Source organism: Streptomyces sp. HPF1205 (assembly GCF_020400825.1).
Taxonomy (GTDB): Bacteria; Actinomycetota; Actinomycetes; order Streptomycetales; family Streptomycetaceae; genus Actinacidiphila.
Genome location: NZ_JAINVH010000005.1, coordinates 230687 through 286940, shown reverse-complemented (window position 1 = coordinate 286940; position 56254 = coordinate 230687). Strand labels below are relative to the sequence as shown.

General features: G+C 74.8%; 45 protein-coding genes, 1 tRNA gene and 3 pseudogenes (2 of these 49 cut by a window edge). 18 read left to right on the top strand and 31 right to left on the bottom strand.

What is annotated here, in order from left to right:
• Together K7G61_RS08610 and K7G61_RS08605 are read right to left on the bottom strand one after the other, a co-directional pair.
• Positions 1–60 (bottom strand) — tRNA-Leu (locus tag K7G61_RS08610); it reaches 23 nt to the left of the window's first position.
• Between the two features lie 135 nt (positions 61–195).
• Positions 196–531, bottom strand: coding sequence for a chorismate mutase (locus K7G61_RS08605; protein WP_225846082.1), 336 nt, complete (start codon positions 529–531; stop codon positions 196–198).
• 142 nt (positions 532–673) lie between these two features.
• On the opposite strand from K7G61_RS08605, the gene fdhD reads away from it, so the two are divergent.
• Together fdhD and K7G61_RS08595 are read left to right on the top strand one after the other, a co-directional pair.
• Entirely contained in the window at positions 674–1519 is an 846-nt protein-coding gene (fdhD, locus tag K7G61_RS08600) for a formate dehydrogenase accessory sulfurtransferase FdhD (protein WP_225846081.1), read from the top strand.
• Positions 1520–1835: 316 nt separating this feature from the next.
• Positions 1836–3662, top strand: coding sequence for a long-chain fatty acid--CoA ligase (locus K7G61_RS08595; protein WP_225846080.1), 1827 nt, complete (start codon positions 1836–1838; stop codon positions 3660–3662).
• Positions 3663–3793: 131 nt separating this feature from the next.
• On the opposite strand, the gene K7G61_RS08590 is transcribed toward K7G61_RS08595, so the two are convergent.
• Genes K7G61_RS08590 through K7G61_RS08580 form a run of 3 tightly spaced genes read right to left on the bottom strand, consistent with a single transcriptional unit; the run spans position 3794 to position 11447 of the window.
• Positions 3794–5827 (bottom strand): metallophosphoesterase, encoded by a 2034-nt coding sequence (locus K7G61_RS08590; RefSeq protein ID WP_225846079.1) that lies wholly within the window; start codon positions 5825–5827, stop codon positions 3794–3796.
• Positions 5824–10671, bottom strand: coding sequence for an FtsK/SpoIIIE domain-containing protein (locus tag K7G61_RS08585; RefSeq protein WP_225846078.1), 4848 nt, complete (start codon positions 10669–10671; stop codon positions 5824–5826). Before K7G61_RS08585 ends, K7G61_RS08590 begins: the two co-directional genes overlap by 4 nt.
• Complete coding sequence (locus tag K7G61_RS08580; protein WP_225846077.1) at positions 10668–11447, bottom strand: SLATT domain-containing protein; 780 nt, start codon at positions 11445–11447, stop codon at positions 10668–10670. The genes K7G61_RS08585 and K7G61_RS08580 overlap by 4 nt, the downstream gene beginning before the upstream one ends.
• Before the next feature lie 277 nt (positions 11448–11724).
• On the opposite strand from K7G61_RS08580, the gene K7G61_RS08575 reads away from it, so the two are divergent.
• Positions 11725–12456 carry a class I SAM-dependent methyltransferase gene (locus K7G61_RS08575; protein WP_225846076.1) on the top strand — a complete coding sequence of 244 codons (732 nt, stop codon included), beginning with the start codon at positions 11725–11727 and terminating at the stop codon, positions 12454–12456.
• Between the two features lie 58 nt (positions 12457–12514).
• Here K7G61_RS08575 and K7G61_RS08570 read toward each other — a convergent pair whose 3' ends face one another.
• Positions 12515–13228 (bottom strand): Clp protease N-terminal domain-containing protein, encoded by a 714-nt coding sequence (locus K7G61_RS08570; RefSeq protein ID WP_225846075.1) that lies wholly within the window; start codon positions 13226–13228, stop codon positions 12515–12517.
• Positions 13229–13259: 31 nt separating this feature from the next.
• Positions 13260–15311 carry a phage holin family protein gene (locus tag K7G61_RS08565; protein ID WP_225846115.1) on the bottom strand — a complete coding sequence of 684 codons (2052 nt, stop codon included), beginning with the start codon at positions 15309–15311 and terminating at the stop codon, positions 13260–13262.
• 331 nt (positions 15312–15642) lie between these two features.
• Here K7G61_RS08565 and K7G61_RS08560 point away from each other — a divergent pair.
• Positions 15643–16407: pseudogene (locus tag K7G61_RS08560) on the top strand (MBL fold metallo-hydrolase); the annotation flags it as partial.
• A 224-nt stretch (positions 16408–16631) separates the two neighbouring features.
• Positions 16632–17291 (top strand): DedA family protein, encoded by a 660-nt coding sequence (locus tag K7G61_RS08555; RefSeq protein WP_225846074.1) that lies wholly within the window; start codon positions 16632–16634, stop codon positions 17289–17291.
• 42 nt (positions 17292–17333) lie between these two features.
• Here K7G61_RS08555 and K7G61_RS08550 read toward each other — a convergent pair whose 3' ends face one another.
• Together K7G61_RS08550 and K7G61_RS08545 are read right to left on the bottom strand one after the other, a co-directional pair.
• Positions 17334–18323, bottom strand: a complete 990-nt coding sequence (locus K7G61_RS08550) for an MBL fold metallo-hydrolase (protein ID WP_225846073.1) — start codon at positions 18321–18323, stop codon at positions 17334–17336.
• 262 nt (positions 18324–18585) lie between these two features.
• Positions 18586–19803 carry an aminotransferase class I/II-fold pyridoxal phosphate-dependent enzyme gene (locus K7G61_RS08545; RefSeq protein ID WP_225846072.1) on the bottom strand — a complete coding sequence of 406 codons (1218 nt, stop codon included), beginning with the start codon at positions 19801–19803 and terminating at the stop codon, positions 18586–18588.
• A 270-nt stretch (positions 19804–20073) separates the two neighbouring features.
• Between K7G61_RS08545 and K7G61_RS08540 the strand changes: the two genes are divergently transcribed.
• Complete coding sequence (locus K7G61_RS08540) at positions 20074–21534, top strand: bifunctional phosphatase PAP2/diacylglycerol kinase family protein (protein WP_225846071.1); 1461 nt, start codon at positions 20074–20076, stop codon at positions 21532–21534.
• 246 nt (positions 21535–21780) lie between these two features.
• On the opposite strand, the gene K7G61_RS08535 is transcribed toward K7G61_RS08540, so the two are convergent.
• Entirely contained in the window at positions 21781–22206 is a 426-nt protein-coding gene (locus K7G61_RS08535) for an SseB family protein (protein WP_225846070.1), read from the bottom strand.
• Between the two features lie 427 nt (positions 22207–22633).
• A complete protein-coding gene (locus tag K7G61_RS08530; RefSeq protein ID WP_225846069.1) occupies positions 22634–24853 on the bottom strand; it encodes a DUF5107 domain-containing protein in 2220 nt (739 codons plus the stop codon).
• 160 nt (positions 24854–25013) lie between these two features.
• On the opposite strand from K7G61_RS08530, the gene K7G61_RS08525 reads away from it, so the two are divergent.
• From K7G61_RS08525 to K7G61_RS08515, 3 genes are all read left to right on the top strand, one after another.
• Positions 25014–25850 (top strand): maleylpyruvate isomerase family mycothiol-dependent enzyme, encoded by an 837-nt coding sequence (locus tag K7G61_RS08525; protein WP_225846068.1) that lies wholly within the window; start codon positions 25014–25016, stop codon positions 25848–25850.
• 200 nt (positions 25851–26050) lie between these two features.
• On the top strand, positions 26051–26665 hold the full coding sequence (locus K7G61_RS08520; protein WP_225846067.1) for a hypothetical protein: 615 nt from the start codon (positions 26051–26053) through the stop codon (positions 26663–26665).
• 9 nt (positions 26666–26674) lie between these two features.
• Positions 26675–27103: an ankyrin repeat domain-containing protein gene (locus K7G61_RS08515; RefSeq protein ID WP_225846066.1), complete on the top strand. Its 429-nt coding sequence runs from the start codon at positions 26675–26677 to the stop codon at positions 27101–27103.
• Positions 27104–27187: 84 nt separating this feature from the next.
• On the opposite strand, the gene alc is transcribed toward K7G61_RS08515, so the two are convergent.
• The 3 genes from alc to K7G61_RS08500 all read right to left on the bottom strand — a co-directional run bounded on the left by alc (position 27188) and on the right by K7G61_RS08500 (position 30588).
• Positions 27188–28333 (bottom strand): allantoicase, encoded by a 1146-nt coding sequence (gene alc, locus K7G61_RS08510; protein ID WP_225846065.1) that lies wholly within the window; start codon positions 28331–28333, stop codon positions 27188–27190.
• Positions 28334–28544: 211 nt separating this feature from the next.
• Entirely contained in the window at positions 28545–29468 is a 924-nt protein-coding gene (locus K7G61_RS08505; RefSeq protein WP_225846064.1) for a LysR family transcriptional regulator, read from the bottom strand.
• A gap of 154 nt (positions 29469–29622) precedes the next feature.
• Positions 29623–30588 (bottom strand): AraC family transcriptional regulator, encoded by a 966-nt coding sequence (locus K7G61_RS08500; RefSeq protein WP_225846063.1) that lies wholly within the window; start codon positions 30586–30588, stop codon positions 29623–29625.
• Positions 30589–30928: 340 nt separating this feature from the next.
• Between K7G61_RS08500 and K7G61_RS08495 the strand changes: the two genes are divergently transcribed.
• On the top strand, positions 30929–31435 hold the full coding sequence (locus K7G61_RS08495) for a DUF1772 domain-containing protein (protein WP_225846062.1): 507 nt from the start codon (positions 30929–30931) through the stop codon (positions 31433–31435).
• A gap of 54 nt (positions 31436–31489) precedes the next feature.
• On the opposite strand, the pseudogene K7G61_RS08490 reads toward K7G61_RS08495, so the two are convergent.
• Positions 31490–32248: pseudogene (locus K7G61_RS08490) on the bottom strand (crotonase/enoyl-CoA hydratase family protein); the annotation flags it as partial.
• A 264-nt stretch (positions 32249–32512) separates the two neighbouring features.
• Positions 32513–33079: a helix-turn-helix domain-containing protein gene (locus tag K7G61_RS08485; RefSeq protein WP_225846060.1), complete on the bottom strand. Its 567-nt coding sequence runs from the start codon at positions 33077–33079 to the stop codon at positions 32513–32515.
• 189 nt (positions 33080–33268) lie between these two features.
• Between K7G61_RS08485 and K7G61_RS08480 the strand changes: the two genes are divergently transcribed.
• From K7G61_RS08480 to K7G61_RS08470, 3 genes are all read left to right on the top strand, one after another.
• Positions 33269–34141 carry an AzlC family ABC transporter permease gene (locus K7G61_RS08480; protein ID WP_308190606.1) on the top strand — a complete coding sequence of 291 codons (873 nt, stop codon included), beginning with the start codon at positions 33269–33271 and terminating at the stop codon, positions 34139–34141.
• 4 nt (positions 34142–34145) lie between these two features.
• The gene (locus K7G61_RS08475; protein WP_225846059.1) at positions 34146–34469 is read left to right on the top strand and encodes an AzlD domain-containing protein; all 324 of its coding nucleotides are present in this window, start codon (positions 34146–34148) and stop codon (positions 34467–34469) included.
• Positions 34470–34702: 233 nt separating this feature from the next.
• Entirely contained in the window at positions 34703–35842 is a 1140-nt protein-coding gene (locus K7G61_RS08470; protein WP_225846058.1) for a phosphatidylinositol-specific phospholipase C domain-containing protein, read from the top strand.
• A 138-nt stretch (positions 35843–35980) separates the two neighbouring features.
• Here the strand turns inward: K7G61_RS08470 and K7G61_RS08465 are convergent, their stop codons facing one another.
• From K7G61_RS08465 to K7G61_RS08445, 5 genes are all read right to left on the bottom strand, one after another.
• Positions 35981–37030: an LLM class flavin-dependent oxidoreductase gene (locus K7G61_RS08465; RefSeq protein ID WP_225846057.1), complete on the bottom strand. Its 1050-nt coding sequence runs from the start codon at positions 37028–37030 to the stop codon at positions 35981–35983.
• Positions 37031–37087: 57 nt separating this feature from the next.
• The gene (locus K7G61_RS08460) at positions 37088–37492 is read right to left on the bottom strand and encodes a nuclear transport factor 2 family protein (protein ID WP_225846056.1); all 405 of its coding nucleotides are present in this window, start codon (positions 37490–37492) and stop codon (positions 37088–37090) included.
• A gap of 168 nt (positions 37493–37660) precedes the next feature.
• Positions 37661–38422: a L,D-transpeptidase family protein gene (locus K7G61_RS08455; RefSeq protein ID WP_225846055.1), complete on the bottom strand. Its 762-nt coding sequence runs from the start codon at positions 38420–38422 to the stop codon at positions 37661–37663.
• A 302-nt stretch (positions 38423–38724) separates the two neighbouring features.
• A complete protein-coding gene (locus tag K7G61_RS08450; protein ID WP_225846054.1) occupies positions 38725–39474 on the bottom strand; it encodes a Mut7-C ubiquitin/RNAse domain-containing protein in 750 nt (249 codons plus the stop codon).
• Positions 39475–39560: 86 nt separating this feature from the next.
• Positions 39561–40364 (bottom strand): exodeoxyribonuclease III, encoded by an 804-nt coding sequence (locus K7G61_RS08445; protein ID WP_225846053.1) that lies wholly within the window; start codon positions 40362–40364, stop codon positions 39561–39563.
• 91 nt (positions 40365–40455) lie between these two features.
• On the opposite strand from K7G61_RS08445, the gene K7G61_RS08440 reads away from it, so the two are divergent.
• Positions 40456–40956 (top strand): GNAT family N-acetyltransferase, encoded by a 501-nt coding sequence (locus K7G61_RS08440; RefSeq protein ID WP_225846052.1) that lies wholly within the window; start codon positions 40456–40458, stop codon positions 40954–40956.
• A 14-nt stretch (positions 40957–40970) separates the two neighbouring features.
• Here K7G61_RS08440 and K7G61_RS08435 read toward each other — a convergent pair whose 3' ends face one another.
• Positions 40971–42155 (bottom strand): M14 family zinc carboxypeptidase, encoded by a 1185-nt coding sequence (locus K7G61_RS08435; protein ID WP_263984065.1) that lies wholly within the window; start codon positions 42153–42155, stop codon positions 40971–40973.
• A gap of 125 nt (positions 42156–42280) precedes the next feature.
• Positions 42281–43732, bottom strand: coding sequence for a glycosyltransferase 87 family protein (locus K7G61_RS08430; protein ID WP_225846050.1), 1452 nt, complete (start codon positions 43730–43732; stop codon positions 42281–42283).
• Between the two features lie 474 nt (positions 43733–44206).
• Between K7G61_RS08430 and K7G61_RS08425 the strand changes: the two genes are divergently transcribed.
• Both K7G61_RS08425 and K7G61_RS08420 read left to right on the top strand, forming a co-directional pair.
• On the top strand, positions 44207–45346 hold the full coding sequence (locus K7G61_RS08425; protein ID WP_225846113.1) for a molybdopterin-dependent oxidoreductase: 1140 nt from the start codon (positions 44207–44209) through the stop codon (positions 45344–45346).
• A complete protein-coding gene (locus K7G61_RS08420; RefSeq protein WP_225846049.1) occupies positions 45343–45801 on the top strand; it encodes a hypothetical protein in 459 nt (152 codons plus the stop codon). Before K7G61_RS08425 ends, K7G61_RS08420 begins: the two co-directional genes overlap by 4 nt.
• A 54-nt stretch (positions 45802–45855) precedes the next feature.
• Here K7G61_RS08420 and K7G61_RS08415 read toward each other — a convergent pair whose 3' ends face one another.
• Genes K7G61_RS08415 through K7G61_RS08405 form a run of 3 tightly spaced genes read right to left on the bottom strand, consistent with a single transcriptional unit; the run spans position 45856 to position 47947 of the window.
• The gene (locus K7G61_RS08415; protein WP_225846048.1) at positions 45856–46551 is read right to left on the bottom strand and encodes a methyltransferase domain-containing protein; all 696 of its coding nucleotides are present in this window, start codon (positions 46549–46551) and stop codon (positions 45856–45858) included.
• Positions 46548–47264: a DUF2064 domain-containing protein gene (locus tag K7G61_RS08410; RefSeq protein ID WP_225846047.1), complete on the bottom strand. Its 717-nt coding sequence runs from the start codon at positions 47262–47264 to the stop codon at positions 46548–46550. The genes K7G61_RS08415 and K7G61_RS08410 overlap by 4 nt, the downstream gene beginning before the upstream one ends.
• Positions 47261–47947, bottom strand: a complete 687-nt coding sequence (locus K7G61_RS08405; protein WP_225846112.1) for a glycosyltransferase family 2 protein — start codon at positions 47945–47947, stop codon at positions 47261–47263. The genes K7G61_RS08410 and K7G61_RS08405 overlap by 4 nt, the downstream gene beginning before the upstream one ends.
• Positions 47948–48158: 211 nt before the next feature.
• Here K7G61_RS08405 and K7G61_RS08400 point away from each other — a divergent pair.
• Positions 48159–48905, top strand: a pseudogene (locus K7G61_RS08400) (response regulator transcription factor); the annotation flags it as partial.
• Positions 48906–49102: 197 nt separating this feature from the next.
• Entirely contained in the window at positions 49103–50221 is a 1119-nt protein-coding gene (locus K7G61_RS08395; protein ID WP_225846046.1) for a sensor histidine kinase KdpD, read from the top strand.
• A gap of 114 nt (positions 50222–50335) precedes the next feature.
• Here the strand turns inward: K7G61_RS08395 and K7G61_RS08390 are convergent, their stop codons facing one another.
• From K7G61_RS08390 to K7G61_RS08370, 5 genes are all read right to left on the bottom strand, one after another.
• Positions 50336–51418, bottom strand: a complete 1083-nt coding sequence (locus tag K7G61_RS08390) for an NAD(P)-dependent oxidoreductase (protein WP_225846045.1) — start codon at positions 51416–51418, stop codon at positions 50336–50338.
• A 313-nt stretch (positions 51419–51731) separates the two neighbouring features.
• Positions 51732–52697: an LD-carboxypeptidase gene (locus tag K7G61_RS08385; RefSeq protein WP_225846044.1), complete on the bottom strand. Its 966-nt coding sequence runs from the start codon at positions 52695–52697 to the stop codon at positions 51732–51734.
• Positions 52694–54691 carry a prolyl oligopeptidase family serine peptidase gene (locus K7G61_RS08380; protein WP_225846043.1) on the bottom strand — a complete coding sequence of 666 codons (1998 nt, stop codon included), beginning with the start codon at positions 54689–54691 and terminating at the stop codon, positions 52694–52696. The genes K7G61_RS08385 and K7G61_RS08380 overlap by 4 nt, the downstream gene beginning before the upstream one ends.
• Complete coding sequence (locus tag K7G61_RS08375) at positions 54688–56160, bottom strand: M20/M25/M40 family metallo-hydrolase (RefSeq protein ID WP_225846042.1); 1473 nt, start codon at positions 56158–56160, stop codon at positions 54688–54690. The genes K7G61_RS08380 and K7G61_RS08375 overlap by 4 nt, the downstream gene beginning before the upstream one ends.
• Positions 56153–56254, bottom strand: the 3' portion of a protein-coding gene (locus K7G61_RS08370) for a M55 family metallopeptidase (protein ID WP_225846041.1). It continues 732 nt past the right edge of the window; the window shows 102 of its 834 coding nt (coding positions 733–834); its start codon lies beyond the right edge, outside the window; the stop codon is at positions 56153–56155. Before K7G61_RS08370 ends, K7G61_RS08375 begins: the two co-directional genes overlap by 8 nt.

The following is a 56254-nucleotide window of genomic DNA, read 5'->3' as shown; positions in this document are numbered from 1 at the left end:
CCACGCCCCGAAGGGCACTAGCACCTCAAGCTAGCGCGTCTGCCATTCCGCCACCCGGACCGGGTCATGCCACCGCGACCTGCGCGGCCGTGGTGACGGGACCAACGATACCAAGGATTGGCGGTGCTCCTCACCCGCGATTGCCGCTGGCGACCGCGCAGGTCAGGGGGGTGCCGGTGGGGACGGCCGCCCGGATCAGGCGCGCGGGCGGGCGGCGATGGCGCGGTGGTGGCGGACCACCTCGTCGATGATGAAGTTCAGGAACTTCTCGGCGAAGGCCGGGTCCAGCTTGGCCTCGGCGGCCAGCCGCCGCAGACGGGCGATCTGGTCGGCCTCGCGGGCGGGATCGGCGGGCGGCAGGTTGTGGGCGGCCTTCAGCTCCCCGACCTGCTGCGTGCACTTGAAGCGCTCGGCGAGCAGGTGCACGAGGGCCGCGTCCAGGTTGTCGATGCTGCCGCGCAGGGCCCGCAGTCGCTCCAGCGCCTGCTCGTCGCCCACCAGGGTGTGTTCGGCGGTCGGCTGGTCGTTCATCTCGGAAGGCCATCCCCTGATCGATAGGTCCGTGGAGGGTGCTGCACCGCGAGCTCGCGTTCACCCTATGACACGCTGAACCGTGTGGGGTGGCCCTCCGCCGGGAAGCCGGGCCACAGGGACGACAGGGGACTGGTGAGGCATGGGACGGGTCACCGAGCGGCGCCGGGTACTGCGGATCAGGGAAGGTGCGGCCGGTCACCGGGCGGACACGCTGGTCGCCGAGGAACCGCTGGAGATCCGGCTGAACGGCCGCCCCCTGGCGGTCACCATGCGCACCCCCGGCCACGACTTCGACCTCGCCACCGGTTTCCTGGTCAGCGAGGGCGTGCTGGCGAAGGCCGACGAGGTGGCCTCGGTCGTCTACTGCGCGGGCGCGACCGCGGAGGGCGTGAACACGTACAACGTCGTGGACGTGACACTGGCGCCCGGTGTGCCGCTGCCCGACATCGCGCTGGAGCGCAACGTCTACACCTCGTCCTCGTGCGGGCTGTGCGGCAAGGCCAGTCTCGACGCGGTGCGCACCGCCGCCCGCCTGCCGATGCCGGCGGCGGACGAGCCGCGGCTGACCCCGCAGCTGCTGGCGGCGCTTCCCGAGCGGCTGCGGGCGGCGCAGGAGGTCTTCGAGCGGACCGGCGGGCTGCACGCGGCGGCGCTGTTCGACGCCGAGGGCGAGCTGCTCGACCTGCGCGAGGACGTGGGGCGGCACAACGCCGTCGACAAGCTGGTCGGGCGGGCGCTGCGGGAGGGGGGCCTGCCGCTGGCCGGCCGCATCCTGATGGTGTCGGGCCGGGCGTCGTTCGAGCTGGCCCAGAAGGCGGTGATGGCGGGCATCCCGGTGCTGGCCGCGGTCTCGGCGCCGTCCTCGCTCGCGGTGGACCTCGCGGCCGAGTCCGGGCTGACGCTGGTGGGATTCCTGCGGGGCAGCTCCATGAACGTCTACGCGGGCGAGGACCGCCTCGCGCTGACGCCGACGCCGGCGCACTGAGCCGGGCGGCCCGCCCCGCCCCGGCGGGCGCGGCCGGCGGCCGGGCGAGCCGCCGAGCGGGTGATGCCGGTGGGACGTGTGAGATGCCAGAGGGTGGAGCGACCGTGACCGGCCGGGGCAGATTTGGTGGAGATCCACCACCGCTCCCGGCGGGCCCGTACCGGCGCTGCGGCGCGCGTTCCCCTTGGCACACCAGGGAAGGCGGGACCGACCAGCACAGATGTCCGAAAACCCGCGCCGTTGCGGGCCCCTCCCGCTCCCCGAGGGGATCGGGTAGCTTACGGGCCCGCACAAAGCGGTCCTAGGAGAGCACCTGTTGCGTCAGTTCACCGTCCCTCCACTGGCCACTGCACCCCAGGCGGGCGGCTTGGCGGATGCCGTGTTCGGCAACGCCCGGCAGAGCCCGGACGCCGTGGTGCTCGGCCGCTCGGACGGGCAGGGCGGCTGGCACGACGTGACGGCCGCCCGGTTCCGCGACGAGGTGCTCGCGGTGGCCAAGGGACTGCTCGCCGAGGGCATACGCTTCGGCGACCGGGTCGCGATCATGTCCCGCACCCGTTACGAGTGGACGCTGTTCGACTTCGCGCTGTGGGCGATCGGCGCCCAGTCGGTGCCGGTCTACCCGACGTCCTCCTCCGAGCAGGTGCGCTGGATGCTGCACGACTCGGGCGCGGTCGCGGCGATCGTGGAGCACGAGGACCACGCCATGACGATCGGCGCGGCCGTCGACGAGCTGCCGCTGCTGACCCGGCTGTGGCAACTGGACGCCGACTGCGTCGCCGAGCTGGCCGGGGCCGGCGAGCACGTCGCCGACGAGGTGGTCGAGCGCCACCGTCTCGCGGTCACCCCGGACGCGATCGCCACCATCATCTACACCTCGGGCACCACCGGCCGGCCCAAGGGCTGCGTGCTCACCCACGCCAACTTCATGGCCGAGTGCGACAACGTGGTGGCCCGCTGGGAGCCGGTGTTCGCCAGCAAGCCGAACGAGGAGCCCTCCACCCTCCTCTTCCTGCCGCTGGCCCACGTCTTCGGCCGCATGGTCGAGGTGGCCGCCGTCCGCAGCGGGATCCGGCTCGGCCACCAGCCCAGCATGGCCGCCGCCGACCTCATCCCGGACTTCGCGGCCTTCCGGCCCACCTTCGTGCTGGCCGTCCCGTACGTCTTCGAGAAGGTCTTCCAGGCCGCCCGCCGCAAGGCCGAACTGAGCGGGCGGCTGGGCCCCTTCGACAAGGCGGTCGAGGTCGCGGTGCGCTACGCGGAGGCCATGGAGGACAAGGCGTTCGGCACCGGCCCCGGGCCGAGCGCGACCCTGCGGATGCAGCACCAGATGTACGACAAGCTGGTCTACAGCAAGGTCCGGGCGGCCCTGGGCGGCCGGGTCCGGCACGGCATCTCCGGCGGCTCGGCGATGGAGCGCCGCCTCGGGCTGTTCTTCTGCGGCGCCGGCGTCACCATCTACGAGGGTTACGGGCTGACCGAGACGACCGCGGCGGCCACCGCCAACCCGCCGGAACAGACCAGGTTCGGCACGGTGGGGCTGCCGGTGCCCGGCACCACCGTGGCGGTGGCCGAGGACGGCGAGATCTGGCTGAAGGGCGGCCAGGTCTTCCAGGGCTACCTCAACAACGAGAAGGCGACCGCCGAGGTGCTCCGCGAGGGCTGGCTGGCCACCGGCGACCTGGGCTCGCTCGACGAGGACGGCTACCTGACGATCACCGGACGCAAGAAGGAGATCCTGGTGACCAGCGGCGGCAAGAGCGTCTCGCCGGTGCCGTTGGAGGACCGGGTGCGCCTGCACCCGCTGGTCGGGCAGTGCGTGTGCGTGGGCAACAACCGCCCCTACGTGGCGGCCCTGGTCACGCTGGACCTGGAGGCCGTCTCGCACTGGCTGACGATGCGCGAGAAGCCCCCGATGGCACCGGCCGAGTTGGTGCACGACCCCGACCTGGAGCAGGAGATCCGGCGGGCGGTGGTGGCGGCCAACACCCTGGTCTCGCAGGCCGAGTCGATCCGCACCTTCCGCATCCTGGCCACCCAGTTCTCCGAGGAGCGCGGCACCCTGACCCCCTCGATGAAGCTGAAGCGGCGGGCGATCGAGAACGCCTACGCGCGGGAGATAGAGGCGCTGTACAGGACGTGACGGCCGGCGCTCCCGGTCGCGGTCGCCGTCCTGCCAGGCGCTCCCGGTCGCTGTCGCGGTCCTGGCAGGCGGTCCCGGTCGCGGTCGGCCGTCTCTTCGGGGCCGGTCCCCGGCCGGCCGTCCGGGCCCGCTCAGTCCGCCGCGTCGCGGCACAGGTCGGCCAGGTCGTGCTCCCGCGCGGCGCCCGGCCGGAAGGCGAAGACCGGCTCGCCGGTCCACCGGCCGCCGTCGAGCCGCACCGTGCGCACCGCGAGGGCGTGCCGGGTGCCTTCCCGGGCCACGAACAGCTCGTTGTAGCCGTTGCGCTCGTCGGTCTCGCGGCTGGCGAGCGCCGGGGCCCCGGCGATCCGCATCGTCCAGGGCCGGCCGGGCCCGAGGAAGCGCTCGGCGGCGGCGAAGGCCAGGTGGGTGTGGCCGTGCAGGACCAGCGAGGTGTCCGCCCCGGCCAGCGCCCGCTTGGCCACCCCGGCGTTGACCACGCCGGAGTACGGGGCGACCTCCACGGCCGGCACGGGGGACAGCGGGTGGTGCAGAGCGGCCACCGTCACGTAGCCCTCCTGCGCGGCGAGCCGGTCCAGGACGCCGCTGTCGACGACGCCCGGGTCGAGCCGCTCGAAGTCGTGGACGATCCGCGCGACCGCTTCCTCATCGGCGTCACGGCCCGCGGCCAGGTACGCCTCCCGTACCGCGCCGAGCCGCTCGCGGTCCGTGTCCTTGGCCACCTCACCGCCGGACTCGGCGGTGCCCAGCAGCGCGAACCGCAGCCCGGCCCGTGGATAGGCGACGTACAGGGTGCGCCGGGCGGGGTCGGCCTCCTGGAGGTCGGGGTGCGGGTAGTCGGCGAAGGCCTCGGCGAACCAGCGGTGCCTGGCCTGCGGCGAGGGGTCGAGCGCGAGGTCCCAGGACACGTCGTGGTTGCCGCCGACCAGCAGGACGCGGGGCTCGTCCCGCAGGTCGCGGTGCGGGGCGAGTAGCCCGGCCACTTCGGCGAGCCAGGCCCGGGCGGCCCGTCCGCAGTCGTCCTGCGGCCGGTTGACCACGTCGCCGGTGACCACCACCAGGTGCGGGGCGCGGCCCTGCGCCGCGAGCCGGCGCAGGTGGTCGAGGTAGCTGTCCATGGGGGTGCCGGCGCCCGCCAAGGCGGCGAGTCTGCGGCCGGCCTGCGAGCCGTCCTTCGCGTCCACGGTGTCGCGCAGGCTGCCGCCGTGGTGCAGGTCGGAGATGTGGTGCACGCGCAGCACCTCGGGCAGGTGCCGGGCCAGCACCGGGTCCTCGGCCAGGTGCCCGGCCGGCATCCGGTCCTCGGCCCGGCGCCCGGCCGCCGCCCTCTCGCCGGCGCCGCCCTCCGCGTGCGTGACGTCCGCGACGGGCAGGCCCGCCGCCCGCCATCGCGCGGCCCGCAGCGCGGCGCGGTGGCCGGGGCCGAGTCCGTCGTGGAACCACTGCCGCACGTACTCGTGCCGGTCCTCGGCCTCCTCCACGGCCGCCGCGGTCAGCGCCTCAAGGTCGCCGCGCAGCCCGGGGTGCTCCTCGCCGGTCCCCAGGACGAGTTCGAGGAGGAAGGGGGTGTGCAGCCAGGCCGGCTCGGCCTCCCGCAGCCGGGCCACCAGGTGCGGCGCCCAGTCGGGGGCGCGGGCGGCCATCCGGGCGCACTCCTCCTCGTCGAGGACCGGCGGAACGATGACGTCCTTCCAGGCGTCGGCGCTCAGGTGCGGCAGCAGCAGGGCGTGTTCGGCCGGGGTGAGCAGGACCAGCGGCACCGCACCGGACTCCCGTACCCTGCGCAGGCCCGCCGCGAGGTCGGCGGGGGCCGGGCCGCCCGGGCCGAGAGCGGGCTCGTCCACCACCACCAGGGTGCCCGGCGGCAGGGGCGGAGGGGCGGTCTTGCTGCCGGTGAGCGTGCCGAGCCGGTGCCGTTTGACGTCGGCTCGGCTGCGCAGGTCGACGACGAGCGTGCCGCCCTCGGGCCGCGTGTGGGCCAGGCCGCGGGCCAGCCAGGTCTTGCCGGCTCGCCGCCCCATGACGACCAGCCAGGTCTCCCCGTTGGGGGCGCTCGCCTCGGCCGGCGGGCGGATCCAGGAGGGCACGGGCCAGGAGGGGCCGCCGTGGCCGAGCCTGATGTCGAGTTCCGGCCGGTAGGTGCGGTTGGGACGGAAGACGCTCATGCCGGTGACTCCCCGTCGTGCAAAGAGATGGCGTTTCTGGCGATCCAGGCCAGGAGCGGCCTGTCGTCGAGCCACTGCTCCCCCGGCCGCAGCAGCCCGACATCGCGCAGGTCCTGGCGCTGGGCGGGCGAGGCACCGGTCGGCATGGTGCCGGGCGCGGCCAGCAGCGCGGCGCGTCCGGCCGGGCCGATCTCCGCCCAGCGGGTCTCGAAGTGGTGCGCCCACTCGTCCAGCAGCCGCTGGTCCAGCAGGGCGTTCAGCGCTGAGGTGTCGGTCAGCGGGGACAGGTCGTCGCCCTGCACGGCCCGTACCACCGCGTCGCCCGCGACCTGCAGGTAGAACGGCCAGGTGCCGACGTACTCCACGATCCGCGCGGCGGTGGTGTCGCGGCCGAGGCTGACCCCGAGGTTGGCGGCGGTGCCGGACAGGAAGTCCAGGGCGGCGCCGGGGTCGAGCGGCCCGAGGACGCGCGCGTTGACGTCGTTGCCGAAGCTCGACCCGGGCGAGGTCAGGGCGTGCCGCACGACGGAGCGCCAGTCCTTCTCCGTGCCCGTGTAGACGAGCCAGGCGCCGGCCTGCCCGAGGTCGCGCAGCCAGGAGACGGCCGCCGCGTCGTAGCCGGCCAGCCGCCCCACCTCGTCCAGCAGGAACATCAGCCGTCCCGAGCCGGTGCCGGACTCCGCCTTGTCCAGCAGCGCCTCCGCCGGGGAGGCGGCGTCGCGCACCTCGCGGTCCAGGATCGCCGCCAGCGCGTCCGGGCTGTCGACCGCGGCGCTGGGCTGCGGCACGGTCAGCTGGTGCACCGCGCGGAAGCCGTCGGCGACCATCCGCCGGGACAGTTCCTCCAGCACCCACGTCTTGCCCGCCCGCCGCGGCCCGAGCAGCGCGGCGGAGGCGCCCGTGGCGTGCCGGTCGCGCAGCCACGCCAGCACGTCCTCCCGGCCCACCGGCCGCCCCTTGCCCGCGCCGACCAGGAAATGGTCGGCGGACCTCGGGGTGTCCTCGATACGGAACGGCCGCCGGGTCTCGGGCACGTCGGCGTCCCGCTCGCGCACCTCGGCGGCCAGCCGGTCCAGCGCGTCGGTCTGGCCGCGGGTGGTGGGCACGCCGTCGAGCAGCGCGATCTGGACCTCGGTGGCCGTGGACCCACGCAGCGCGCGGCCGGGGTTGAGGGCCTCGCCGCCCTGGGCGGGCGGGATGTCGAACAGCTCGAAAGCGAGGCGGACCGGGAACTCGATGAGGAGCTGGGGATTGTTCGCCAATGCGCCGCCGAGCAGGTCGTGCTGCCCTGCGGTGATCACGCACCGCACGCCGACCCTGCCGCCGTCGCGCATCAGCAGCGCCAGGTCCTCGGCGAACCGGCCGTCGCTCAGGGCGGCCGAGCACGCGTGGAACGACTCCCAGCCGTCCAGCAGCAGCACCAGGTACGGCAGCCGGCGCGGCGCGGGCACCGCCTGCCGCTGGGCGGCGATGTCCCGGAATCCCCCGGTGGCCAGCAGTTCCCGCCGGGTGTGCACAGCGGCGACCAGCCGGCCCAGCAGCCGCCCGAGCCGCTGCGGCTGCGCGGGCGTCACCACGGCGCCGCAGTGCGGCAGTTCGGCCAGCGCCTGCAGGGCTCCCCCGTCGCAGTCGACGCCGAACAGGTGGACGTCGGCGGTGCTGTGCCGGCGGGCGAGGGCCGCGGCCAGGGTGCGCAGGAACTGCGAGCGCCCGCTGCGGTGCCCGCCGGCCAGGATCAGCGGGGTGTCGAGCGAGAGGTCGTACGCGGCGGCCCTGTGCACGAGTTCGTCCGCGACCTCCTCCAGCCCGAAGGCCACCGGGGCGAGGTCGTGCCCGCCAGCGGCCGGCTCGGGCAGCTCCGACAGTGTCACCACCAGGGGCAGCGGCGGCGGCAGCGGCCCGGGCACCTCGGGCACCCGCAGCAGCCGGGCCGCCTCCCGTACCGCCTCGGTCAGCGCGGCGAGGTCGGTGTCGAGGTCCGGATCCGGGTCCGGGTCCGGGTCCGGCGGCAGGGGGACGCTGCGAGAGGGCCGCAGCGCCCCCGTGTCGTCCATGGCGCTGATCTCCACTCGGGGTACGGGGTCCGCGGTGCAGGTCACCCGGGCCGCCTGCACCTCCACCAGGTCCTCGGCCCCGGTGCGGACGAAGGCCCGGCCGGGGGCGGTCGGGCTGATGTACGCGGCGTCGGGAGCGTCGATGATGTCCTGGCTGTCCTCGGTGCCGGTGGTGCGCAGCGCGATCCGCAGATTGGTCGCCGCCCGCAGGTTCGGCGAGATCAGCCCGCTGGGCCGCTGAGTGGCCAGCACCAGGTGGATGCCCAGCGACCTGCCGCGCAGCGCGGTGGTCACCAGGCCGTCCACCAGTTCGGGGAACTCCCTCACCAGGGCGGCGAATTCGTCCACGACGAACACCAGGCGGGGCAGCGGCGGCAGGGCGGGGTCGTGGTCGCGCAGCGCCTGGTAGTCCTCCAGGTTCTTGGCCCGGTGGGCGTTGAGCGTGCTCTCCCGGGCGCGCAGCGCGGCACCGAGCCGGGTCAGCACGCGGTCGACCTGGCGGCTGTCGAGGTCGGCCAGCACGGCGGTGACGTGCGGCAGTCCGTCCAGCGCGCCGAAGGCCGCGCCGCCTTTGTAGTCGATGAGCACGAACTGCAGCTCGTCCGGCCGGTTGGCCTCCGCGAGCGAGGCCACCCAGGCCCGCAGGAACTCCGTCTTGCCCGCTCCGGTCGCCCCGCCGACCAGCGCGTGCGGCCCGTCCCGCCGCAGGTCCAGCGTGAACGGCCCGTCCTGCGCCACCCCCACAACGGCGGCGGTGGACCGCGGTGCGACCGCCCAGCGCGCGGCGACGGCCTCCGCGTCCGGCGGCTCCAGGCCCAGCAGCTCCCGCAGCCGCCTGGCCGGCAGTTGCGTCGGCCGCTCGGCGAGCGCCTCGACCCGCAGCGGCGCCAGCGCCCGCGCCACTTCCTCCAGCCACGGCCACGGCACGAGGTCCGGGAGGACCGGTACGCGCGCGCCGTCCGGGCCCGTCCAGGCCGCCTCCGCGCCGACGGTCACCCGCGCGGCGCACTCCGGAGGCAGGTGCTGGGCCTCGGACTCGACACAGAGCGAGTAGATCCCGGCGCGCGGCCCGTCCCGCAGCAACCGGTCCGCCCCCGGCAGCTCCCGCAGGGCCTGGGCACGGTCCAGGATCACGACGAGGGCGGGGTGCTGGGTCCTTCTCGTCCTTCTCGTCCGCAGGCGGACGTCGATCAGGTACAGCAACTCCCGCACCTGGGCCGCGGCGCGGGCCGTGCCGCAGTAGATCCGGGGCCGGTCCCGGCTGTCGATCGCGGCGGACGACCGCGGCAGCCAGCGCAGCCACCGCCAGCCGGGCGCACCCTCGTCGGCGGCCAGTACGCGTAACGCGACGTCCTCGGGGCTGTGCAGTACGGCGGCCTGCGCCACGTACCAGGCCGCCGTGCGCAGGGCCCGGTCCCACGGCCCGGCGATCCCGACCACTCCGAGGCTGGGGAGGTGCAGCCCGCCTGCCTCGGGCGCAGGGCCCACCCGTACGGGGCGGGGAGGGGACGACGACGGGGCGTCGAAGGGCCCGGGCGGGGGGAAGCGGCGGGGCGTGTCCGGGAGGCCGGCGGGTGGTTCCGCCGGTACGCCGGCCGTCCCTGCGCGGGGCTCCCGCGCCGGCCCGGGCGCCTCGTCCGGCGCAGAGGCGGCCCGGACGGCGCTCTCCCGCCCCGCGGACGAACGGGTCGGCGTAGGTGAGCCGGCGGTTCCGGTTCCGGATTCCGGCCGGTCGACGGGGGCGGGACCGGCCGACGTGCCGGTGCGGTCCGGCGCGGGCGGCCGGTCGGCGGACCGGCCGCCCGGGCTCAACTCCGCCGCGGGAAGACGCAGGCCCCAGCGCAGCAGCAGGAAGTCCGCGTCGTTCGGGCTGCGTTGCCACAGCCGGGACGTGCGGTTCACCGCGGCGGAACGGATCTCCGCCGCGTCGGGGAGTTCCCGGCGGGCGCGTACGGCGGCGTCGGGGACCGAGACGGGTCGGCGCCGGCCCGGCAGCCGGATCAGGCGCCGGCTGCCGACCGACCGTTCCTGGGGGCCGGGAAGCCCGGGGCGGCGCAGTGGCGCGGCCACCAGTTCGGTGCCGTCGGGCTCCGGCCGTTCCGGCCCGGGCACCAGATCCGCGACCGGACCGAACTCCAGGCAGCTCTCGCCGACCGTCAGGAGACTGCCCATGGGCCAGGGATACGCGGCCCAGCCGTGAATCGGCTCGCGCGCCCTGCTCCGGCCGGGGCGCAGGAGCCGCCCGTCCACCGCCATCGGCTCGTCCCCGACTCGGGCGACGTCCACTCCGCCGCCGCCGTTCAGGCGCAGCATCAGACCGTCGATGCTCCCGGTCAGCTCGGGCCCGATCCTGGCGGCGATGCCGTCCACGCCGACATGAATCGCTGGTCCACACAGCACGTGGACCTCCCGCCGCCGGCGCCGTCCGCGCGCGAACCGGAACCCCCACCCGGCCCTGTCACCCGCGACCACACGGACCTCGAGTTCCCCCGTACCCCCGTCTGGCGGCGGGTTCGCGCTCGGGCCCAGGTTCACCCGCGCCCCGTCCCGCAACGCGGAGCCGCCGAGGGACCGGTTCGAACGCAGCGCCCGCCCGTCCACGAACAACCGGGGATCGCGCCTGAGGGAAACCGCGGTGCCGGGAAGGGGCACCTGCAAGGGCGGAGGCTCCCCCCACTCCTGCGCGAACCGCCGGTAGACCTCCGCGAGGGGCGTCGAGTCGGGCGCCCGCAGTTCGATGTCGTGCTCCGTGCCGTCGTGCAGGACGACGGTGAGCAGCCGGCGGGTCACAGCCCCGCGACCCCGGCGGAGGTTCCCGGCAGGCGGTCGGGAGCGCCCGGACCGGGCAGCGGGCCCTGCTCGTTGAGCTGGCGGGTACGGGAGCGGAACTCCGCCTGCCAGTCGGCGGTCTCGCTGTCGATGTGGGTACGGACGGCGTCGACCAGGCGGGCGATCAGGGCGAGTTGGCGTTCGACCTCGGAAGGCTGCAGCCATTCGCCGGGACGAGCGGAGGCGCGGCCCGCCCGCAGGACGTCGGTGGCCCATTCCAGGCGGACCTTGTTCAGTTCGGCACGCAGCGCGTGGGCGACACCGATGTCCCGCATCCAGCTGGAGGACAGGCCGAAGAAATGGTCGAAGCCCTTGCAGCCGGCGGCCAGGGCGAGCAGGACGTACCCCCAGCCCTGGCCGGAGCCGCCGGCCGCGGCCGTGCCGAGCGGAACGGCGGTGCCGGCCACCGCGAAGGCGATGGCCAGGCCCTGCAGGAGGCGGGAGCCGGTGCGCTTGCGCTTCTTGTCCCGCAGGTACCAGGCGATGGCGTCCTCGGCGCTCTGCTCGGCCCAGGCCCGCAGGGCGGCGAGCGCCTCCCGCTGCTCGTCCGGGTCCTGGGAGCCGACCTCGGGGAAGGACCGCAACTCCAGGTCCCTGCCCTGGACTCGGCGCGGAGTGATCCGGGCCGGGCGCTCCCGGCGGACGCCCGAGGGGGCCGTCGCGGTCACGGCGGTGTCCGCCGCGGAGCCCTCGCCCGTACCGCCGCCCGCGCCCACGCTCTCGTCCGCGACCGTCATCGTGCTGCTCCCCCTTCGGCCGGAACGGCGCCCGCGGGCGCCGGATCCGTACGGAACTCCGACCCGAGAGGGTATCGGGTGCGGTCGCCGCGCGTACACGCGAAGGCCGCCCCGCGGTGGCGGACCGCGTATACGCACGGCGGGCGGCGTGGCGGGGTGGTACGGGGCGGAGGTGCGAGGAGTCGCCGGGGGCGCCGCGGCGCGCACTTCCCGGCGTAACCGGTGCGCAAGACGGGGGACGGACCGCCGTTCATCTGCGGGGCCTAGCATGTCCCACATGCTGGACTACGATGTCGAGGCGGCGCGTTACGACGCCACACGCGGGGGCGTGCCGCGCGCGCGGGCCGCGGCGCGCGCGATACTCGCGCTGGTGCCCGAGCGGGCGCGCACCCTGCTCGACGTGGGATGCGGGACCGGCCTGGTCACCGAGCGGCTGGTACGGCCGGGGCTGCGGGTGTTCGGGGTGGACGCGTCGGCCGGCATGCTGTCGGCGGCCGCGCGGCGCATGGGGCCGGTGGTCGCGCTCGGCGACTGCCGGGGGCTGCCCTTCGCCGACGAGTCGCTGGACGCGGTGAGCGCGGTGTGGCTGCTGCACCTGCTGCCGTACGCGCCCGCCGTCGTGGCCGAGTGCGCCCGGGTGCTGCGGCCCGGCGGCGTGTTCGTGGCGACGGTGGACAAGGACGCGGGCCACGACGTGGACAGTGACGTGGACGCGCTGCTCGCCCCCTACCGCGTGACGCGGGCGCACGACGCCGAGCCGCGGATCACGGCGGTGGCCTCGGAGCACGGGCTGCGGCGGGCCGGTGAGGCGCGGTTCACCGGGCACGGCCAGGGACGCTCGCCGGCCGGCACGGCCGCCGCCGTCTCCCGCGGCTACTTCGCCTCCGCGCTGGCGCTGGACGAGGCGGAGTCCGGCGCGCTCGTACGGCGCCTGGAGCGGCTGCCGGACCCCGACGTCCCGCGCGCCGACCCGGTGTACCGGCTGCTGGCGCTGCGCAAGGAGGGCTGACGGGCGGACTCGTGCGGGCCGGACCGACGGGCGGGCCGATGCGGGCCCGCCTGCCGGATCAGGCGCCGAACGCGGCCAGCATGGACGTGACGGACTCCTCGACTCCCTGGTGGGTGAGGCCGAGGCCGGCCAGGGCCCGGGCCGCGGGTTCCTGGTCGTCGCTGAGGACACCGAGCAGGATGTGTTCGGTGCCGATGTAGTTGTGGCCCAGGCGCAGGGCCTCGCGCAGGACGAGTTGCAGGCTCTTCTTGGCCGCGGGGCTCACCGGCATCTGGCCTTCGAGAGGCCGCTCCTCGGCGCCGGGGGTCGAGACGGCGGCACGCAGCGCCTCCGGGGTGATGCCGGCCTGCGTGAGGATGTCCGCCGCGATGCCGCCGGGGCGGAGCAGTCCGAGGACGAGGTGCTGGGGCTCGATCGCGCCGTGCAGCGCGGCGCGTGCCTCGTCCTGCGCGGCCTCCACCGCCACGCGCGCCCGCTGGGTGAAGCGTTCGAAGGTGGCGGCGCCGGAGAGGTCGATGTCCTCCGGTACGCGGGGCACGAACCGCTTCTGGGCGGCCTGTTTGGACACGCCCATGTGCTGCCCGATGTCGGTCCAGGAGGCGCCGGCCCGCCGGGCCTGGTCCACGAAGTGCCCGATGAGGTGGTCGGCGACGTCGCCGAGGTGGGCGGCCACCTCCACGGCGTGCTCCAGGTCGGCGAGCGGGTCGCCGCCGGGGTGCCGGCCCTTGACGAAGTCGATGAGGTCGTCGAGTCGTACGGGGTGCTCAGTCATGCGTCAACCATAAGTTGACGCATCCCCATCGTCAACCCCGCGTTGACGATGGGGAGGGCTCCGCCTCCCGGGCCCGGACCACGGGCACCGAGTCGAGCGCGAGCCATTCGCGGAACACCCCGTGCAGCGTCTCCGCGCCCGTCAACGGCCCCTCCGGCAGCGGGAGTCCGGTCGGCGCCAGCAGGAAGGGGAACGACTGCGGGCCACCGAGTCCGCCGTGCGAACCCGCCTGCTCCTCGAAGGCGAAGACCGCGCCCGTCGCCGGGTCCACGGCGGAGTTGACCATCACGTCCGCGATGTGCGGGAAGCCGTCGGCCCGCAGCACGGCCTCCGCGGCCCCCTGGCCGAAGACCGCCAGCGGGTCCGTTCCCCTGACCCGGCCGGTGGCCAGCTCGTGCTCTCCACCGGCGCCCAGGACCAGGGGGCCGCGCTCGGCGCTGCGGACCAGGACGAAGCCGATGCCGGGATGGCCGGTCAGAGCGGTCAGCAGTCCGGGGCTGCGGCGCTCGATGTCCTCCAGCGTGGCCCGGCCCTCGATATCGGGGAAGGTGACCAGGCCGAGGTTGCCCGAGGCCAGCACGACGGGCTCCGACGGCGGCCCCGCGCACGCGTGCTCCTCCGCGTCGCGGCCGGCCTCGGGACGCCGCAGCGCCGTGCGCGCCGCGCCCCGCGCCTCGGCGCCGCCCCGCCGGCGCACGGTCGGCACCTCGCCCTGCTCCAGTCCGCACCCGGCCCGCACCAGATCCCGCAGGTGGAGGCCGAACGCGCCTTCGAAGGTATCGCCCGGGCTCTGCCCGTGGTCGGACAGCAGCACGATCCGGTAGGGCCGGGGCGCGTACCGCGTCGCGTCGGCGATCAGCCGCACCGAGCGGTCCAGCCGGGACAGCACCTTGCGGGCGTCCTTGCTGCGGGGTCCCGAGTGGTGGGCGACCTCGTCGTAACCGACCAGGTCCGCGTACACCGCGGTGCGCCCGGCGAGCACGTCGCCGACGACCGCGGCGACCGCCACGTCCCGCTCGACCACGGTCGCGAAGGCCCGTACCAGCGGGTACAGCCCCAGGCGCTTGATCCGCGGCCGGTCCCCGCGCAGCCGGGCCGCGGTGGACTCCCGCAGTTCCCGGCACACCTCGGCGGCGAACGACCCGGCGGTGCGCACCGCGTGGGCCGGATCGGAGAAGTACGCGAAGTAGCCCGAGCGCGGCCGGCTGAAGGTCCCCGCGCGCCCGGCGACCGACATCACCAGCGCCGACTGCTCGGCGCCGCCGCTGAACAGGTTGCCGCGGCTGGCCCCGTCACCGGCCAGCAGACCGCGCGATCCGGTACGCGCCACCGCCCGCCGTTCCAACTCGGCCGCGCTGGAGGGGCGGTTGCACACCATGACCTGGCCGGTCTCCTTCTCGAACCAGCGGAAGGCGGGCACGTCGTGGTTGCTGCCGTGCAGGATGCCGAGCTGGCTGGCGCCGGTCTGGCTGCTCCAGTCGGTACGCCACGGGACGAGCCGGTGGGTGGGCGCGAGCCGTTCGGCGACGGTCGGCATGGCGGGCGGCGAGCCGGTCAGGGCGTCGCGCAGCACGTCGTGGCCGAGGCCGTCGAGTTGGAGGAAGACGGTGCCCGGCGTCGTCGGCGGTGGCGGGTCGCCGGCGTGCCGGCGGCGCCGGCCGGCCAGCCGGGCGAGCCGGCGGCCGTAGGCGTCGTCGTCGCGTACCGCGAGCGCGGTACTGGTGGCCGAGGACGTGAACGACATCACGGCGGCGATCACCACCGCGCTGCTCGGCGTCACGTCGCCGCGCCCGTCCGGCGTGAACTGCAGGGCGACCAGCAGCAGCGAGCCGTTGAGGAAGAACACCGAGGCGCCGAGCACCAGCGCCGGCACGAGCAGCACGGCCCGTACCAGCAGCGGCCACACCAGGGCGCTGAGGACGCCGAAGGCGCCCGCGCCCGCCGCGGCGGTGACCGCGATCTGGGTGGGGCTGTCGCCGTCGGGCGACTCGATGCGGAAGTCCGGCAGCAGCCACGCCAGGACGGCGAGCGTCGCCGACCCCACCGCCCACACGGCCAGCACCCGGCCGACGGCCCGCAGCATCGCCATGCCCGCGGCCCGTCTCCGACTCACTCCCGGCTGAGGCACCCCCATACCCTGCCATACCCGCGACCTGGCCTTCAGCGGCGGAGGGCATAGTCTCGGGGGCGTACGGAAGTCCGCGCGGGGCACACGCCGGGCGGAAGGACCTCAAGGCGGCCGAGCGGGCCGGTGGTTGGGCGGCAGCGGGCCGGTGGCCGGCTTGGTTGTCGGCCGGCAGGCGGCCGGCTCGGCTGTCGGTTCGGTTGTCGGCTTGGTTGTCGGCTTGGTTGTCGGCCGGCAGGCGGCCGGCTTGTTGTCGGCCGGTAGGCGGCGGAGGAGGGTGACGAACGCGGTGACCGTGGAGATCACGTGGTGGGGGCACGCCACCGTGACCGTGCGGGACTCGGGCGTGCGGGTGCTGACCGACCCGCTGTTCGCGCGCCGCCTGGCGCACCTGCGCAGGCGCCGGGGAGCGGTTCCGCCACCGCCGGCCGCCGAGGCCGACGTCGTCCTGGTGTCGCACCTGCACGCCGACCACCTGCACGTCGGTTCGCTGGCGCGGCTCGCGGCCGGCACCACGGTGCTGCTGCCGCGCGGCGCGCTCGCCGCGGTTCCCGGTCTGCGGCGGCTGCGGTACCGGCTGCGCCTGGTGGAGACCGGTGCCGGCGAGTCGGTCGACTTCGGCGCGGTGACGGTCAGGGCGGTGCCGGCGGCCCACGACGGGCGCCGGATGCCGTACGGGAAGCAGCGGGTGGCCGCGCTGGGCTACGTGATCGCCGGGCAGGCGCGCACCTACTTCGCCGGCGACACCGGGCTGTTCGACGGCATGGCCGAGGCGGTCGGGCCGTGCGACGTCGCTCTGCTGCCGGTCGGCGGATGGGGGCCGTTCCTCGGCCACGGGCACCTGGACGCGGGCCGCGCGGCCCGCGCGCTGGCCGAGCTCGCGCCACGCGCCGCCGTACCGGTGCACTACGGCACGTACTGGCCGATCGGCATGGACGCGGTCCGGCCGCACGAATTCCACTCCCCCGGCCACGACTTCGTCCGCCTGGCCGCCCGCACGGCCCCTCAGGTACGGGTGCACCGGCTGGAGCACGGGCAGAGCGTGCTGGTCGAGGACACCGGCGCGGGTAGGTACGCCCACGAGGACGCGGCGCGGGGCGGCGGCACGGAATCGGGCTCGGCGCCGGGCTCCGGATCCGGCAGGGGAACGGGCACGGGCTCCGGTGCGGGCACGGGCGGCGGGGCGGCCACGGCCCCGGGTTCCGGTACGGGAACGGCCGCGGGGGCGGGAACGGGCGGCGGGACCGGGCCGGGCCTGGGACGGGAGAGCGGCGGGTGATGAGTCTGCTCGCGTCGGCCGCCGCCCACCCGCCGCCGTCGCACGGCGCCGGAGCCCAGCAGGCGATCGGCTATCCGTCGCTGTTCCTGCTGGTGGTGCTCGGTTCGCTGCTCCCCGTGGTGCCGACCGGGGCGCTGGTGTCCGGCGCCGCCGTGGTCGCCTTCCACCAGACCGAGCCGGTGGCCCTCGCGGTGGTGTTCGCGGTGGCGTCGGTCGCGGCCTTCCTCGGCGACGCGGCGCTGTACTGGCTGGGGCTGCGCGGAGTGCGCTCCCGGAACGGCTCGCGCTGGCTGCACCGGCTGCAGAACCGGGTGGACGGGGAGACGCTGGCCAAGGCGGAGCGGCAACTCGACGAGCACGGGGCCGCGGTGCTCGTGCTCTCCCGCCTCATCCCGGCGGGACGGCTGCCCGTGATGGTGGCCTGCCTGCTCGGGGAGATGCCGCTGCGCCGGTTCGTCCGCGGTGACATCGTGGCCTGCCTCGCCTGGGCCGCGGCGTACCAGGTCATCGGGATCCTCGGCGGCTCGCTGTTCCCCGAGCCGTGGCAGGGCGTGGCGCTGGCCGTGGGCCTGACGTTCGCCATCGCGGCGTATCCCACCGTGCGCCGCCGCGTCGGCCGGGCGCCGCGGATGTCCGAGCGCGGCTCCGAGGGGGCGTAGCCACTCGCACGGCGGGGGTCACGGCCCCCGCCGCTTCGGGGGTCAGGGGGCGAGCACCCTCGACCCGCCGATCGGCAGGTCCCACAGCGCCTCGCGCGGCAGACCCGCCGCCTTCCACGCGGCGAGCAGCCTGGTCATCGGCTCCAGCGGCGCCTCGCGTGAGAGCAGGAACGTCGCCCAGTGCATCGGCGCCATCGCCCGCGCGCCCAGGTCGGCGAAGGCCCGCACCGCCTCTTCCGGGTCGGTGTGCACCGCGCCGAGCAGCCTGCGCGGCGCGTACGCCCCGATCGGCAGCAGGGCCAGGTCGATGCCGGGGTGGGCGCGGCCGATCTCCCGGAAGCAGGAGCCGTAACCGGTGTCGCCGGCGAAGTAGACGCGGCGCCCGGCGGCGTCCGACAGCACCCAGCCGCCCCACAGCGAGCGGCAGGCGTCGGCGAGGCTGCGCCGGCTCCAGTGGTGGGCCGGCACGAAGTCGAACCGCACGCCGGACAGCTCCGCGGCCTCCCACCAGTCGAGTTCGGTCACTTTGGAGAAGCCGCGGCGCCGGCACCACGCGCCCAGCCCGGCGGGCACCAGCAGTTCGGTGGCGCGCGGCAGCCGTTTCAGGGTGGGGGCGTCCAGGTGGTCGTAGTGGTTGTGGCTGATGACCACGGCGTCGACGGGCGGCAGGTCCGCCCAGGGCACGCCGACAGGGGTGACTCTGGGCGGGGTCGCGGGGATCCGCCGGGACCAGACGGGGTCGGTGAGCACGGTCAGGCCGCCGATCCTGACCACCCAACTGGCGTGACCGGCCCAGGTGACGCTGACGGTGGCCGGCCCGGCCGCCGGCACGGGCCCCGGCGCGAACGGCAGCGCCGCGACGTCCTTGAGCGAACGGGCGGGCGGCCGCACCACGCACTCCCGCACCACCCGTACCAGATCCCGCGTCCCGGGGCCGGGTCCGCCGAGCCGGTGCGCGAACGACTTGGGCCAGGCGCGCGACTCGCCCAGCGGACGCACGACGGCGACGACCCGCTCCTTCTGGTCGGTCATCGGCTCTCCCTCCGCACTCCCTTCGCACTCCCTTGGGCACTCCTTCGCCCGGCGGCGGCGCCGCGCGACCTGCCGCGCGACCTGAGCGCCGGGACCGGCCGGCCGGGACGGAGCCGGGCCGGAGCCGGGGCCTCGTGGCGCGGGCCTCGGGGCCCGCGAGCCCAGGGATACGGGCGCGGGCGCGGACGGCAGGCGCGCACCGCCCGCGTACCACCGCCGTTGGGCGCCGGCGGCCACCGGTGCGCGATGCTGCGACCGTACGTCAGGCCCCGCCGCCCCGCGATCGCGAGTCGGCCGGGTCGCCGACCGGTCCGGACGCCGACAGCTCGGCGAAAGCCGAGGTCAGGGCCGCCAGGGCAGCGGCGACGTGCGGCACGGCGGCGGGATCGGCGGCGGCCAGGACGGTACGCCGTTCGGCTTCCGTCGCCCCGTGCAGAGTCCCCGTGTCGACGCGGACCCGCGGCTCCAGGGGGTCGTCGCCGAACCGGTGCCCGCCCAGGACCGGCCTGCCCAGCAGCGCGGACAGGCGCTCCTCGGCCCCGGCCGCGTCCAGGTCGTGGCTGCTCAGCGTCGGATAGAGCTGGAAACCGGCCTTCGGGGGGCGGCACGAGGCCCCGGCCTCCGTGACCGCCCGGTACGCGGCGGCGCCCATGCGGGCGTGCAGCCGGTTCGCGGCGGCGGTGCGGTCGGTGACCTCGGGCGGCTCGCCCAGGACGTACGCGACGGCCGGCGCGACGGACGCGGACAGCACAGTGCGCTGCGCGGCGAGTACGGCGACCGCGCGCCGGCGCCAGGCGGTCCCGTGGTCGGTCGCGGGGAAGCGGGCGAGCGCGGCGGGCACGGTGACCGGCACCAGCGTGGCCCCGAGGTCGGTGATCACCACGGTGTGGTCGGGCAGCATCTCGGCGGGGCTGAGCAGCACCGTGTCGTGGTGGTGCAGGGTGTCGCTGTAGGTCTCGTCGGAGACGATCAGCAGCCCCGCCTCGGCGGCGGCCTCGCAGGTCTCGTGCAGCAGTTCGGGCGCGGTGACGGTGCCGCTGGGGTCGTCCGCGGCGGACAGCAGCAGCAGCCGGGGCGCACCGCCGCCCGCGCGGGCCCGCCGTACCGTCTCCAGCAGCGCGAAGGGGTCGGGCACGCCGCCGCCCTCGGCCGGGGTCGGCGCGGTGTAGGCGCGCCTGCCCAGCAGCCCGGCCAGGCCCGCCTGCCAGGCCGCCGCGGGGCGGCCGGTCACGAGGTCGCCGTCCACCGCCGCCAGCAGCGCGACCACCAGCGCCTCGGCCCCCGGGGCGGCCGCCAGATGCGGCGGGTCGGCGGGCAGGCCGCGCCGCTCCCAGTAACCCGCCGCCGCGGCCAGCAACCGCGGGCCGCCCCCGGGCGGCTCCGCGCCGCTGCCGCTGCCGCCGGTCATACGGGTCGCCCAGTAGTCCGGCACCGGCAGCCCGGGGTCCGGCCTCACGTCGTACGGCGGGTCGGGCCGCATCGCGCACCTCGCTTCCCTCGTCGCATTCCTCGTCGCGTCCCTCGTCGCGTCCCTCGTCGCGTCCCTCGTCGTCGAAGGGCCGGCCCTCTGACTCGGGGGGCTCGCCCCCGGTTCGTCGAGGGGCTCGCCCCGTCCCTCACGATCCCCCCGCGGGGCCGCGCGCGCACCCGCTGAACGGCGGTTGCGCCACGGGTGGTCCGCCGGGGCGTCCGGGGGACGGCCGTGCAGGTTGGTGGCGTGCGGCGCCGCCGCGGGGGTAACCGGTCGGACATGACGTATCGCTGGAGGGAGTGGGACCGCGCCCTGTTGACGCAGGTGGCCGAACGGCACTGGCCGGCGGCCGAGCCGGTGCTGCCGCGGCTGAGCCGGGCCGCGAACCACGGACGGCTGTGGATCGCGGTGGGCGCGGGCATGGCGCTGGTGGGCGGCCGGGAGGGGCGGTGGGCGGCAGTGCGCGGCGCGGGCTCGCTGGCGCTGGCCTCGCTGACGGTGAACACCGTCGCCAAGGGCGCCGTCCGCCGTGCGCGGCCGGTGCTGGACACGGTGCCGGTGATCCGGCGACTGCACCGGCAGCCGGTGACGTCGTCCTTCCCGTCGGGGCACTCGGCGTCCGCCGCCGCCTTCGCCGCGGGCGCGGCCATGGAGTCGGGGGGATGGGGCGCGGTGCTGGCCCCGCTGGCGGCGAGCGTGGCGTTCTCCCGCGTCTACACGGGCGTGCACTACCCGAGCGACGTGGTCGTGGGCTGCGCGCTGGGCGTGGGCGCGGCGCTGGCCGTTCGCGCGCTGGTGCCGCCACGGCAGCGCCGGCCGGAACCGGGACCCGCCGCCGAGGCGCCGGCGCTGCGCGACGGCGACGGCCTGCACGTGGTGGTCAACGCCGCCTCCGGCCCGCCGCCGCTGCTGTCCCCGCCGCTGGACCGGATCCGCGCGGCGCTGCCGCAGGCCGAGGTCGTGGAACGCACCGAGGACGACGACCTGGCGGAGCTGCTGGAGAAGGCCGCCCGCTCGGCGGCGGAGACGGGCGGGGCGCTGGGGGTGTGCGGCGGCGACGGCACCGTGTGCCTGGCGGCCGGAATCGCCCTGCGGCACGGGCTGCCGCTGGCGGTCTTCCCCGGCGGGACCCGCAACCACTTCGCCCTCGACCTCGGACTCACCTCGGTGGAGGACACCGCGGCGGCCGTACTCGCGGGGCGGGCCGCCTCCGTCGACGTGGCCCGCCGCACGAACCCCGCCGACGGTTCGTGGGAGCCCTACCTCAACACCTTCAGCATCGGCTCCTACCCGGACCTGGTCCGCGTCAGGGAGCGCTGGTCGCGGCGGATCGGGAGCTGGCCGGCCAGCGTGCTGGCGGCGGTGCACGTCCTGCGCACCAGCCGGCCGGTGACCGTCGAGATCAACGGCCGGCAGCGGTCGGTGTGGCTGCTGTTCGCCGGGAACTGCCGCTATTCGAGCTGGGGCCCGGCTCCCGTCCGGCGCCGCGACCTCGCCGACGGCGTCCTGGACGTGCGGCTGGTGGACGGCGGCCCCTTCGCGCGGCTCCGCCTGCTGGGCGCGGCCTTGACCGGTGTGGTCACCGGCTCCCCCGTCTACACCACCACGACCGTGCGCCGGCTGCGGATTCGTGTACCGGACGGCGGCGTCCACCTGGCGTTCGACGGAGAGGTCGCACCGGCGCCCCACGAACTGCTGCTCGACAAGGTCCCCGGCGGGCTGACGGTCTACCGGGGCTGACGGTCCCCCGCGGCTGAGAGGCCGAACGGGTCGGGGCGGGCCGGGGCGGGTCGAGGCGCGCCCGTCGTCCGGTCGTACGGCCTGGCCTCGGCCGTACGACCGGACGGTCGGCCGGGCGGCTCGCCCCTCGGCCGTACACCCCTGGACCGCTTGCCCGAGGGCTGTACGGCCGGCGGGAGCGCCGACGTCCCGCGCCGGGCCTGCGTCGTACACCACGCGGTGGTTCCGCGCCGCGCGGTCGCGCGCTCAGTTGCCGCCGACAAGGCCGGCCAGCGCACGCACGCCCTCACCGGAGATGCTCAGCGCGTCCGGGCTGCCGGTGTCGATGGAGAGGATCAGCTCGTCCGACGGCCAGGCGCCGCTCAGTGCGGCGAGCTGGACCAGCCGGTAGCGGCGGGTGGTCGGAAGCGCTTCGGCCATCCGGGTCTCCGAGGTGAAGACGGGGACCAGTTGCCTGCCGTCCTCCTGCTCGTACACCGGAAGCTGTATCTCCCGGGGCAGCTCGGGCGCGTCGCCGACGCCCTCCGGGTACTCGTCGGCGCCCGGGACCGGCAGCAGCACCTCGCTGACCGCGAGGGTGCTCAGCGCGATGACGTTCTCGCTGCCGTGGGCGATCTCGTGCAGGGCGCGCTGCGCGGGGGGCAGGGCGCCGTCGGGGTTGATGTCGGTCATCGCTTCTGATTCCTCTCGCGAGTCATGCCTGTGCACTGGCTGAACCCCGCGCGTACCCAACCTTTCCTGGTCCATGCCCCCTCCGCCGGATTCGCGGGCCGGGGCGGGGGCCGGGCCCGTCCGCGGCGGGGCCCGGGCCCGTTCGCGGCCGAGGCCGGGGCGGGGGCCGGGCCCGTCGGAAGCCGCCGGGCACGGCTGCGCGAGGCTCGAACGACGCGCCGCATCGTCGTAGCAGCCGGAGTCGCCGGCGGGACGATCGGCGGACGGGCGCATGTTGCGGCGCACAGCCGGCCGGTTCGCCCGGGAGGGCCGCCGCACCGGGCGAACGGTCACCTGCCGAACCGACCGCGCTCGTGCGTACGGGGCGCCGCGCGATCCGCGCTCAGCACCGGTGCCGGGCGCCCAGGGCCCGGCACCGGCGCGCTCTCTACAGGGCCCCGCCCGCCGGATCCCGTCCGGGCCGGACGGACGGGTCGGCTCCGTCCGGGCGCATCCGGAAGTCGTAGGCGGCCGGTAGTGGGTACTGGACGCGGGCCCGGGCCCGGACGCCGGCGGTTATGGGGCCGTCGCCCGCGAGGAGGGCCTCGGCGACGGCGTACCAGGTGTCGCTCAACTCCTCCGCGCCCTCGTGCAGGTCCTCCACGTCGAATCCCTCGTCGAAGAACGCGCGGGCGCGGGCCGGATCGCCCTGGGCGAGGGCGGTACGCGCGCGCAGCAGGCGCAGGTGTCCGTCGTCGAGGGGACCGCCCTCCCCGCCGACGGCGGCCTGGTCCAGGACTGTCCGGGCGTCCTCGACCCGGCCGGCGGCGAGCAGCACCGGCACGGCCTCGACGGCGAGTGCGCGCTGCGCGGCCCTGGCGGCAGCGGCGGCCTCCCCGGTCCGTTCCGGGCCGCCCGAGGCAGGTTCGAGAACCTCGGCACGCAGGCTCTCATGAGCCTCCATGTACCACTGTGCCGCCCTCTCCACGGATCCGCCGGGACCACCGGGACCGCCGGGACCGCCGGGACCGCCGGGACCGCCGGGGGCACCCTCGGCTGTCTCGGCGACTGCGAGGGCGCGCAGCACCCACGGTGAGCGGCGGGCGGCCAGCGAACGCTCCCAACTGCGCACCGCCTGCGCCCGATCGCCGGCCGCCCACTGGGCTATGCCGAGGTAGTAGTCGCGGTACCACTCGTTGCCCGGATAGGTGTCGGCCGCCTCCAGCAGCTCGCGCCACTCCGGCGAGACCAGGCACGGGCCCGGCGTGGTGTCCGCGCCGGGCCGGGGGAAGACACCGGCCAGCAGCAGTTCGAGCCAGGGCTTCTGGCGGTCGCCGAGGGTGTCGGCGGGGAACGGCGTGCCCGGCAGATCGAAGCGCCCCCGCACGATCTCCAGCGCTCCCCAGCCGGAACCCACGGCGAGGATGTCCTTCGGATCGGCGTCGGCCTGCGCGAGCCAGCTCTCGTATGCCTGGTCGACCGTGGCCCGGGGCAGGGCCGCTTCCAGGCGGGCGGCGGCTTCCGCGCGGGCCTCGCCCCAGTCCTCGCCGTGCACGGCGACGGGGTCGGCGTCGAGCGGACCGTACGCCTCCAGCCAGGAGAACTCCGACTCGGCCGCCATCGGGACGTGTTCGAGCTGAGTGCGCGCCAAACCGGCCTGGATCTCCAGGTAACCGCCGGTCCCGGGCTCGGTGAGCCACTGCTGCCAGCGCCGGCCGCCAGGTCCGTGCCCCCACAGGAACAGCTTGCGGCCGCGCAGCGCGTCGGTGGAGGTCTGGACGAGACCGCGACCCTCCCCGTCGAGCGCGGCGATCCAACGGCGGTCGTCGTCCCCGATGTCGAAGAAGTAGTCCGCGGGGTACTCCGACCGTGCCGGGTAACTGATGTCGGTGCCGCCACCGTCGCCGCCGGTGCCTGCCGGAGCGTCCGGCCGCGGCACCGGCACGCGCTTCAGCGTACGGGTGTAACCGAAGTGCCAGGCGGCACCGGCGGGGACGAGGACGCGGGTGTGCTCGGTCTCCGGGACGGCGATGTTGGACCACCAGTAGGCCGGCACGGTGCGGCCGTGCGGGTTGCGGACGCGAACGCCGACGTAGAGGAAATCCGAGTCCGCGGGCAGCCACAGGTCGACCTGGAAGGGGAGGTCGCGCAGCCGCTCCCACTCCCACAGCCGCAGCATCTCGCCGCCGTCGGGCGCGGGAACACGGGCGGCGTGCAGCGGCGCGCAGGTGTGGGCGGCATGGCCCGTGGCACCGAGGTTCCACTCGACACCGCCGGAGAACCACGCACCCGCCAGCCCGAACGCCGCAGGCTGCATCACCGGGTTGCGGTAGAGCAGTTCCCTGCCGGTCGGCTTGTGCACCAGCGAGTACAGCCGCCCGCCGAACGCGGGCAGCACGGTGGCCCGCACCCGCTCGTTCTCGATCACCAGAGCGTCGAGGTCGGCGGGCGCACGGCGGCGGCCGTAACCGTCGAGTACGCGGACGGGCAGCACGGAACGCAGTGGCGCATACCCGATCTGCCGTGCCATGTCGGCGGGCAGGCCCGCCCGCCCCTCCAGGTCGAGCCGGTGCGCCTCCTCCAGCGGGCGCAAGGAGGGCAACGGGTTCTCCGGACCGAGCGGCGCGGCCGGGATGCTCACAACGCTACGTCGCACGGTCGTAGCCAAGGCCACCTCGTCTGACCATCGGGGCCGCCACTGCCACGGCGGCACTGTGTCGACCATGGAACAGCTTTCCCGCCGCCGTGACCAGGGGCCCCAACCATGGACTTCCCGGCGGCCGGCGGGCGCCGGACCGCTGTCGGCGGGCGCTGCTAGAACCTTCCTCATGACGACTCCCCTCCCCGCATGGCCTTCCTCTCCTTTCCCTGTACCGCGGTTCGCCGACCTGCTGGAGATGCTCACCGAGCGATCCGCCGCGTTCCGCACCGCCGCCGCGGCCGCCGATCCCCGTGCCCGCGTTCCCGGTTGCCCCGACTGGACGGTGCGGGACCTGGTCGCTCACCTCGGCGAGGTGCAGCTCTACTGGGCGGCGTCCGTGGCCGCCGGCCCGGCGACGCGGCCGCCCTCGGACGAGGCCGTGGGCGAGACCGCGCCGTCCGACGACCTGCTCACCTGGTCGGCGCGCTGCACCAAGACCCTTGTGGGCGCCTTGCGTACAGCAGGCCCCGACCGCGGCTGCTGGACCTGGTGGGCGGATTCCGACAACCCCTCGACCGCCGGCGCCGTGGCCCGGCACCAGGTGCAGGAAGCGGCGGTGCACGCGCGGGATGCCCAGGAGGCGGCGGGTGTGCCGGAACCCATTCCCGCAGCCCTCGCCGTGGACGCCCTCGACGAGTTTCTGCACGTGGAGTTCGGCTCGATGGACGGCTGGCCCAACTCCCCGGCACGGGTTGCCCTGATCACCGACGAGGGCCCGGCCTGGACCCTCGTCCTGGACCCCACGGGCGCCTCGGCGGTCCGCGCCGCCCCCGGCACGGGCGTGCCCGACGGGGCGCGTGGCCGAACCAGTGTTGGACCTCGCCCGGGAGCCTCCCTTTCCGGACCGGCAGGTGATCTCCTCCTCGCCCTCTACCGCCGTGCGCCCTGGGACGGCGGTGCCTTGCGTGTCACCGGAGACGCCGATCTTGTGCGCCAGTTGGTGGTCTGGTCGACGTTGAACTGAGGACGTACCGTCCTGACTGAGGGGTGATGCCCATGTCAGGTACTGGGTGGCGCGCGGCCGGTGTGGCGGGTGGGACGATGATGTTGGTCGCCGGATGCGCCTTCGGCCCCCATCCGGGTGCCTCCGCCACGACACCCGCGACCTCTGCGCCCGCACCACCCCCCGTCGGCAGCATCGAACATCCCCGTCCGGTCGAGTGCGTGGACGGCCTGACCTCCGTCGCAGGCTCCACCGCCCTGCCCGGCCCGTACGGGTCGCCCCGGACCCCGGTGACCGTCCCGGGAAGGGTGCCCCCGAACACCGTCGGCCCCGCTGGTGCTCCCGGCCCCGGACCCGCCGCCGGCACCAGCACCAGCACCAGCACCAGCACCAGCACCAGCACCAGCACCAGCACCCCGAACGGCGGCCCCTCTCACGGCCGTTCCTCCGACCCGGCCACCGACATGACCATCGGCCCCCTCACTTGGCAGGGCCTGCGAGACCTGGCTACTGCCGACCAGCACACCCACGGCACCCACGACTCCGACGGCTGGCACTATCGCATCGGCTCCGCGGTACGCCCCCACGCGACCGTCACCGTCACCATCGGAGCCCAACAACGCGCCCGCGCCGGCCTGGAATACGGCGGCGGCTACGGCACCACGCCCGCGCCCGCCGTGACCTTCCACAGCTGTCCCGGCGTCACCACCGTCTTCGCGGGCGGCTTCTTCATCGCCGGGGACGGCCGTGCTTGCGTCCCTCTCGACGTTCGCATCGGAAACGCTCCGCCCAAGCATGTCGTGATCTCCTTCTTCCATGGTCGTTGCTCTGCATAGGCTGGGGCCATGACCGAGCCCACGCCCGATCCCTCGACCGCAGCCGTGTCCGTCGACCCGGAGGTCCTCGAACAGACCGAGCAGCTCTTCGATCTCGCCCGGGAGGGGGACAGCGCCCGACTCGCGGCCCACCTCGACGGCGGCAGGCTGCCGCTGGACCTCAGCAACGAGCGCGGCGACACCCTCCTCATGCTCGCCGCCTACCACGGTCACGCCGACACCGTCCGCCTCCTCCTCCAGCACGGTGCCCACCCCGATCGTGGCAATGTCCGCGGCGGCCAGACCCCTTTGTCCGGCGCGGTCTTCAAGGGCGCGCAGGACGTCATCGACGCACTCCTCGAAGGCGGCGCGGACCCGTCCGCGGGCTCCCCCAACGCCATCGACACCGCCCGCATGTTCGGCAAGGAGGACCTGCTCAGGCAGTTCGGAGCGGGCTGACCGGTCACCCGGGCACGCCCCCGGACCTGTCGCTGCAGGCACCGCGCCCCGGACGGTCCCCCGCGGCCCCGGCAGCCTGTTCCCTCACCCGCTCAGCACGGATATCCGCTCGGCCAGTCGCCGCCTGCCGGTTTCGGTGAGCGAGCCGTAGAGACGAAGGCGGGAGATGCCACCGTCCGGGAAGACGTCGATACGGACGTGCGTTGCCGAAGCGGCGTCGACCCGGAACCGGTGGAGCGAGTCCGGCTGGAGCCGTGTCCTGGGCACGACCTCGGTCCACTCCCCCTCTTCCCCGTCCCGCGCCCAAAGGGCCGCCCAGCCGGCCGAGTTCCCCTTCAAACAGGCGGTGTCGATCTCGACTGCACGGATGACGCCTTGCTCCACCAGTCGGTAGCGGATCCAGTCGTGTCCGCTGTCGCGTCGGCGACGGGTCTCCCAGCCGTCGTCCATTCTCCGGGAGCGGCCCGGCAGGATGGTGTGCTCGGGCGGTGAGTAGAAGCGGTCGGAGGCGTCCTCGACCATGCCACCGTTCTCCAGCGCGACCAGGTCGAAGGTGCCGAGTTCGGCGAGCCATTCCGGGTCGGGGGCGACCTCGCCGTAGGCCCTCAGCCGGGCGATGCCCCCGTCGGGGTGCTGGCCGATCCGCAGATGGGTGAAGCGGCGCTCCAGGTGGACCGCGAAGGCGTTCTCCGCGTGGCCGCCCACGGGCGTGGGCGGCACCAGCCGGGTCCACGCCACGTCCGGGCCGAGCAGTTCCTCCGGGCCGGCCGGCAGCGGATGATCGGCGGCCTCTATCGACACCGCCTTCGGGTGGTTGCCGCGGAAGTGCGCGGTGTCCACCACTATTGCCCGGACGATCCCCGGCGCCCCCAGCCGGACCAGGGCCCAGTCGTGATCCTCGGGCCCCGGGTGCGGAGCCGAAGCCGAGACGCCGCGGCGACGTCGCGTCTCCCAGCCGTCCATGATCTTGCCCTTGTGGCCGAACCGCTCGGGTTCGAAGACCGCCGCCCCAGGCAGGAGCAGGTTTTCCCGCTCGGCGAAGAACTCGTCGTTGGCAGCGATCACTGCCGCTCCCAACCGCCGGTCGGCCAGGTCCGCCAGCCCCGTGAAGGACAGTCCGGCGCTGCGGTAGTCCGCGTACGGATTCCCGCCGGCGTACGGCCGCGCGTCCCCCGTGAAGGACGTCAGCGCGGTGAACCTCGCCGGCCCGGTCGTTCCTGTCCCGGCCACGCGTCCGTGAATCCCCTGCCCACTGCTTGCCGGCCCGTCGGTCGTCGGCCCCTCGGTCATCATCACTCATCCCCCGTCTACCTGTCCGCGTGTATCTGTCCGCGTGTATCTGTCCGGTCGGTCCGCTCCGGTCCGGTTTCTCTCCTTTGCTATGCCTCCACTTTCACCCCTTCTACTCTTCACGTCCATCGAAAGTTTCTGAATTTATTGTTCAGTCGAACTGCACAAGTGGGTCGAGCTGCGCGGCTTGCCGCAGAGCCTCCATGACCCGGCGGAGCAGCAGGCCGTCCTCTGCTCCGCCCCGGACCGCTGCCACTACCCGGCGCCGCGGCCGGTCCGCCTCCAGCGCACGCACCGCCACCTCGTGCCGCATGCCGAAGCCGGTCGCCATCCGCGGCACCAGCGCGACGCCCATGCCCGCGGTGACCAGAGAAAAGATGACGGGCCAGTCGGCTGCGGCATGAGCCTGCTGCGGCACGAAACCCGCGTCTGCGCACGCGGCGAGCGTGATGTCCCGCCACGGCCCCCGACTGCCGAAAATCCAGGGTTCACCGGCAAGCTGGGCCAGCCGAAGACCGGGCGCGCCGGCGAGGGGGTGGTCGACCGGTAGCGCGATGTCCAGCGGATCGGTGAGCAGGGGGAACACGACGAAGCGCGGGTCACCGGCGGCCGGCGCGTCGATCGCCAGCGACACCGCCAGATCGACCTCGCCCGCAGCGAGCCGGTCGTAAGCCTCGGCCGCCTCGCACTCGTGGACGGAGAGCGTGATGCCGGGCGCGGTTCTGCGCAGCAGCACCGCGGCCGGGACGACCAGCCGCGCGACGCCGGTGGCGATCGTCCCCACCCGTATCTCACCCGCCTCGCCCCGCGCGTGACCGTCGAGTTCCGCGCCCGCGCGTTCCAACTGGGCGAAGACGATCTCTGCGTGGCGGAGCAGGACATGACCGGCTCCGGTCAGCCGGACACCGCGTCCCCGTGCCTCCGTCACAGGCGTGCCCACCTGCTTGGAGAGCGCCGCAAGCTGCTGTGACACGGCCGAAGGCGTCATGCGCAGCGCCGCGGCGGCGGCCGTGACCGTCCCCGTGTCGTACAGCGCCCGGAGGATTTGCAGTTTCCTCAGGTCCCACTCTTTCATTCAGTCAGACTAAAAGCAGACCGGAGAGTGCGCCGGCTTTTCCACAGGCCTTCGCGGCGGACCGACGGTTCGCCGCACCGGCCCGGGAGTTTTCCACAGGCCGGACGAACGGCTGCCGCGCCGTCGGTTCCGATCGCGCTACGGTTCGAGTGGTTCAGCTCGCGACCGCATCGCCGCCGACCCCAGGCACCACACCCTCCCGGTGCTGCTGCGGGCTGACTCCCCGTACGCGCTTGAACGCCGCGCTGAGAGCGAACGGGGTGCTGTACCCGACCTTGCGGGCCACCGCCGCGACGGTGGCGTCCGGTTCCCGCAAGAGGTCGGCGGCCAGGGTCAGCCGCCAACCGGTCAGGTAGGACATGGGCGGTTCGCCGACCAGTTCGGTGAAGCGGCGGCCGAGCGCCGCGCGGGAGACCCCGGTCCGCGCGGCGAGCGACGCCACCGTCCACGGGTGCGCGGGATTTTCGTGAAGGAGGTTGAGGGCCGGCCCGACGACCGGGTCGCTCCGGGCGGCGTACCAGCCGGGTGCGCCGGCCCCCGGCCGGGAGAACCATGTCCGGAGCACCGCGATGAGCAGCAGGTCCAGGAGGCGGTCCAGCACGATCTCCTGTCCGGGCTGGTCGCGGACGACTTCCTCGGACAGCAGGTCGGGCAGTGGGCTGTGCCAGGTGTCTCCCGGCAGGTGCAGGACGTGCGGCAGAGCGGCCAGAAGGCGGCGGCTGACCTCGCCACCCATCTGGTAGGTGCCGCTGATGAGCACGGCGGAGCCCTGGGGGTCGTCGCCCCAGGTGCGAACGCCGAGGTCCATCTCGTCGCAGAGTTCTTCGCCGTCCGGGCCGGTGGAGACCTGGCCGGGCCGGATGACGATCCGGGGCTCTGTGGCAGGGTCGTCGGCGACGGTATAGGGCTGCGGGCCGCGCACCACCGCGATGTCGCCGGGCCGCAGGCGCACCGGCGCTCCGGCGTCGGGAATCACCCAGGCCTCGCCGCTGACCAGGTACATCAGGGTCAACGGCGCACGGTCGGCGATCCTCAGCGACCAGGGCGGGCTGAGGATCGAGCGCAGCAGGAAGGCGCCGCGCGCCCGCGGCCCGTCCAGCAGGGTCGCCAGTGGATCCATGCGCTCAGCCTAGGACTGGACGACCGCGTATGGCGATGAGCTTTTCGCCGATGGCCCGGCCGCGGACCGCGCGGCTGTACTGACAGGCATGACACCGGACCCGCGAGCCACCGCCCCTGCCCACCCGTACACACGCCACCAGGAAGGCGGACACATGAGGAACACGGAAACGGTCCCGGACAGGACCGCCGCGTCGCACACCGACGCCGTTTCGCACACCGGCAACGGCCCGCACCACCACCGAGCGCCCGGTCTGCCCACGCAGGGGCATCCACCGCGGTGGGGCACGCCCGCCGCCCGTATTCGGACAGTTCGGCCGCGAAGCGCCCGGGGAGGATCCATGAACGGCACCATCGGCGGCGTCGCCCTGCTCGCCGCGACAGTCCTCACCGGCTTGATGGCGGGGATCTACTTCGCCTTCTCCGTCGCGGTGATGCCAGGACTCGGGCAATCGGACGACCGTACGTTCGTCGAGGCCATGCAGCGCATCAACGTGGCGATACAGAACGGCTGGTTCGGCCTGGCCTTCGGCGGCGCGCTGGTACTCGGCCTGGTCGCCGCGTTCCTGCACCGGCACGGCGAGGGTCGCCCCGCCCTCGCGTGGATCATCGCCGGAGTCGTCCTCTACGCGGTCTCGCTCCTCATCACCATGGGCCTCAACGTTCCGCTCAACAACCGGTTGGCGGGAGCCGGTGCGCCCGGCAGGATCCACGGCCTCGCCGCCGTCCGTGCCCGGTTCGAGTCGACCTGGGTGCACTGGAACGTGGCCCGCACCCTGGCGACCACGGCTTCGCTGGCCTGTCTCGCCTGGGCGATACGTGTCGCCGGCAGCGCGGGCAGGGCGTGACCGGCGCAGGACCCGGGGGCCTCGCCCGGGTCGCCGCACCAGGCCGGATCCGTGTCAGGTACCGAAGGAACCATGGCGGCCCTGCCCGGAGGCGAAACGGGCGGCGCCGGCCGCGGCTTCGGGAAGGCAGACCCGCCCATGGGCCAACTCCGCGGCCAGGGCCGCGCCTTCGTCGAGGCCCTCCTGGTCCAGGAGGGACAGGCGGTCGTGGCGAAGGCAGGTCTGGGGAAAGGCGGCGATCTCGGCGGCGAGCCGCTCGGCTGCGGCGCGGGCGGTGCCGCACGGAACGACCCGGTCGACCAGTCCGATGGCGAGCGCCTCCGCGGCGCTGACCGGGCGGCCGGTGAGAATCAGGTCCATGGCCCGGCCCGCGCCGATCAGCCGGGGCAGGCGTACGGTGCCGCCGTCGATCAGCGGCACGCCCCAGCGGCGGCAGAAAACGCCGAGTACCGCGTCCTCCTCGGCGACCCGCAGGTCGCACCACAGTGCCAGTTCCAGGCCGCCGGCCACCGCGTGACCGGCGATCGCGGCGACCACCGGCTTGCCCAGCCGCATGCGGGTGGGGCCCATGGGGCCGTCGCCGCCCTCGGCCACGCGATTGCCCCGATCGGTTCCCACCGCCTTGAGATCGGCGCCGGCACAGAACGTGCCGCCCTCCCCCCACAGCACTCCCACCGAGGCTGTGTCGTCCGCGTCGAAGGCGCGGAACGCCGCGGCCAGCCGGGCCGCTGTCGGGCCGTCCACGGCGTTGCGCACCCCCGGGCGCGACAGGACCACGGTGGTGACGGCGCCGGACCGCTCCGTCCGAACGGAGCCGTCCGGTCCAGGGCCCGCCGAGCCCCCCTGCTCCGGCCCGGCCGCACCGACGCCGGGCTGTGCGGGATCGGTTGATCCGGTATCGGTTGATCCTGGATCGGTTGCTCCGGGATCTGATCCCGGATCGTTCGCCACGGGTTCGCGTTCGGGATCCTTCGAGGCCATGAGGGGCACCGGCCTTTCTCGGCGATTCGCCGGCTCGTCGGGGGCGTCGGCCGGTGTCGGTCATCGCACCATCCACGTCGGCCCGACGGCCCGGAGTCAATTGTGTTCCGACAGCAGGACCGCGACCGTGCCCGGTTCCAGGGCACGGAAAATGTGCGGGACGTCGCCGGGATAGGAGATGTAGTCGCCCGGGGCCAGTTCGACCGGTTCCTCGGCGACGCCGACCAGAGCGCGGCCGGTGCTGAGAACGACGTGCTCGACCAGACCCGGAGCGTGCGGATCGGACTCGCGGACGGTACCGGGCTCGGACGAGACGAGGTAGACGTCGCGGCGAGCGTGAGGCGGGCAGGATGCCAGCAAAGTGGCGACGTAGTCCGAGCGCTCGGCGGTGAAGGTGGGTCCCTCGCCCGCCCTGATCACCTTGACCCTGGGGCGCGGCGGGTCCACGAGCTGGGCGAACGGCACGTCCAGGGTGACGCACAGCGCCCACAGCGTCTCCACACTCGGGTTGCCGGTGCCGGACTCGAGCTGGGACAGCGTGGACTTGGCGATACCGGCGCGGCGGGCGACCTCGGCGAGAGACAAGCCCTTGCGGCGCCGCTCGCGCTGCAGGGAGGCGGCGATGGTGGCGAGCGGAGCGCCGCTGCTCTCGATGGGGGCCATGGTGTGCTTCCCGGGTTCTGGTGCGGTCGGTTGGGTGATTCGGTGCGTTCGGGGTTCGGGGGTTCGGTAATCGCGCGGATCCGCGCTTGCACGGTTCTCACGCAGGTTCGACAGGGAGCGCTTGGCGTTCACCAGAAGATCCTGTCGTTCGATTTGACGAACAGCGTGTCCGTGTGTTCATTGTAGACGGTGAAGCGTTCGATGTGGCGAACCCTGGAGCGGGACCTTGCGCGGGACATCGCGCGGGATGTCGCGCTGGTGTGCGTGGCCGACTCGTTGGTCGGCGCGTCCTTCGGTGCCATCGCGGTCGGACTCGGGCTGCCTCTGTGGCTGCCCGTGCTGTCGTCGGTGGTGGTGTTCGCGGGGGCGGCGCAGTTCCTTTTCATCGGGATCGTCGGCGCCGGCGGGAACCCTGTCGCCGCAGTGGTGGCGGGGTTGCTGGTCAACGCGCGGCACGTGCCGTTCGGGTTCTCGGTCGGTGACGTCCTCGGCGCCAAGTGGCCGGTCCGGCTGGTGGGCAGCCATCTCATGGTGGACGAGGCGGTGGCCTTCACCCTCGCCCAGGAGGAGCCCCGGCGGCGTCGGGTCGCGTACTGGACCTGCGGAATCGGGTTGTTCCTGTGCTGGAACCTGGGGGTGCTCGCCGGCGTGTTCGGCGGCCGGGCGATCGGCGACACGGACGCCTTCGGGCTGGATGCCGCCTTCCCCGCCGTACTCCTCGCCCTTGTCCTGCCGTCGCTGGACCGCGCGGCAACGCGCCGGGCTGCCCTCGCCGGGGCAGCGATCGCCCTCGCGACCACCCCGTTCCTGCCCGCGGGCCTGCCGGTCCTCCTGGCACTCGCGGGAATCGCCGCGGCCCTGCCCCGCGACGACAAAGGCGCCGACGCCGACGGCACACAAGGGACAGGCCACGCACCCAAGACGCCCGGCACGCCTGACACGCCCGGCACCTGTCGGTCCGGCGGCACACCCATCGCCCGCAACGTAAGCAGCTCCCGTAATCCACCCGGCGCACGCGGGACCATCGCGGCAGACGGCCGTGCCGCGCGAAAGGACGGTTGACCTGATGAGCAGTCCCGCGGCACTCGCGTCGGCCACCGTGGTCCTGGGCGCGGGCACGTTCGCCTTCCGCCTGGCCGGTCCCGCCCTGCGCGCTCGCGTCACCCTCTCGCCGCGGGTGGAACGGCTCATGGCCACCGCGGTCGTGGTCATGCTCGCCGCCCTGGTCGCCACCTCGTCCCTCACCGCGTCCCACTCCTTCACCGGCCCCGCCCGGCCCGTCGGCGTCGCCGTGGGAGCGCTGCTCGCCTGGCGCAAGGCCCCGTTCGCGCTCGTCGTCCTGGCGGCGGCCGCGACCACGGCGCTCCTCCGGCTGGCCGGCGTGAGCTGACCCGTACCGCGCGCCGCTCGACCGCCACCTCGCCCGCCCGGCACGGGGGGCGCACCGAACCACCCGCCACCCGCCGCCTGGCCGGAACTCACCGTTTGCCGCGGCAGCTCACCGATTGCCGCGGCTGCGGAGCTGACAGGTGGATTCCAGATCGTGTTACGTGTCATGTCTCCGTCGATTCATGAGTGGCCGTCACCGTCCTGGACGGAGAGCCACCCCCCTCTGGAGGACATGTGACCGGTCAGTCGAACAGCCGGGTTCCGCTCGGGCTGCGCACCGCGCTCGTGGGCACGTTCACCGCGTGCCTGGCCTTCACGGTCGCGGGCGCCGGAACCACCGCGACCGCCGCGAGCACCGCGAGCGCCACGAACTCCGCGACGGCCACGCGCGCCGCGACCGCCGCCGGAACGGAAACGCTTCCGTTCTCGGGTGCGACCACGTCGGGTCTGCACAACACGTACGACCCCGCCGCGTTCACCTATCTCGCGCAGGGGCTCGACACGGGCACCTCGATGATCGAACTCGACGTCTGGGACGACTTCTTCACCCAGGAGTGGAAGGTCAGCCACGACAGCCTGACCAGCAACAAGAACAACTGCGTCAACGCCTCCGCGCCCGCCGACCTCTACACCGGAGGGGCCAACAAGGATCTGGAGAGCTGCCTGGACGACGTGCGGGTCTGGCTCGGCGCCCACCCGGGGCACGCCCCGATCGTCATCAAGCTGGAGATGAAGGCCGGTTTCCAGGCCGACCTCGGCATGAGCCCGGCCAAGCTGGACCAGTCGATCAGCGCCCACCTGGGCAACCTGGTCTTCAAGCCCGCCGACCTGCTCACCAAGCCCGACGGCGGCCAGTACGCCACACTCGACGACGCGGCCAGGGCCGGCAACTGGCCCACCCGGCAGCAGCTCGCCGGCAAGGTACTCATCGAGGTCATCCCGGGCACCGTCGAGGAGAACAACCCCACCGACTCGCTGTGGACCGACCAGGAGTACGCCGGTTACCTGCGCGACCTGCACAGCCAGGGCAGGACCTCGCAGGCGAACATCTTCCCCTCGGTCCACAACGCCCAGGCCGGCGACCCGCGTGCCCGATACTCCGACGCCTCCCTGCGGCCGTGGTTCGTGGCCTTCGACGGTGACGCGGCCACCTACCTCAACGGGTCGATCGACACGAGCTGGTACGACACCAACCACTACCTGCTGTTCATGACCGACGCCCAGAACGTGCCGCCGGCCCTGGACGACACCAACCCCTCCGTCGCCGACGCCCAGTCCCGCGTCGCACAACTGGCCAAGGCCCACGCCACGGTCGCCTCCAACGACTGGCGCGGCCTGCCCGCGGTCCAGTCGATGGTCGTACCGCGCGGCTGACCGCCGACCCCGTCGTACCTCCGCCCCACGGCCGGCCCGGCCGTGGGGCCATCAGCGTCCGGCCGACTCCCCGCCCCCCGTACGTCGGCCGCTCACGCCCGCCGCGTGGCGCGAACCGTCACGCCAACCGCACAGCCGTCAGACCGGAATACCCGCCGCCGGTACCCGGTAGGCGTCGATGTAGGCGACCGTCGGGACCGTGTCCTGCCGCTCACTGACCTCTCCGATCGCGGGAGCGGCCACGGCCAGCGTGTCGAGTGCCCGGGGTGTCCAGGGGCCTTCGGGGGACAGCACCACGTGGTCGAAGCCGAGGGCGGCCAAGCGGCGGCAGCGGGCGATGAGTTCCGCCGAGGTCTCGCCGGCTTCGGGCCGGGCGGTGGCCGACAGGTCGATGTCCGCGAGGGGACGGCCGGCCTTCCGGCAGTGGACCGCCAGGATGTCCAGCTTCCGCCGCAGGACGGCGCCCTCGTGCGGGACGTCCAGCAGGTTGCAGGCGTCGGCGTACCGGGCGACCAGGGGCAGCATCCGCGCCTCGCCGAGGCCCGCCACCGTCACGGGCGGGCGGACCGTGCGGTGGGCCAGCCGCAGCAGGTCCTCGACATGGTCGAACCGTTCGGCCAGCGGAGGCGGCGCGAGCCCGGGACCGGCGTCCCACCGGCCGCCGTGCGCCCCGTATTCGTCCCGCACCGAGTAACCGTCCCGCACCCGGTGACCGTTGTGCCTACCGTGGCCGGCGCCCCCGCTGTGCCCGTCGTATTGCGCGTACCCGGCGCTGACTCCGAGCCGGGCGCGCCCGCCGGACAGCGTGTCGAGGGTGGCCGCGGCCCGGACCGTCAGCTCGGGCAGGCGGTACGCGAACGGGCTCACCATGGCCCCGAGCCGGACGCGGGTGCTGCGTGCGGCGAGGAAACCCAACGCCGTGTACGCCTCCAGGACCGGCTCGTCGTCGGCGAGCCCGCTCCGGTCCCCGGCCCGGTCTGCACCCCAGCCCCCGTCGTTGCCCCCCTCCCCGGTCCCGTCCCCGGCGAGCAGCCGTTCCGCCACCCACACCGTGTCGAGGCCGAGGTCGTCGGCGGCGGCGACGACCTCCTCCAGGCGGGCGACCTCGCCGCCAGAGCCACGGGAGCCACCGGATCCACCGGAGCCACCGGATCCGCTGTGGTGGGCGACATTGATGCTGATACGCATGGTGATGCCTCCGCTCTCACTGTTCACCGGCCGGACTGCCGTACCGGGTGCGTGGGTTCAGACGAGGTCGCCCTGTTCTCCGGTCGGGGTGAGGTGGAGGGCGGCGAGCCTCCAGGTGCCGCCCTGCTCGACGAGGGTCTGGGTGACGCGGAACCGGCCGTTCAGATCACGCCCCTCGTAGACGCTCCGCTGCCCTTGCACGCCGACCGCGACGGCGGCGCGCCCGTAGCGGCGCACCGTCACGCCGCCCCACTCGAAGGCGTCGTGAACGAGGCCGCCCGAGACGTACCGGTCCAGCCACCGCTTCTTGTCCAGTACGAAGCCGAACGGGCCGACCGCGCTGAAGTCGTCGGTCAGCAGGGCGTCCAGTGCCTCGATGTCACCGCGCAGCTCCGCTTCGGCCCACCGCGGGCCGAACCCGGCCGGCTCCGCCGGCTCCCCGCGCCGCTCGCGCTGTTCCACCGCCTGCCTCCTCGCCCGCGTCCGTCTGTGCCTCCAGACTCCCGGACGCGGCCGGTCCGGACATCGCCCGGCGGTATGCCCTTGCGGTACTCCCGGGGTCAACCCGCCCGCCCGGCCGCCGTACTCCCGTGGGAGTAACGGCCGGACGCGGGCGCCGCCGGGAGGCGGTCAGGTGGCCAGCGAGGCGGCATCGCCCATGACGATGACCGGGTGGTCGGCGGGGTCGAGGGTGCGCAGCAACTCGACCATGTGAGCCGCGGAGACGCTGACGCACCCGTGGGTGGGGCCGCCGTGGTCGACGTGGACCCAGATACCGCCGCCGCGGCCCGAGCCGAGCGGCTGGGTGCCGTCGAGGGGGGACGTGCCGGGCACGCGGTTGTAGTTGATCGCGATGACGTAGTCGAACGCGTCGTCCAGGGGTTCGCCGTCGAAGCCGACGCCTCCCGCGTGGAACTTGGACGAGTGGTGGTACGGCAGCTTGGAGCCCGGGTTCGGCTCGAAGCCGCCGGCGTCGGTGAGGGTGAACACGCCGATGGGGCTGTGCAGGTCGCCCGCGTGGTGGCTGCGGGTCCAGCCGTGCAGGGCGTTGTGCGCGGGCCAGGACCTGCCGGGCTTCCAGTGGCCGTCGGCGGTGCGTGACCACAAGGTGACGACGGACACTGAGGAGTTCCCGCCCCGGCCGGAGGCGACCAGCACCTGCCGGCTGGCGGCGGGGATGGCGGCGCGCGTCCTGGGCCCCAGGCCCCGTATCACGGTGGGTGGTTGAACGGCGGCGTTGACGGTCACCGGCCGGGTGGTGGGCGCGGCCGCACCGGGCCGGGACGCGTGGTCGTGCTTGGCGTCCGCGACGGCGGACGACCCGCCGTGGCCGCCCACGACCAGGTACCCGGCGCCCAGGGCGGCCAGCCCGATGACGCCCGCGGCCGCCATGACCGCCTTGCGCCTTCCGGTGCGACGGGACCGCCGGTGCCGGCGCCGGCCACGGCTTGCTGCGTCTTGGCGCTCGGTGAGCGTCTCAGGGGGAGCGGCAGTCATCACGTCGATACTTGCAAACCTGTGCCGCGAGTGCGTCAACCAGCCCCCACTAGCGCCCGTTTCGTCCCACACGTCACATTCATATACGGCCATTCGGGTCGCGCGGCGACGCGGCGCCCGTCACACGGACCGTCACACGGCCACCTTGGGTACGGCGACGGGCTCCCGGCGGTGGTGCGGGGCCCACGCCGTCACGGTCACACCGAAGGGGGTCGGCCCACGGAACCCTTGACGCCGCGCAGCGCCTCGGCCACCACCGCCTCCAGACGGGCGTGGTGGGCGCCCTTCCAGTAGACGCGGCCGCACTGGGCGCATTGGGCGAAGACGTCGTACGTCGCGCGGGTGCCGTGCCGGAGGCGGTCGCGAACGGCTTGCTTGTCCGCCGCGGTGAGCGGGCCGTTGCAGGCCACGCACCGGGTCCAGGGCGCGAGTGGCGGGGCGAAGCGGTTCAGGACGTCGCGCAGTTGGTCCTCGGGACGGTCGCTGTAGACGTATCCGCCGGCCCAGATCTCGCGGCGCCGCAGCAGGCCGCGGTCGCGGGAGAGGATCACCCGGCGCTCGGCCGCGGAGCGGGCGGCCAGCGCGGGGTCGCCGATGTCCTCGTTCTCGTAGGCCGCGTCGACGCCGAGCAGGCGCAGCCGCCTCGCCAGGGTGCCGAGATGGACGTCGAGCAGGAAGCGCAGCGGTGCGCCGGGCACCGCTTGCGGCCGTTCGACGGCATGGACGCGTACGTCCTCGCCGTCCGCCGGGACGTGGGCCGCCGGTACCTCGCGGCCGTCCACGACGAGCCGCCCCACCTCGGTGAGCGGCACCCCCATCGACTCCACCACGTGCCCGAGCGACGAGGAGCCGTCGGTGACCACCTCGGTGGCCTCGCCACGCCGGTTCGCGGCCAGGAAGACGTGCAGGTCGGCGGGCATCCGTACGGTGATACGCGGTCGGCTCACGCGCCCAGCATGCCACCGGCCCGGGCGGGCGGCCACGGGATTGTCCGGGGGCCACCGGGCACCTGGCGGCGCCCGGGCGAGGGCGCTCATACGTCGTAGGTGACCGTGACCGGGGCGTGGTCGGACCAGCGCAGGTCGTGGGAGGGCGCGCGTTCGACGACCGCTGCGACGGCGGCCTTGCCCAGGTCGCGGGTGGCGACGTGGTAGTCGATGCGCCAGCCGGTGTCCGCGTCGAAGGCGCGGCCGCGGTAGGACCACCACGAGTACGGGCCGGCCGTGTCCGGGTGCAGGGCGCGGACGACGTCGGTCCAGTCGGTGAACACACCGGTCAGCCAGGCGCGTTCCTCGGGCAGGAAGCCCGCGGCCTTCTGGTTGGCCCGCCAGTTCTTCAGGTCGGCCTCGGTGTGGGCGATGTTCCAGTCACCCGTCACCAGGGCGTGGGTCCCGTCGGCCGCCGCCTTGGCGCGCAGGGCGTCCAGGTGGGCGCGGAAGGCGTCCAGGAATCGGTATTTCTCCTCCTGCCGGGCGGTGCCCACCTCTCCCGAGGGGAGGTAGAGGCTGCCGACGGTGAGGCCGGGACCCGGGAAGGGCAGATCGACCTCCAGGTAGCGACCGGAGTTGTCGAACTCCGCGCAGCCGAAGCCGACGCGTACGGCGGCGGGCTTGCGACGTGTGTAGACGGAGACGCCCGCGCGGCCCTTGGCGGCGGCCGGGGCGTGGTAGGCGTGCCAGCCGTCGGGGTCGCGCAGTTCCCCGGGGAGCTGGTCGGGTTCGGCGCGGACCTCCTGGAGGCAGATCACGTCGGCGGCGGTCTCGTCCAGCCAGCGCAGGAAGCCCTTCTTGGCGGCGGCGCGCAGTCCGTTGACGTTGGCCGTGGTGACGGTGAGCATTCCCGGACCCTATCCGGCCCGGCCGGCCGCCCCGCCACCAGGAGACGCGCAAGCGTACAGACGTACGAATGATCATCGTACGATTGTCGCCGTGGAGATCCGGAAGACCAGGTACGACCACCCCGACGCGGTGAGGCTGAACGAACTGGTGCAGCTCGAGTACGTCCAGCGGTACGGGGGCGGCGACCTCACGCACATGGCCGCGGCGCACTTCGAGCCGCCGCAGGGCCTGTACCTGCTCGTCTACGACACCGACGGCACGCCGGTGGCCAGCGGCGGCTGGCGGGCCCAGGACGCCTCCCCGGAGGGCTTCGAGGACGGGGACGCCGAGATCAAGAGGATGTTCGTCGTGCCTGAGGCGCGCGGCCGGGGTCTGGCCCGCCGTCTGCTGGCCGAACTGGAGGCGAGCGCGTCCGCCGCGGGCCGCACCCGCATGATCCTGGAGACCGGGCTGAAGCAGCCCGAGGCCATCGCCTTGTACGAGTCCTCGGGCTACACGCCGATCCGGAAGTTCGGCTACTACCGCGACGACGAGCTCAGCGTCTGCCTGGGCAAGGCGCTGTCGGCTGCCGCCGGTCCTTCGGCCGGGTGAGCCCTCACCCTCCGCTATGACGCGCGTAGCTCCTCGTAGACCGCCAGCACGCTGCGCGCCTGCTGCTCCACCTGGTCGGCGACCGGGACCCAGCGCGGGCGGTAGGCGCGTTCGTACGCTTCGCACCACGTGTCGACGAGGCGGGTGATGGACGGGACCGCGGCGATACGGCGGAGCATGGCGGCGGCGCGCAGGGGGAGGCGCTGGGCGTAGACCTCGATGCTGGTGACGCGGGCGGTGGTCATCGGCGGCAGGGGCGGCGCGTCGGGCGGCCGGACCGCCGGGTCCCACTCGGCGGTCAGCCGGGGGCCGAGCGAGACCAGCTCACGGACGGTGCGGAGCAGCGGGCGGTCGGCGCCCACGACCTCGGGAGGCATCGCGTCCAGGACACGGGCGACGGTCGGCAGGTCCCTGCGCAGGATCGCCCCCGCCTTGCGCAGGGCGTGGTCGGGATCGGGATGGGGCGTGATGTCGGCGGTACGGTCGCACGCCCACATGGGGACCTCGACGATCGCCGTGACCCCGTCGTACCGGCGGGCCCGCTCCCACGTCGAGTGGGCTCCGTCGCCGGCGGCGGCCGCGGCGGGCATCACGTACACCCCGGGCCCCGGGCTCGGCCACTGGAAGGCGTCGGACGAGCCGCTCTCCAGCGGGATGTCCAGTTCCGCCGCCGACTTGCCGATCCGCTCCGGCACCCCCGGAACGTCACTGGTCAACTGCACGAAACTGCCGCCGACGTCGATGCCGTGCAGCGAGCACTGCAGCACCGGCCGCAGCCCGTCGAGCACCTCCAGCAGCGCGCGGGTCTCGGGGAGCGCCGCGTCCTGTGCGTAGCCCTTGCTGGGCAGCCACTCGGGCTGCTCGGCGGCGCACGGCCGGAAGAAGTGCTCGTAGTGGCCGCGCAGCGTGTAGGGGCCGGGCAGCCAGGGTTCGTTGAGCGCGGCGCCGTCGGGGTCGATGCACAGCAGGAAGTGCCAGGCGCTTCCGTCGTCGTCGCCCCGCTCCCGCTCGGCGGCGAGCTGCCCGGCCAGCCGCAGCACGGTCGCGCCGCCGACCGCGGCCTCGTTGGCGTGCGGGCCGGCCACCACCAGGACGTTCCTCGACCCCCGCCCCACCGTCAGCATGAGCAGCGGCCGTCCCGCCCTGGACCTTCCGACCGCCCCCAGACGGCAGATACCCGGATATCTCAGCGTGAGCATCCGAGCACTCTCAGTGATTTCCGCTGTCGTCGGATACCTATCTCTCGTCACCGCAAGCCCCCAGTAGCGCGGCCACCCGCAGGCGGTCGGCCCCATTACGACATCGAGTGGATCCCGTTAGTAGGTCACGGCCCCACGCGGGTGTCAACGGTGCTACCACGGCTTTTGACGGGGGATGGCGCGGCTGCCCCGCGGGCCTGGCGCCGGTTGCGGTGCCATCGGCGCCAGGCGACGCCCGCGACGACCGCCCCGGCGGCCGTCGCATAGGCGGCGGTTTGAAGGGTGTCGCCGCGCGTCCCCATCTCGTTGCCCGTGTAGAGGGCGAGCCCGGCCAGGGGTACACCGAGCCATTCCCAGCGCCCGTCGAGCGCGGCAAGGGCGACGACCAGGAGCCCGTACCAGTAGTACGAAGGCGAGGTGAGCAGCAGCGTCACCCCTGTGACGAGCAGGGCCCCGCTCCAGGGCCGGCGCGGGTCGCCGCGCAGTACGACGTACAGCGCCGTGGCCACCACCGCGGCGACGGCGGCCGGTCCGGCGGCGGCGTCCGGCAGGACCAGCCGCAGCAGCGCGAAGCGCCGTACGGCGCCCGGCTCGTAGCCCTCCTCGTGCAGGTAGCCCGGGAGGTATCCGATCACGCCGGTGCCCGACAACAGGACGTACGGAAGATACGCGAGGGCGATGACGGCGAGCGCCGCAGGCACGATACGCAGCCATTCCCTGGGCGTGCGCCGGGCGAGCGCGCCGGGCGCGGCCAGGACCGGCAGCAGCTTCACCGCGATCGCTGCGCCCAGCAGTCCGCCGCGCCGGACCGGTTCCGCGACCGCCCCGAGGGCGAGGACCGTCAGCAGCACCCCGAGGGTGTCGACGTGAGCGTCGTTGACGGCGGCGAGCGGCACCAGGGGGCACCACGCCCACAGCGCCGCTCCACGCGGGTCGGCGCCGCGCCGGCGCAAGGACCGCAGCAGCGCCCCGGTGACGGCGACCACGAGGACGGCGCCGCCCACCTGCATGGGCTTGTGGCGGGCGCCGGACGGCGACAAGGCGTGCACGGCGAGGAACCAGCCTTCGGCGACCGGCGGGTAGATGGTGTGCACGGAAGGGCGGTTGATACGGGTGCACACCCCGCCGGAGGCCGGCCTCAGGTCCCATCCGGGGCAGGGATCGGGGCCGGCGGTACGGGGCGGGAACAGCCAGGGATCACGCAGCCGCGCCAGCTCCGCGGCGTCCGGCGGATAGGCGTAGGGCGATGTCCCGGCGGCCTGCACGGTGCCGTCCCAGGCGTACCGGTACATGTCGTCGCTGTTCCGCGGCGGGCCCGCGAGGGCTGCCAGCGCCAGTGCGGCGCTTCCGGCCATCACGCACCAAACCGCCGCTTTCCGCGGGACCTTGCGCACGACCGCCACGGCAGCCGCGAACAGCAGCCATCCGGCGCCGTACCAGTACGGCAACCGGTCCGGATCGCCGTATCCGCCGCCTATGGCGACGGTCGCGGCCACTTCGGCGACGAGCCCGGCCAGCAGTACGCAGAGCACGGCCGGCGCCCAGCGGCGGCCCTTTGGCCTCGTCCCCGCGTCCATGGCGGCGGTATTCCCCGATGCTGTCCCGGTCGTCGTTCCCACAGGCCACACGCTCGCATCCGGCCGGTCCGGCGGCGACGGGCCCGGGACCGCCGTCCGCGTTCCGTAAGGAGTCCCCGGCCCCCGCGGGGCCCTCGGCGGAGGTGTGATGGGGGCATGGCCGAACCCCGCCCTTCCTCCGACGCGCCGCGAAACCCGGTCGACCGCATGCCGGGCGACCTCCCGGAACGACCACAAGGCGGGCGGGCGGATCCGCGGCCGGGCAGCGAGACCGATCCGCCGCCTGACGGCGAGACGAACCCGCCGCCTGGTGGCGGAACGGAAGGCCGCCAAGCGACGCGCGACAGCGCTGATGACGAACACCGGGCACCGAGCGATGCGGGCGTGAGCGGCCGCAAGGCGCCCGGAAAGGCGCGCGCCGGCGCCAGGACGCGGCTCACCGCGCTCGCGCCGGGCGCCCGCTTCCCCACCGGCCTGCGGGTGGGACCGCTGCGGGACGGAGCGTTCCGGGGGCGGCTGCACGACGCGCGCACGGCGGTGTCGGTCGGCCGGCTGGCCGGCTGCGCCTTGGTGACGTGCTTCGTGACCGGCCTGGTCAGCCATTACCTGCAGCAGCCGCCGGGTTGGGCGGTGGACGCGCTGCCGAGCCGGCCGGTGTGGGGGTACCGGGTGACGCAGGGGCTGCACGTGGCCTGCGGGATCGCCGCGATACCCCTGGTGCTGGCGAAGCTGTGGACGGTGTACCCCCGGCTGTTCGCGTGGCCGCCGCTGAGGTCGGTGGCCCACGCCTTGGAGCGGCTGTCGATCGCCGTCCTGGTCGCCGTCACCCTGCTGCAACTCGCGACCGGGCTGCTGAACACCGCGCAGTGGTATCCGTGGCCGTGGAACTTCCGGCCCGCGCACTGGGCGCTGGCGTGGGTCATGGTGGGCGCGCTGGCCCTGCACATCGCGGTCAAGGCGCCGGTGATCGCTGCGCACTGGGGGCGGCGCTCACCCGGGACACTGCGGCTGCCCGCGGCCGACGGTCCCGACCGGCGGGCGTTCCTGGCCACCGTGGGTGCCGCGGTGGGCGCGGTGACCCTCACCACGGCCGGCCAGTCGTTCACCCCGTTGAAGGACCTCGACGTGCTCGCCCCGCGACATCCCGACCACGGTCCGCAGCACTTGCCGGTGAACCGCACCGCCGCCGCGGCCGGCATCTCGCCCGCCCGGTTGGCCGGGTACCGGCTGAGTGTCCGCGGCCCGCGGCCGTACGAGCTGTCGCTGGAGCAACTGCGGGCGCTTCCCCAACACTCGGTGGTGCTGCCCGTCGCGTGTGTGGAGGGCTGGAGCGAGAACGCGCACTGGTCGGGAGTGCGGATACGGGACCTGCTGGACCACGCGGGCGCCCCGCGCGGCGCGACGCTGCGCGTGGTCTCGTTGCAGAAGGGGGGCGCGTACTCGGTGATGGAGATGGGCGCGCACTACGCCCGCGACCCCCTCACGCTCCTCGCGCTCCGCCTGAACGGCGCGCCGCTCTCCCTCGACCACGGCTTCCCGGCCCGGATCATCGCGCCCAACCGGCCCGGTGTGCTGCAGACCAAGTGGGTGGCGACGCTGGAGGTCCTGACGTGACCGGGCGGATCCTCCGGTACGGGCTGGGCGCCGCCGGCCTGGCGGCGATGGCGTTCGGCGCGGGCACGCTGGTGACCGACCCGGCCGTACGCGACTGGCGGGGTGTGGCGAGGTGGCTGCTGCTGGCCCTCTTGCTGCACGACGGCCTCCTGGTGCCCGCCACCTTGCTGCTGGGTCTGGCCGCGGGCGCCAGGTGGCGGGCCCGGCTGCGCCTGCCCTTCCTGGTGATCGGCTCCCTCACGGCCGTCGCCCTGCCCGTCCTGCTGCGCCCCGGCCGGACCGCGAACCCTTCCGTCCTGCCGCTGGACTACGTGCGGGGCTGGGCGCTGTCGGTCAGCGCGGTGGTGGCGGTGACGGTGTGCCTGGGCGTCGCGGCCAAGGCGCTGAGGGGGCGGGCGCGGGCCGGGACGCGGGACCGGGTGCGGGGCGGAGTGGACCGGAGCGGTCACTCGTAGAGGTGCGCGGCTGCTTCAGGGCGCCGGGCGGCACCCACCGCACCAAGGCGTGCTTCAGCGCGGTGCCGGAAGGCGCCGCGCCGCCGGCGGGGCGCTGAGGAGGGTGGCGAAGCGGCGGCCGTGCGACGACCACTCCTCGGTCACGGTCCAGCCGGTCGCCGTGGCGGCGGCCCGCAGGGCGGCCGGGCCGAGTCTGGCCCACGGGAAGTCCAGGCCCTGGCGACCGTACCCGTCCTCGACACGTACGGTGAGCCGCTCGTCGACCTCGTAGGGCGCCGCCTCGGCAAGGAGCCGGCCGCCCGGGGCCACCAACCGGAGGACGCGGCGCAGGAGGGCGCGGGGATCCCCGCCGATCCCGATGTTGCCGTCGGCGAGCAGCGCTGTGCGCCAGCGCCCCTCCCCCGGCAGCGGGTCGAACACCGAGCGGCACAGCACCGCTCCCCCGGCGTCCCTCGTCCGCTCGACGGCGGCCGGGCTGACGTCGACACCCAGCACGGGCGTGCCGCTCGCCGCCACGGCGGCCACAAGGCGGCCGGGACCGCACCCTATGTCGAGCACCGGCCCTTGGCAGCGGCGCAGCATCGTCGCGTCGGCCGCGTCAGGGGGTGCGCACCACCGCTCCACCTCCAGTGGCAGCAGCCAGCCGTCGGCCCGCCGCAGGAACAGCGGTCCGCGCCCGTCCGCCAGCGCCACGGCGTACGGGTCGCCGCCCCACGGCTGCGTGCGGGTCCCGGTCGGTGCGGGGGTCACAGGGCGGCACCAGGGGCGACCGAGTCCCAGCGCCGCTCGGGACGCGCCGCCGACTGCACTACCAGTCGCGCGAACCGGGTGTGCGGAGCTTCGGCCGCCACCCGCGCGGCGTCGGACGGGGTGTCCACGTCGCGCAGCACGGGCAGGTCGCGGACACGCAGGCCCGCGGCGGTGAGGCGGCGGCGCTGGACGGCTCCGGTGCGGGACGTGGACATGGGCACGCCGAGAAGGAGGGCGGGGTCGTGCGGGGCGGCCAGGCCGAGCGCCCAGAAGCCGCCGTCGGCCGCGGGGCCGAACCAGGCGTCGTACGCGTCCCAGGCCGTCGCGGCGAAGGCCGGGGCCAGGAGTTCGGGCGTGAGCTGAGGGGTGTCCATGCCGACCAGGAGCGCGGGCCCGTCGCACTGCCCGAACGCGGCCGCGAGTCGTGCGTCGAGTCCTCCCGGCGCCTGCGCGACCACCTCGTATCCGGCGGGCAGCCACGGTCCCGGCCTGCCGTCCAGGACGAGGACGCGGCGGCGGGCGGGCAGGGCGAGCCCCGCCTGCAGGGTGTCGGCAAGCGCCGCCTCGGCGAGCGCGGCGGCCTGGCGGGGGGTGTAGAACGGGCTCAGCCGCGTCTTGACCCGGCCGGGCACCGGCTCCTTGGCGACGACCAGCAAGGTCGTCGTGCCCGCTGCCCTGTCCGATGTCTCTTCCGGGACGGGTGCCGCGCTCATCGGGCGGCTCCGGCCGAGCGGGTGGGACGCGGGCCGCGCAGGACGCCGGACATGTCGCGGACGGCGTGCCAGGTGCCGCGCCAGGTGCCGGTGACCTTGGAGCGGCCGGTCCTGGGGGTGTACGGGACGTCGGCCTCCCGCACCCTCCAGCCCGCGTCCGCGGCACGTACCACCATTTCCAGCGGATAGCCCGAGCGGCGGTCGGTCAGGCCCAGCGAGAGCAGCGCGGTACGGCGGGCGGCGCGCATGGGGCCGAGGTCGTGCAAGGGCAGGCCCGTGCGCCTGCGGACGCGGCGGGCGAGTTCGCGGTTGGCGAGCCGCGCGTGCGCCGGCCAGGCGCGCGCGGTGGTGGGCCGACGACGGCCGAGCACCAGGTCGGCGGCCCCGTCGAGCACCGGCGCGGCCAAGGAGGGGAGCAGGCCCGGGTCGAGCGAGCCGTCGCAGTCGCAGAAGCAGACCACCTCCGCGGTGGCCGCCAGCAGCCCGGCGTGGCAGGCGGCGCCGAAGCCGCGCGCCGGTTCGCCGACGACGTACGCGCCCAGGTCCGCGGCGATCCGCGCCGAGCCGTCGGTCGAGCCGTTGTCGACCACGATCGCCCGCCAGCCGGACGGCACGCGTTCCAGCACCCAGGGCAGGGCGGCGGCTTCGTCGAGGCAGGGCAGGACGATGTCGGCCACGGGCAGGGAAGGGGTGGGGGCCGCCGCCGCGGGACGGGCGGACGGCCGCCCCGCGGCGGGGGGTTCCGAGGTGGGGGGCGGTGATGTGGTCACCCCTGTCACCCTACGGAGCCGGATCGGACAAATCGGACGCGCGATCCTTACGAAACACAGACGGGAAGGGAGCGCGCGCGCCGGCCCGTGGTCACTGTCAGTGGCGGGTGTCAGACTCGGCAGCATGAGCAGCGCAACCGTGCCCGTACCGCAGAGCCAGGACCGGCCGCGGCGCCGGCGGGTCCTCGTGGTGGACGACGACCCGACGGTCGCGGAGGTCGTCGCCGGCTATCTCGACCGGGCGGGATTCGACGTGGACCGGGTGGCGGACGGGCCCTCCGCCGTGTCCCGGGCGGCCGCCGTGCGCCCCGACCTGGTGGTCCTCGACCTGATGCTGCCGGGCATGGACGGGCTGGAGGTCTGCCGCCGGATACGGGAGGCCGGCCCGCTGCCCGTGGTGATGCTGACCGCGCGGGGCGACGAGGACGACCGGATCCTCGGCCTGGAGGTGGGTGCGGACGACTACGTGACCAAGCCGTTCAGCCCGCGCGAGCTGGTGCTGCGGGTGGAGTCCGTGCTGCGCCGGGCCGGCAGCCCGCCCCCGCCGGGGCCCTGGCTGCGCTCGGGGTCGCTCGCGCTGGATCCGGCGGCCCGCCGCGCGCTGCGGCACGGCACCGAACTTGCCCTGACGGCAAGGGAGTTCGACCTCCTCTCCTTCTTCCTGCGGCATCCGGGCAGGGTGCTGGGCCGGGAGGAGCTGATGCGGCGGGTGTGGGGCTGGGAGTTCGGCGACCTGTCCACGGTGACCGTTCATGTGCGACGGCTGCGGGAGAAGATCGAGGAGGACCCGGCGCGGCCCCGTCTGATCAGCACGGTCTGGGGCGTGGGCTACCGCTTCGATCCCGAGCAGGCGGCCGAATCGGCGCGGGACGAGCCGGCCGAGGGAGCGGCCCCGGCGGCCTCGCCGCCGCCTGCCACGCCGCCGTCCGACTCGCCTCCGCCTGCCTCACCCCTGCTGACGGCGTCGCACCCGTCGCCCCCGGCCACCACGCCCCTGGCGGCCGAGTCCCCAGCGGCCGCGCCTGCCCCGCCGACCTCGCCCGACCCGCGCGGAGCGGAGGACGGCTCATGAGGGACCTCACGCTCATCGCCGCGTACGCGGCGGTCGGCGCGGCGGCGGCGGGACTACTGGGAGCCGCGGTGCTGCGCCTGCTGCGACATCGCTCGCTGGCGTTGTCACTCGCGGTGGTCGCCGTGGTGACGGTCGCGGCGATGCTGGCCGGGACGCTCTCGGTGGCGTGGGCGATGTTCCTGTCCGACCACGACCTCGGGGTCGTCACGACCGTGTGCGGGATCGCGGCGGTCGTCTCGCTCGCCGTCGCCCTGCTGCTGGGCCGCCAGGTCGTCGCGGGCAGCCGCGCGCTGACGGAGGCGACCCGCGCCTTCGGCGACGGCGACGCCTTCGCCGCTCCCGCCGGCGCGCCGACCGCCGAACTCGCCGAGCTCGGCCGGGAACTGGCCGCGACGAGCGCCAAGCTGACCGCCTCGCGGGAGCGCGAGCGTGCGCTGGAGGCGTCGCGCCGGGAGCTGGTCGCCTGGATCTCGCACGACCTGCGCACCCCGCTCGCCGGTCTGCGGGCCATGACGGAGGCGCTGGAGGACGGCATAGCCGAGGACCCGGCTCGGTACCACAAGCAGATCCGGGCCGAGGTGGAACGGCTCAGCGGCATGGTCGGGGACCTCTTCGAGCTCTCCCGCATCCAGGCCGGCGTCCTCGCGCTGTCCCCCACCCGGATGTCGGTCTACGACTTGGTGGGCGACGCCATCGCGGGCGCCGACGCGCTGGCCGCGGAGCACGGCGTGCGCCTGGTCGGCGACGGCGTCGAACCGGTGCCGGTGGAGGTCGACGGCCGCGAGATGACCCGCGTGCTCGCCAACCTCCTGGCCAACGCCATCCACCGCACACCCGCCGACGGGACGGTCGCCGTCTCGGCGCGCCGCGACACCGCTTCCGGCTCGGTCGTCCTGTCGGTGACCGACGGCTGCGGCGGCATACCCGCCGACGACCTGCCGCGCGTCTTCGACACCGGCTGGCGCGGCACGGGCGCGCGTACTCCCCCGGCCGGCGCGGGCCTCGGCCTCGCCATCGTCCGCGGCATCGTCGAGGCCCACCACGGCAGCGCCGCCGTCCGCAACGTCCCGGGCGGCTGCCGTTTCGACGTGGTCCTGCCCGCGGCACCCAACTGACCCGTCCCCGGCACCGCCCAGGGCTCGTGGCCCGGTCGTGAGGCGCCGTCGGAGGAGCCGGCCGACGGCGACCGCCGCCCGGCTCCGGCCGGCACCGCACCCGCTCCCTCCCCGTCAGGCCACTGACGTGGCGCTGCCGCGCAAGGGGGCGTGGGCGAAGTCCGCCACGCCCCGGGCGAAGGAGGTGCGGGCGGTCCAGCCGAGTTCGCGTTGGACGCGGTCGGCGCGGGCCGTGATGTGCCGCACGTCCCCGAGGCGGTACTGCCCGGTGACGCGGGGTTCCGGGCCACCCGCGGCGGCGGCGAGGGCGGCCGCCATGTCCCCGACCGTGCGGGGGTGGCCGGTGGCGACGTTGTAGGCGCGCAGCGTGCCCGCGGGGCGGGCGCGGTGCGCGAGAGCGGCCAGGGCGACCGCGTTGGCCTCGGCGACGTCCGTGACGTGGATGAAGTCCCGCCGCTGACGGCCGTCCTCGAAGACCTCGGGGGCCTCGCCGCGGGCGAGGGCGGAGCGGAAGAGCGCGGCGACTCCGGCGTAGGGGGTGTCGCGCGGCATGCCGGGGCCGTAGACGTTGTGGTACCGCAGCGCTGTGGCGCGGCCCCCGGTGGCGCGCGCCCAGGAGGCGGCGAGGTGCTCCTGGGCGAGCTTGGTGGCGGCGTAGACGTTGCGGGGGTCGACGGGAGCGTCCTCGCCGACCAGCCCGGGCACCAGGGGTTCGCCGCACACCGGGCAGGGCGGCTCGAACTGTCCCGCGTCCAGGTCCGCGACCCGGCGCGGCCCGGGCCGTACGGTGCCGTGCCGGCCGCATTCGTAGCGGCCCTCGCCGTAGACGACCATCGACCCGGCGAGCACCAGTGAGGGCGTCCCGGCGTCGGCCATGGCGGCGAGCAGGACCGCGGTCCCGAGGTCGTTGCAGCCCACGTACGCGGGCGCGTCGGCGAAGTCCTTGCCGAGGCCGACCATGGCCGCCTGGTGGCACACCGCGTCGCAACCGCGCAGCGCCCGCGCGACGGCCTCCCGGTCGCGTACGTCCGCCCGCACCCACTCGACGCCCTCGGCAAGCGGCGGGGGCACGGCGTCCGGCCCGTGCGCGGCGGGCAGCAAGGCATCCAGCACACGTACGGTGTGCCCGGCTGACTGGAGTGCGCTGACGATGTGCGAGCCGATGAAGCCGGCTCCCCCGGTGAGCAAGGTGAGCATGCGGGAGACGCTACGGCCCGCCCGGCGGGCGCGGGCTTGCGCGCGGCCGACGTCAGCCTTCCGTAAGGACGCTTCCCCGACCGCGACCCCGACCGCGACCCCGACCACGACCCCAACCGCGTCTGCGTCTGCGCCTGCGGCGAGGGCAGCTCCCGCGGTGACCGCGGCGGTCAGGCGGCAGGGCCGGGCGCCGCGGTGGGGCGGTTGGGGCGCCGTGGCCGCGGGCTGCCGCCCGCCGCTGCGGCAGCCCTCCACTCGCGAGAAGCCCCACCCCGGGAGACCCCCGCGAGAAGCCCCACCCCGCGGCATCCGTTCAGCTCAGCGCGGGCACCTCCAGGGTGAGGGTGCACGCCTCCGCGTCCAGCACCGCCGGCACTCCCAGGGGAACCGTCAAGGTGGAGGGGCAGTGGCCGAAGCCGAACTCCTCCACGACGGGGACACCGAGCGGACCGAGCCGGTCGAGCATCAGGGAGCGGACCTCCTCCGCCGGACCGCACCGCTCCCAGGAGCCGAGGACGACAGCGCTCACGGCGCCGAGCCAGGAGGAGCGCAGGAGCTGGGTGAGGTAGCGGTCGAGGCGGTAGGGATCCTCGCCCACGTCCTCCAGGATCAGGACGCCGCCGTCGGCGGACGGCCGGGCATGCGCGGTCCCCAGGTCGGTGGCCAGCAGGCTGAGGCACCCGCCGAGGGTCACGCCGCCGGCGCGCCCGGGCACAAGGGTGCGGGCTGTGGGTGAGGTGAGAACCCGGGTCTCGCCGGGGGCGAACAGGGTACGGCGCAGGTGGTCCTGGGTCGGCTGGTCCTTGAGGAACGTCTCGGCGGCGGCCATCGGCCCGTGCAGGGTGGCGACACCGAGCCGGGTGGCGAAGGCCTCGTGCAGCACGGTGATGTCGCTGTATCCGACGAACACCTTGGGCGCGGCCTCGGCCATCGCCGCCCAGTCGAGCAGGTCCACCATGCGCTGCGTCCCGTAACCGCCGCGGGCGCAGATCACGGCGGCGAGCGACGGGTCGCACCAGGCGGCCTGGAGGTCGGCCGCCCGGTCCCGGTCGGCGCCGGCCAGGTATCCGGACGGGTGGGCGTCCAGGACGTGCGGCGCCACCACCGGTTCGAGGTCCCAGCCGCGCAGGATGTCCAGCCCGAGTTCCAGCCGCTCGCGGGGTACGGGTCCGCTGGGCGCGACGACGCCCACCCGGTCACCGGGGACGAGCCGGCGCGGCCGCCTGAGCGCGGGTACCGGAGCCGCGCCCCCGGCCGCGGCCTTCAAGGGCGCGCTCATGTGGTCAGCTCCAGTTCAGGGACGCCGGGCGCCTCGAATCCGAAGACCCGCGCGTAGAGGGCGAATTCGGCCTCGATGGACGTCACCATGGTGTCGAGGCGGCGGAAGCCGTGGCCCTCGCCCTCGAAAGTGAGGTAGGCGTGCGGGATGCCGCGCCCGGCGACGGCCGCCAGGAACCGCTCGCACTGCACGGGCGGGCAGATGACGTCGTCCAGGCCCTGCAGGAGCAGGAAGGGCACGCGGATCCGGTCCGCGTGGGTGACCGGCGAGCGGTCGCGGTACCGCTCCGGCACCCGCGCCAGCGGGCCGATCAGCGACTCCAGGTACCGCGATTCGAAGTCGTGGGTCTCGCCTCCCTGCGGTGACCAGCCGGTGAGGTCGAGGATCGGGTACATCACGGTGCCGCAGGCGTACGTCCCGCTGGTGGCGAGGGCGGCCGCGCTGGTCCAGCCGCCCGCGCTGCCGCCGCGCACGGCCAGCCGCCGCGGGTCGGCGGCGCCTTCGGCGACCAGGCCGGCGGCGACGGCCGCGCAGTCCTCGACGTCGACGACGCCCCACTGCTCGCGCAGCCGGTCGCGGTAGGCGCGGCCGTATCCCGTGGAGCCGCCGTAGTTGACCTCGACGACCCCGATGCCGCGCGAGGTGAAGTACGCGATCTCCAGGTCGAGCACCATGGCGGCGTGGCCGGTGGGGCCGCCGTGGGCCCACACCGCGTAGGGCGCGGGGCCGTCGCCGGTGGCGTGCGGGCTGCGCGGCGGGTAGACGTTCGCGTGGACCTCGCGCCCACCCGGCCCGGTGAAGGTCCGGTGGACGGCCTCGGGGAGGTAGGCGGGGTCCACCGTGTCGTGGTGGGCGCCGCCGACGACCCGGGTGCGGCCGGTGGCCGCGTCCAGCTCCACGATCTCGTACGCCGTGCGGGCGCTCGCCGCGATGCCGACGACGCGGCTGCCGGTGACCGCCAGCGCGGGTGCCCATTCGGTCCAGGGGCCGGCCGCGTCGGTGACCTCGCCGGTGGCCGGGTCGAGCAGGCCGAGCCGGTGGGCGCCGACGCCGTGCAGCACCGCGACCGGACCGTGGTCGAGGGGCGCGAACCAGCGGTGGCCCAGCTTCCACAGCGCGCTGCCGAACTCCTCCTCGCGCGGGCAGAGGTTGACGGCCTCACCGGTCGCCGTGTCCACCCGGTGAACGTTCCACCAGCCGGTGCGGTCGGTGGCGGCCAGCAGGGTGCCGTCGGCGGCCCAGTCGGCCTGGGCGACGGACTCCGAGGGCCCGCCGATCAGGGTGCGGGCCGAGGTGAAGACGCCGGCGGTGTCCACGTCGGCGATCCGCAGCTCGGTGCCGTCCCACGGCATCCTCGGGTGGTCCCAGGCCAGCCAGGCGGCCTGCCGGCCGTCCGGGGAGAGCCGCGGACCGGTGACGAACCGGTGGGTGGCGGCGGTCAGTTCGCGCACCGCGGTGCGGTCGTCGGCCGCGGAACCGTCGAGCGGCACGGCGGCGGGCACCCGGCGGACGTCGGTCGGCCGGTCGCCGGTGAACTCCTCCAGCACCCCCCACACTTCGCCGCGCTCGGGACGCAGGGTCAGGTCGGCCCAGCGCAGGCCGCCGCCCACCGGGGAGACCGGTGTCAGCGGGCGCGGGGCGACCGCGGGCTCGTCCGGCCGGAAGGCGTAGAGGCGCTGGTCGGGGAAGTGGACGAAGACGATCAGCGGCGTCCCGTCGACCACCGCGCCGGCCCAGGGCGTGCCCCCGTACTCGATGACGCGGCTGCGGACGTTCCACGGCGCGGGCAGCGGGCACTCCTCGGCGCCGTCGGGCCTGCGGCGGATCAGGGCGCGGCGGCCGGCCTCGGCGGGGCGGGGGGCGGTCCACCACACCTCCTCGCCGACCACGCCCACGTACTCCGGGTTGCCGTCGTGCGCGGCCGCGGTCGCCGCGTCGATCGGCGACGGCCATTCACCGTACGGGAGGACCGCGGGGGCTTCGGGGGCGGTCACGCGGTCGCCTCCTCGCCGTGCGCGAGTGCGTCCCCGGCGGTCCCCAAGGGCGCGGACCGGTCGCTCGCGGCCCCGCCGCGCAGGAACCTGTCCAGCACCCGCACCCCGAAGTGCAGCGCGTCCACCGGCACCCGCTCGTCCACGCCGTGGAAGAGCGCCTGGTAGTCGAAGCCAGGGGGCAGCCGCAGCGGCGAGAAACCGTAGCCGGTGATGCCCAGCCGGGAGAACTGCTTGGCGTCGGTGCCGCCCGACATGCAGAACGGCAGCACGTGCCCCTGCGGGTCGAAGTGCAGCAGGGCCTCGCGCATGGCGGCGAACGTCGGCGAGTCCACGGGGGCCTGGAGCGGCACCTCGCGGTGGTGGTACTCCCAGGTGACGTGGGGGCCGGTGAGCCGGTCCATGGTGGCGGTGAACTCCTCCTGGCCGCCGGGCACGACCCGCCCGTCGACATGGGCGGTGGCCGAGCCCGGGATCACGTTCACCTTGTAGCCGGCCTGGAGCATGGTGGGGTTGGCGCTGTTGCGCACGGTGGGGCGCACCAGGGGGGCGGCGGCGCCGAGCCGGTCCAGGAGGCCGTCGACCGCGTCCGGGTCGTCGAGGTCGGCCTCGACGCCATAGAGCGCGGCCAGTTCCGTCAGGGCGGCCCGCACGGTGCCGGTCAGGCGGACCGGCCAGCGGTGCTCGCCGATGCGGGCGACGGCGGCGGCGAGGTGGCTGACCGCGTTGTCGTGGTTGACCTTCGAGCCGTGGCCCGCCCTGCCGCGCGCGGTGAGCTTGATCCAGGCCGTGCCGCGCTCGCCCGCCGCCACCGGGTACAGCCGCATCCCGTCGGCGTGCAGGGTGTAGGCGCCGGACTCGCTGATGCCCTCGGTGCAGCCCTCGAAGAGGCCGGCGTGCTGGGCGGCGAGGAACCCGGCGCCGTAGGCGGCGGAGTCCTCCTCGTCGGCGGTGAAGGCGAGCACGATGTCGCGGGCGGGGCGCTGCCCGGAGCGGGCCCAGGCACGGACGGTGGCGAGGACCATCGCGTCCATGTTCTTCATGTCGATGGCGCCGCGTCCCCAGACCACGCCGTCCCTGACCTCGCCGGAGAAAGGCGCCACGGTCCAGTCGGCGGCCTCGGCAGGCACCACGTCCAGGTGACCGTGGACGAGCAGCGCGCCGGCGCCGGGGTCGGCGCCCGGGATGCGGGCCACGACGTTGGCCCGGTGCGGGGCGGACTCCAGGACGACCGGTTCGATCCCGGCGTCGGAGAGCCGCTCGGCGACGTACTCGGCGGCGGGCCGCTCGTTGCCGTCGCCGCCGCCGCGGTTGGTGGTGTCGAACCGGATCAGGTCGGAGGTGAAGCGGACCACTTCGTCCAGGGCCAGGTCGTCCACGACGGGCGACGGCCCGGGGAGGCCCGCCGCGCCGCCTGTCCGCCCGGGCCCGGCCGGCACTCGCGCGGCCGGGGAGACGGTTCGCTCAGCCATACTGTTCCTCCACCGCTTGCGACACGAGCGTGGTGACGGCCTTGAAGGCCCTGATCGCCTCGTACATCGTCGGCAGGGTGTAGGCCACCCGCCG

What these genes read in the sequence shown, in the direction of transcription:
- K7G61_RS08605 (WP_225846082.1), bottom strand. Translation starts at nt 531, where the DNA reads ATGAACGACCAGCCGACCGCCGAACACACCCTGGTGGGCGACGAGCAG.
- fdhD (WP_225846081.1), top strand. Translation starts at nt 674, where the DNA reads ATGGGACGGGTCACCGAGCGGCGCCGGGTACTGCGGATCAGGGAAGGT.
- K7G61_RS08590 (WP_225846079.1), bottom strand. Translation starts at nt 5,827, where the DNA reads ATGAGCGTCTTCCGTCCCAACCGCACCTACCGGCCGGAACTCGACATC.
- K7G61_RS08580 (WP_225846077.1), bottom strand. Translation starts at nt 11,447, where the DNA reads ATGACGGTCGCGGACGAGAGCGTGGGCGCGGGCGGCGGTACGGGCGAG.
- K7G61_RS08575 (WP_225846076.1), top strand. Translation starts at nt 11,725, where the DNA reads ATGCTGGACTACGATGTCGAGGCGGCGCGTTACGACGCCACACGCGGG.
- K7G61_RS08570 (WP_225846075.1), bottom strand. Translation starts at nt 13,228, where the DNA reads ATGACTGAGCACCCCGTACGACTCGACGACCTCATCGACTTCGTCAAG.
- K7G61_RS08565 (WP_225846115.1), bottom strand. Translation starts at nt 15,311, where the DNA reads ATGCTGCGGGCCGTCGGCCGGGTGCTGGCCGTGTGGGCGGTGGGGTCG.
- K7G61_RS08555 (WP_225846074.1), top strand. Translation starts at nt 16,632, where the DNA reads ATGAGTCTGCTCGCGTCGGCCGCCGCCCACCCGCCGCCGTCGCACGGC.
- K7G61_RS08550 (WP_225846073.1), bottom strand. Translation starts at nt 18,323, where the DNA reads ATGACCGACCAGAAGGAGCGGGTCGTCGCCGTCGTGCGTCCGCTGGGC.
- K7G61_RS08545 (WP_225846072.1), bottom strand. Translation starts at nt 19,803, where the DNA reads ATGCGGCCCGACCCGCCGTACGACGTGAGGCCGGACCCCGGGCTGCCG.
- K7G61_RS08540 (WP_225846071.1), top strand. Translation starts at nt 20,074, where the DNA reads ATGACGTATCGCTGGAGGGAGTGGGACCGCGCCCTGTTGACGCAGGTG.
- K7G61_RS08535 (WP_225846070.1), bottom strand. Translation starts at nt 22,206, where the DNA reads ATGACCGACATCAACCCCGACGGCGCCCTGCCCCCCGCGCAGCGCGCC.
- K7G61_RS08525 (WP_225846068.1), top strand. Translation starts at nt 25,014, where the DNA reads ATGACGACTCCCCTCCCCGCATGGCCTTCCTCTCCTTTCCCTGTACCG.
- K7G61_RS08515 (WP_225846066.1), top strand. Translation starts at nt 26,675, where the DNA reads ATGACCGAGCCCACGCCCGATCCCTCGACCGCAGCCGTGTCCGTCGAC.
- K7G61_RS08505 (WP_225846064.1), bottom strand. Translation starts at nt 29,468, where the DNA reads ATGAAAGAGTGGGACCTGAGGAAACTGCAAATCCTCCGGGCGCTGTAC.
- K7G61_RS08500 (WP_225846063.1), bottom strand. Translation starts at nt 30,588, where the DNA reads ATGGATCCACTGGCGACCCTGCTGGACGGGCCGCGGGCGCGCGGCGCC.
- K7G61_RS08495 (WP_225846062.1), top strand. Translation starts at nt 30,929, where the DNA reads ATGAACGGCACCATCGGCGGCGTCGCCCTGCTCGCCGCGACAGTCCTC.
- K7G61_RS08485 (WP_225846060.1), bottom strand. Translation starts at nt 33,079, where the DNA reads ATGGCCCCCATCGAGAGCAGCGGCGCTCCGCTCGCCACCATCGCCGCC.
- K7G61_RS08475 (WP_225846059.1), top strand. Translation starts at nt 34,146, where the DNA reads ATGAGCAGTCCCGCGGCACTCGCGTCGGCCACCGTGGTCCTGGGCGCG.
- K7G61_RS08465 (WP_225846057.1), bottom strand. Translation starts at nt 37,030, where the DNA reads ATGCGTATCAGCATCAATGTCGCCCACCACAGCGGATCCGGTGGCTCC.
- K7G61_RS08455 (WP_225846055.1), bottom strand. Translation starts at nt 38,422, where the DNA reads ATGGCGGCCGCGGGCGTCATCGGGCTGGCCGCCCTGGGCGCCGGGTAC.
- K7G61_RS08445 (WP_225846053.1), bottom strand. Translation starts at nt 40,364, where the DNA reads ATGCTCACCGTCACCACGGCCAACGTCAACGGACTGCGCGCCGCCGCC.
- K7G61_RS08435 (WP_263984065.1), bottom strand. Translation starts at nt 42,155, where the DNA reads ATGCTCACGCTGAGATATCCGGGTATCTGCCGTCTGGGGGCGGTCGGA.
- K7G61_RS08430 (WP_225846050.1), bottom strand. Translation starts at nt 43,732, where the DNA reads ATGGACGCGGGGACGAGGCCAAAGGGCCGCCGCTGGGCGCCGGCCGTG.
- K7G61_RS08410 (WP_225846047.1), bottom strand. Translation starts at nt 47,264, where the DNA reads ATGAGCGCGGCACCCGTCCCGGAAGAGACATCGGACAGGGCAGCGGGC.
- K7G61_RS08395 (WP_225846046.1), top strand. Translation starts at nt 49,103, where the DNA reads ATGAGGGACCTCACGCTCATCGCCGCGTACGCGGCGGTCGGCGCGGCG.
- K7G61_RS08390 (WP_225846045.1), bottom strand. Translation starts at nt 51,418, where the DNA reads ATGCTCACCTTGCTCACCGGGGGAGCCGGCTTCATCGGCTCGCACATC.
- K7G61_RS08385 (WP_225846044.1), bottom strand. Translation starts at nt 52,697, where the DNA reads ATGAGCGCGCCCTTGAAGGCCGCGGCCGGGGGCGCGGCTCCGGTACCC.
- K7G61_RS08375 (WP_225846042.1), bottom strand. Translation starts at nt 56,160, where the DNA reads ATGGCTGAGCGAACCGTCTCCCCGGCCGCGCGAGTGCCGGCCGGGCCC.